Annotated in this window: 39 protein-coding genes; 15 read left to right on the forward strand and 24 right to left on the reverse strand. The window is 72.6% G+C overall.

Going from position 1 to position 41,498, the window contains the following annotated elements; translation table 11 throughout:
* From E1289_RS39010 to E1289_RS17135, 4 genes are all read left to right on the forward strand, one after another.
* The coding region (locus E1289_RS39010; RefSeq protein ID WP_207929008.1) for a hypothetical protein at positions 1–187 on the forward strand (187 nt) is incomplete at its 5' end.
* Positions 188–288: 101 nt separating this feature from the next.
* Positions 289–1,284, forward strand: coding sequence for a mechanosensitive ion channel family protein (locus E1289_RS17125; protein WP_131981260.1), 996 nt, complete (start codon positions 289–291; stop codon positions 1,282–1,284).
* A gap of 48 nt (positions 1,285–1,332) precedes the next feature.
* Complete coding sequence (locus E1289_RS17130) at positions 1,333–1,716, forward strand: globin (protein ID WP_131981262.1); 384 nt, start codon at positions 1,333–1,335, stop codon at positions 1,714–1,716.
* Between the two features lie 18 nt (positions 1,717–1,734).
* Positions 1,735–3,321, forward strand: coding sequence for an alpha-amylase family glycosyl hydrolase (locus tag E1289_RS17135; protein ID WP_131981264.1), 1,587 nt, complete (start codon positions 1,735–1,737; stop codon positions 3,319–3,321).
* A gap of 254 nt (positions 3,322–3,575) precedes the next feature.
* On the opposite strand, the gene E1289_RS17140 is transcribed toward E1289_RS17135, so the two are convergent.
* From E1289_RS17140 to E1289_RS17225, 18 genes are all read right to left on the reverse strand, one after another.
* Entirely contained in the window at positions 3,576–4,982 is a 1,407-nt protein-coding gene (locus E1289_RS17140; RefSeq protein WP_243712870.1) for a S28 family serine protease, read from the reverse strand.
* A 426-nt stretch (positions 4,983–5,408) separates the two neighbouring features.
* Entirely contained in the window at positions 5,409–5,999 is a 591-nt protein-coding gene (locus E1289_RS17145; protein ID WP_131981268.1) for a GNAT family protein, read from the reverse strand.
* Positions 5,996–6,433, reverse strand: a complete 438-nt coding sequence (locus tag E1289_RS17150; RefSeq protein ID WP_131981270.1) for a thioesterase family protein — start codon at positions 6,431–6,433, stop codon at positions 5,996–5,998. The genes E1289_RS17145 and E1289_RS17150 overlap by 4 nt, the downstream gene beginning before the upstream one ends.
* A 42-nt stretch (positions 6,434–6,475) precedes the next feature.
* Entirely contained in the window at positions 6,476–7,852 is a 1,377-nt protein-coding gene (locus E1289_RS17155) for an enolase C-terminal domain-like protein (RefSeq protein ID WP_131981272.1), read from the reverse strand.
* Positions 7,849–9,333: an aldehyde dehydrogenase (NADP(+)) gene (locus E1289_RS17160; RefSeq protein ID WP_131981274.1), complete on the reverse strand. Its 1,485-nt coding sequence runs from the start codon at positions 9,331–9,333 to the stop codon at positions 7,849–7,851. The genes E1289_RS17155 and E1289_RS17160 overlap by 4 nt, the downstream gene beginning before the upstream one ends.
* Positions 9,334–9,785: 452 nt before the next feature.
* Positions 9,786–11,447, reverse strand: a complete 1,662-nt coding sequence (ettA, locus tag E1289_RS17165) for an energy-dependent translational throttle protein EttA (protein WP_131981276.1) — start codon at positions 11,445–11,447, stop codon at positions 9,786–9,788.
* Between the two features lie 101 nt (positions 11,448–11,548).
* Positions 11,549–12,838 carry a GGDEF domain-containing protein gene (locus tag E1289_RS17170; RefSeq protein ID WP_131981278.1) on the reverse strand — a complete coding sequence of 430 codons (1,290 nt, stop codon included), beginning with the start codon at positions 12,836–12,838 and terminating at the stop codon, positions 11,549–11,551.
* A gap of 297 nt (positions 12,839–13,135) precedes the next feature.
* A complete protein-coding gene (locus tag E1289_RS17175; RefSeq protein ID WP_131981280.1) occupies positions 13,136–13,603 on the reverse strand; it encodes a single-stranded DNA-binding protein in 468 nt (155 codons plus the stop codon).
* Between the two features lie 88 nt (positions 13,604–13,691).
* Positions 13,692–15,404 carry an ABC transporter gene (locus E1289_RS17180; RefSeq protein ID WP_131981282.1) on the reverse strand — a complete coding sequence of 571 codons (1,713 nt, stop codon included), beginning with the start codon at positions 15,402–15,404 and terminating at the stop codon, positions 13,692–13,694.
* Complete coding sequence (locus E1289_RS17185) at positions 15,401–17,380, reverse strand: dynamin family protein (protein ID WP_243712871.1); 1,980 nt, start codon at positions 17,378–17,380, stop codon at positions 15,401–15,403. Before E1289_RS17185 ends, E1289_RS17180 begins: the two co-directional genes overlap by 4 nt.
* Positions 17,377–18,615: a uroporphyrinogen-III C-methyltransferase gene (cobA, locus tag E1289_RS17190; RefSeq protein WP_131981284.1), complete on the reverse strand. Its 1,239-nt coding sequence runs from the start codon at positions 18,613–18,615 to the stop codon at positions 17,377–17,379. Before cobA ends, E1289_RS17185 begins: the two co-directional genes overlap by 4 nt.
* Positions 18,616–18,796: 181 nt before the next feature.
* Positions 18,797–19,879, reverse strand: a complete 1,083-nt coding sequence (gene cobT / locus E1289_RS17195) for a nicotinate-nucleotide--dimethylbenzimidazole phosphoribosyltransferase (RefSeq protein ID WP_131981286.1) — start codon at positions 19,877–19,879, stop codon at positions 18,797–18,799.
* A gap of 38 nt (positions 19,880–19,917) precedes the next feature.
* Positions 19,918–20,955: an Rv2231c family pyridoxal phosphate-dependent protein CobC gene (cobC, locus tag E1289_RS17200; RefSeq protein WP_165970519.1), complete on the reverse strand. Its 1,038-nt coding sequence runs from the start codon at positions 20,953–20,955 to the stop codon at positions 19,918–19,920.
* Positions 20,952–21,551 carry a precorrin-8X methylmutase gene (locus E1289_RS17205; RefSeq protein ID WP_131981288.1) on the reverse strand — a complete coding sequence of 200 codons (600 nt, stop codon included), beginning with the start codon at positions 21,549–21,551 and terminating at the stop codon, positions 20,952–20,954. The genes cobC and E1289_RS17205 overlap by 4 nt, the downstream gene beginning before the upstream one ends.
* Positions 21,552–21,626: 75 nt before the next feature.
* Positions 21,627–22,898 (reverse strand): bifunctional cobalt-precorrin-7 (C(5))-methyltransferase CbiE/decarboxylating cobalt-precorrin-6B (C(15))-methyltransferase CbiT, encoded by a 1,272-nt coding sequence (locus tag E1289_RS17210; RefSeq protein ID WP_243712873.1) that lies wholly within the window; start codon positions 22,896–22,898, stop codon positions 21,627–21,629.
* 63 nt (positions 22,899–22,961) lie between these two features.
* On the reverse strand, positions 22,962–23,438 hold the full coding sequence (locus E1289_RS17215) for a hypothetical protein (RefSeq protein WP_131981290.1): 477 nt from the start codon (positions 23,436–23,438) through the stop codon (positions 22,962–22,964).
* Entirely contained in the window at positions 23,435–24,082 is a 648-nt protein-coding gene (locus E1289_RS17220; RefSeq protein ID WP_131981292.1) for a GNAT family N-acetyltransferase, read from the reverse strand. Before E1289_RS17220 ends, E1289_RS17215 begins: the two co-directional genes overlap by 4 nt.
* A complete protein-coding gene (locus E1289_RS17225; protein ID WP_131981294.1) occupies positions 24,079–25,476 on the reverse strand; it encodes a cobyrinate a,c-diamide synthase in 1,398 nt (465 codons plus the stop codon). Before E1289_RS17225 ends, E1289_RS17220 begins: the two co-directional genes overlap by 4 nt.
* Before the next feature lie 24 nt (positions 25,477–25,500).
* Here E1289_RS17225 and E1289_RS17230 point away from each other — a divergent pair, with 24 nt between their 5' ends.
* On the forward strand, positions 25,501–26,133 hold the full coding sequence (locus tag E1289_RS17230; RefSeq protein WP_131981296.1) for a TetR/AcrR family transcriptional regulator: 633 nt from the start codon (positions 25,501–25,503) through the stop codon (positions 26,131–26,133).
* Between the two features lie 42 nt (positions 26,134–26,175).
* Here the strand turns inward: E1289_RS17230 and E1289_RS17235 are convergent, their stop codons facing one another.
* Positions 26,176–26,709, reverse strand: coding sequence for an ATP-binding protein (locus E1289_RS17235; RefSeq protein WP_131981298.1), 534 nt, complete (start codon positions 26,707–26,709; stop codon positions 26,176–26,178).
* Positions 26,710–26,900: 191 nt separating this feature from the next.
* Here E1289_RS17235 and E1289_RS17240 point away from each other — a divergent pair, with 191 nt between their 5' ends.
* From E1289_RS17240 to E1289_RS17260, 5 genes are all read left to right on the forward strand, one after another.
* Positions 26,901–27,746, forward strand: a complete 846-nt coding sequence (locus E1289_RS17240) for a helix-turn-helix transcriptional regulator (protein WP_131981300.1) — start codon at positions 26,901–26,903, stop codon at positions 27,744–27,746.
* On the forward strand, positions 27,743–27,943 hold the full coding sequence (locus E1289_RS17245) for a DUF397 domain-containing protein (RefSeq protein ID WP_131981302.1): 201 nt from the start codon (positions 27,743–27,745) through the stop codon (positions 27,941–27,943). The genes E1289_RS17240 and E1289_RS17245 overlap by 4 nt, the downstream gene beginning before the upstream one ends.
* A 105-nt stretch (positions 27,944–28,048) precedes the next feature.
* Positions 28,049–29,068: an LLM class F420-dependent oxidoreductase gene (locus E1289_RS17250; RefSeq protein WP_131981304.1), complete on the forward strand. Its 1,020-nt coding sequence runs from the start codon at positions 28,049–28,051 to the stop codon at positions 29,066–29,068.
* A 132-nt stretch (positions 29,069–29,200) separates the two neighbouring features.
* Entirely contained in the window at positions 29,201–30,856 is a 1,656-nt protein-coding gene (locus tag E1289_RS17255; RefSeq protein ID WP_131981306.1) for an acetolactate synthase large subunit, read from the forward strand.
* Between the two features lie 38 nt (positions 30,857–30,894).
* Positions 30,895–31,995, forward strand: coding sequence for an AI-2E family transporter (locus E1289_RS17260; protein ID WP_131981308.1), 1,101 nt, complete (start codon positions 30,895–30,897; stop codon positions 31,993–31,995).
* A gap of 13 nt (positions 31,996–32,008) precedes the next feature.
* Here E1289_RS17260 and E1289_RS17265 read toward each other — a convergent pair whose 3' ends face one another.
* Together E1289_RS17265 and E1289_RS17270 are read right to left on the reverse strand one after the other, a co-directional pair.
* Positions 32,009–32,803, reverse strand: coding sequence for a methyltransferase domain-containing protein (locus E1289_RS17265; RefSeq protein ID WP_131981310.1), 795 nt, complete (start codon positions 32,801–32,803; stop codon positions 32,009–32,011).
* 133 nt (positions 32,804–32,936) lie between these two features.
* Positions 32,937–33,149 carry a hypothetical protein gene (locus E1289_RS17270; RefSeq protein ID WP_131981312.1) on the reverse strand — a complete coding sequence of 71 codons (213 nt, stop codon included), beginning with the start codon at positions 33,147–33,149 and terminating at the stop codon, positions 32,937–32,939.
* Positions 33,150–33,469: 320 nt separating this feature from the next.
* Here E1289_RS17270 and E1289_RS17275 point away from each other — a divergent pair, with 320 nt between their 5' ends.
* On the forward strand, positions 33,470–33,955 hold the full coding sequence (locus tag E1289_RS17275) for a hypothetical protein (protein WP_243712875.1): 486 nt from the start codon (positions 33,470–33,472) through the stop codon (positions 33,953–33,955).
* 97 nt (positions 33,956–34,052) lie between these two features.
* Positions 34,053–34,751 carry a DUF4328 domain-containing protein gene (locus E1289_RS17280; protein ID WP_131981314.1) on the forward strand — a complete coding sequence of 233 codons (699 nt, stop codon included), beginning with the start codon at positions 34,053–34,055 and terminating at the stop codon, positions 34,749–34,751.
* Here the strand turns inward: E1289_RS17280 and E1289_RS17285 are convergent.
* From E1289_RS17285 to E1289_RS17295, 3 genes are all read right to left on the reverse strand, one after another.
* On the reverse strand, positions 34,731–38,156 hold the full coding sequence (locus E1289_RS17285; protein ID WP_243712877.1) for a DNA polymerase III subunit alpha: 3,426 nt from the start codon (positions 38,154–38,156) through the stop codon (positions 34,731–34,733). The two genes, E1289_RS17280 and E1289_RS17285, sit on opposite strands and share 21 nt — an antisense overlap.
* Position 38,157: 1 nt before the next feature.
* On the reverse strand, positions 38,158–38,433 hold the full coding sequence (locus E1289_RS17290) for a DUF6504 family protein (RefSeq protein WP_131981318.1): 276 nt from the start codon (positions 38,431–38,433) through the stop codon (positions 38,158–38,160).
* A 117-nt stretch (positions 38,434–38,550) separates the two neighbouring features.
* Positions 38,551–38,823, reverse strand: coding sequence for a hypothetical protein (locus E1289_RS17295; RefSeq protein WP_243712879.1), 273 nt, complete (start codon positions 38,821–38,823; stop codon positions 38,551–38,553).
* Between the two features lie 320 nt (positions 38,824–39,143).
* Here E1289_RS17295 and E1289_RS17300 point away from each other — a divergent pair, with 320 nt between their 5' ends.
* The 3 genes from E1289_RS17300 to E1289_RS17310 form a co-directional block, all read left to right on the forward strand.
* Entirely contained in the window at positions 39,144–39,821 is a 678-nt protein-coding gene (locus E1289_RS17300) for a TetR family transcriptional regulator (RefSeq protein ID WP_131981320.1), read from the forward strand.
* Positions 39,822–39,948: 127 nt separating this feature from the next.
* Positions 39,949–40,911 carry a quinone oxidoreductase gene (locus E1289_RS17305; RefSeq protein WP_131981322.1) on the forward strand — a complete coding sequence of 321 codons (963 nt, stop codon included), beginning with the start codon at positions 39,949–39,951 and terminating at the stop codon, positions 40,909–40,911.
* Positions 40,912–40,984: 73 nt separating this feature from the next.
* The coding region (locus E1289_RS17310) for a serine/threonine-protein kinase (protein WP_131981324.1) at positions 40,985–41,498 on the forward strand (514 nt) is incomplete at its 3' end.

Raw genomic sequence — 41,498 nt, forward strand, 5'->3', positions numbered from 1 at the left:
CCCTGAGCCCGACCCCTTGGACCCGACCCCCGATCCCCTTCAGCCGGACGCCCGCGAGCAGGGCGCCCCGAGACCGAGCGTGTCCCGCGAGGCCGCGGCCGGAACGGCGCGGCAGCCGCGGACCTCGCGGGACACGTTCGCCGATCAGCCCCTCCCCGGCCACGTCGTGACACATCGCCCGCGGTAGTACGAACCGATCGGACCAGTCCCCTACGATCAGGCTCGTACCCGCCGCGGGAGCACGGCGAGGTGTCCAGGCACCACTTACGGCCGGGGAGGGTCTGCCGGATGTCACTCGCCGTCGAACCGTTGCTGCCCTGGGCCCAGGACGGTTCCGCCGAGTCCGCCTGCCGCGACGAGACGCCCACGACCTCCTGCCGGCTCGTCTGGAACATCTCGCACAACGCCGACTTCACGCGGTTCTACTCGACCTGGCTCGACGGCCCGCTCACCACCCTCCTGCTCGTCATCCTGACCCTGGTCATCGCGCTGATCGTCAAGAACATCGCGCACCGCATGATCACCAGGGTGACGCTGCGGATGGCCGAGGGCACGATGTCGGAGCGGGTCAGGGAACGTTCCCGGACGGTGTTCGAGGGCAACCCGGCCCTGCTCACCAAGCGGCGGGCCCAGCGCGCCCAGACGCTCGGCTCGGTACTGCGCTCCTTCGCGTCCGTCCTCATCATGGGGACGGCCCTGTTCAGCGTCCTCGGCTCGCTCGGCCTGAACCTCGCCCCCATCCTGGCCAGCGCGAGCGTCATCGGCGTCGCGGTCGGCTTCGGCGCGCAGAACATCGTCAAGGACATCCTCGCCGGGCTGTTCATGCTGCTGGAGGACCAGTACGGCGTCGGCGACTACATCGACGTCGGCAGCGCCAAGGGGACGGTCGAGGCCGTCACGCTGCGCGTCACCCGGATGCGGGACGTGGACGGCATCGTCTGGTACGTCCCGAACGGCGAGATCAAGAGGGTCGGCAACGAGTCGCAGAACTGGGGCCGCGCCGTCCTGGACATCCCGGTCGACATCCACGAGGACACCGAGCGGGTCAAGGAGCTCCTGCAGACCACCGCCGACGCGATGGCCGCCGACTCCCCCTGGAACGACCTCATCCTGGAGGAGCCGTCGGTATGGGGTGTGCAGGCGTTCGCCGGGGACGCCCTCGTCATCCGCGTCGTGCTGAAGACGGCCCCCGGCAAGCAGGGCGACGTCGCCCGCGAGCTGCGCGAGCGGGTCAAGCGCGTGTTCGACGAGGCCGGTGTCACCGTCGCGACCCCCGCCCCCTGAGCGCCAGGGGACGGAAGTGCGCACGTCTCACATAGGGTGGAGATCGCTATGGCTGAAAAGGTGACCTTCTATGAAGCGGTCGGCGGCGAGGAGACCTTCCACCGGCTGGTGCACCGCTTCTATCAGGGTGTCGCGGACGACCCCGACCTACGCGCCCTCTACCCCGAGGAGGACCTCGGCCCCGCCGAGGAGAGGCTGCGGTTGTTCCTGATCCAGTACTGGGGTGGCCCGAACACCTACAGCCGGCGGCGCGGGCATCCGCGGCTGCGGATGCGGCACGTGCCGTTCGTGATCGGCGCCGCCGAGCGGGACGCCTGGCTGCGGCACATGCGGGCCGCCGTGGAGGAGCTGGAACTTCCCGAGCCGCTGGAGAAGCAGCTGTGGGACTACTTCACGATGGCGGCGCAAAGTCTGGTGAACGCCCCGACATAAGCGGGTAGATCGCCACGTATGACGCGAATCCCGTGGTGGCGCCATGCCGTCGTGTACGAGGTGTACGTCCGCAGCTTCGCCGACTCCGACGGGGACGGTGAAGGCGACCTCCAGGGGATCCGGTCCCGGCTCGGCCACCTGCGCGACCTCGGCGTGGACGCGCTCTGGCTCACCCCCTTCTACACCTCCCCGCTCGCCGACGGCGGCTACGACGTGGCCGACTACCGCGACGTCGACTCCCGCTTCGGCACCCTCCGCGACTTCGACGCACTGGTGGCGGACGCGCACGCGCACGGGCTGCGGCTGATCGTCGACATCGTCCCGAACCACTCGTCCGACCGGCATCCCTGGTTCCGGGAGGCACTCGCCGCGCCGCCCGGGTCACCCGAGCGTTCCCGCTACATCTTCCGGCCCGGGAGGCCAGGGGAACGTCCCGGCGAGGAGTCACCGCCGAACGACTGGCCGTCCGCGTTCGGCGGCCCCGCCTGGACGCAGGTGGACGACGGCGAGTGGTACCTGCACCTCTACGCCCGCGAGCAGCCGGACTTCAACTGGCGCAACCCCGAGGTCCAGCACGAGTTCGAGGACATCCTGCGGTTCTGGCTGGATCGCGGCGTGGACGGCTTCCGCATCGACGTGGCCGCCGGCCTGTTCAAGGACGCGTCGTTCCGCGACCTCGGCGCCGAGGACCGCCGCGTCCTGAACGGGCCCATCTACAGCCGGCCGGAAGTCCACGACGTGTACCGGCGGTGGCAGAGAATCCTCGACGAGTACGACGGCGACCGCATGGCCATAGGCGAGGTGTGGACGGACGGGCCCGAAGACCTCGCGCTCTACCTCCGCCCAGACGAACTCCACCAGGTCTTCCAGTTCGATCTGCAACTCGCCTCGTGGTCGGCCACGGCGTTCCGTGAGGTGGCGACGGCCGCGATGAAGGCCGTCGCACCCACGGGCGCCGCCCCGACCTGGGTCCTGTCCAGCCACGACTCGGTCCGGCACGTCACCCGCTACGAGCGGCCGGAGAACGTCCCCGGCATCGGGTACGCCAGAGCCAAGGCGGCGCTACTGATGCTCCTGGCGCTCCCAGGCTCGGCCTACCTGTACCAGGGGGAGGAACTGGGCCTGCCCGAGGTGACCGACCTCCCCGACGACGCCAGGCAGGACCCCATCTGGGAGCGCACCAACGGGGAACTGGTAGGACGGGACGGCTGCCGCGTCCCACTGCCCTGGTCCGGCGGCTCCGAGCCGTACGGGTTCTCCGCGGACGGCGTCCGTCCATGGCTGCCGATGCCGCGGGACTGGGCTTCGATGACCGTCGAGGCCCAGGCGTCCGACCCGTCCTCCATGCTCGCGTTCTACCAGGAGGCCCTGGCCCTGCGCCGCCGCCTCCTGGACGACCTTCCGGAGGACGTGGAATGGCTCGACTCCCCCGACACGGCCGTCTTCTTCCGGCGGGGCCCGCTCATCTGCGCGCTCAACTGCGGCGACAACCCCGTCCGGCTCCCACCCGGCGACCCGCTACTGAGCAGCTCCCCCCTCTTCGGCGACCTACTCCCCGGCAGTTCTGCTGTACTTATGCAGTCCAGGCCCACTGCGCTCGCCTAGCGGCTCGCTCCGTGACCTGCCCTGTGCGAGCGCGGCTGTGCCTATTGCAGGACCGGCCCACTGCGCTCGCTAACGCTCGCTCCGTGACCTGCCCTGTGCGAGCGCGGCATCGCTTCGCGATCTTCCCGGTAAGGCTCGCCTCCGGCATCGCCTCACCGGTCAGGTAACGCGCTCGCGTGCGGGGCTGGTCGGTGCGCGGTGGGCCGTCCCAGGCGAGGGTCAGCGCATGGGACGGCACACCGCGAGGTCGAGCGCTACAGCGGGGGGCGCTGGAGCTGGAGGGGGTCGTCGGCGGTCGGCGCGGACTTCAGGGTCGGGGCGTCCTCGTCGATGCCCGCCCACCGCTTGAGGTCGGCTATCGCCTCGGCCTGCTGCTCCGCGGGCAGCCTGGTGATGAGGCGGCCGCTGTGGTTCATGCCGGGGGCGACGTAGACGGCCGAGTCACGGGCACCCCGACCGAGACGGAACGGCTTGGCGCCCCACGGGTCGTTCTCCCCGTACACGAACATCATCTGGCTTGCGTTCCCGCGCACCCAGTTGTCGATGTCGCGCATGGCGCGGCCGTTGTCGAACCGCATCGGGATGTCGCGCGGGACGTACGTGCGCGGGTGGTAGCTGCGCTCGTGCCGCAGCAGCCTGCGCATGTGCGCGAACTTCGGCGACGGCCAGCCGAGCTCCGTGCCCGCCTGGTAGAAGTACGGGATGTAGGGCTCAAGGCCCTGGTCGGTGTAGAACGACAGGCCGGAGATGGTGTCGAGCGACTCGTACAGCACGTCGTCGGAGGAGTCCACCGGCGGCAGGTCCGCGCAGTCGGACTGCAGGCTGTACTGCCAGAACGCCCACTCGTAGTCCATCACCGAGTTCTCGAACGCCCGGTCCGGGGTGCGCAGGATGTCGAACGTCCAGCCGTTCTTCTCGGCGGCGGCGGTGAAGCGTTCGAGCATGGCCGGCCGGCGCTTGAGGAACTCCCGCGCGAGCCCTTGCAGGTGGGCGCGGCATTCGGGGTCGGTCCCGACCGTCTCGAAGAACTCGTCGTAGGCGCGGTCGTCGTTGTTGCGGTAGTCGTTCGGCGCCACGTAGACGACGCTGCCGTCGACGTCCCGCGGGTAGAAGCGCTTGTGGTAGACGGCGGTCATGCCGCCCTTGCTGCCGCCCGTCGAGATCCACTTGCCGTCGTAGATGGTCTTGAGCGCGCGGATCAGCCGGTGCTCGTCGGTGGCGGCCTGCCAGATCGTGTCCTTCCGCCAGTCCGTCGGGACGGGGCGGGACGGGCTGAAGTACCGGTACTCGACCGAGATCTGGTTGCCGTCGACGAGCGCGGTCGGCTCGGAGGTGAACATCACCTCCGGGGTGTGGTAGCCGCTGGTGTAGAGGACCATCGGCAGGTCGGCGGACTTGTGCTGCAGCATGATGCGCTGCTCGAACCACTGCCCCCGGGGGTTGCGGTGGTCGACCGGCTGCCGGTATTCGAGCCAGAACCAGCGGTAGCCCGGCAACGTCGAGGTCTTCTCCGTCACCTGCATCCCGGGAATCGCCTTGAGGCGGTCGAGGACGTCGCCCGCCTGAACCGTGCCCGTCCTGGCCGTTCCCGCCTGGACGGTGACCGCCTGCGCCGCAGTGGCGCCCGCTCCGGTCATCGCCGCGGCGAGCAGCAGTGCCATCGCTCCTTGTGAGACGCGCCGCATTGTGCCCCTTTCACGTGGGTTCTCCACAATCGCGTCGCGACACTAGATCAAATACGGGTCGAAAACGGATCCCTGTCGCGCTTGTTACCTATCCGTAATGGAATGTTGTCCCCCCGAATTACGACACTTCCCCCACCCAGCTGATCACCAGGGCACCGCCCCCGGGCAGGCATTGCCCTAACCCAGCTCACCCGCATAAATGATCACCCCACGGGTCGTGCGGCCGGAGCGAGCGCAGCGAGCGCAGGTCGCACGACCCGCCGCACGGGGCGCCGTTTCACGAGACGCGGAGCGGATCGGGAAACGGCGCGCCGTGCGGACCGGGGGTTCCAGGGGGTCGCCCCCCTGGGCTAGCACGGCGCCCCGTGCGGACCGGGGGTTCCAGGGGGTCGCCCCCCTGGACTAACACGGCCTCGGGGAGATGCCGTCGTCCCAGGGGGCGAGGCGTTCGAAGAGGCGTTCGTCGTGCCAGCGGCCGTTCAGGTGGATGTGCCGGCGGGCCGTTCCCACCACCGTGAAGTCGTTGCGTTCCAGGACCCGCTGGGACGCGAGGTTGTCCACCCTTGTGAACGCTTCGACGCGGTGCAGTCGGAGCGCTCCGAACGCCACGTCCAGCGCCTGCCGCAGCGCCTCGGTCGCGACACCGCGTCCGGCGTGCGAGCGCGCCACCCAGTAACCGACGAAGCAGCTCTGCAAGGGGCCGCGCAGGACGTTGTTGAGGGTGATCCGCCCGGCGATCTCGCCGTCGACCAGGATGACACCCGGCCACATCTCCCCCGTGACGTACGCCTCGACCAGGTCGTGGAGATTGTCGCGCTGGCCGTCGACGGTGAAGTACGCGTCGTCGCGCTCCGGCTCCCAGGGGCGCAGATACTCGCGGTTCTCCGCACAGAGCGCGGCGAGCCGTTCCGCGTCCGCCATCTGGACGACCCGCAACCGCACCCCGGATTGGAGGCGGTCCAGCGGAGCGGGCCGCCCGGCGAGCGCGGTCATGGCGAGGGCGCCACATAACGCCCGATGAACTCCCGCTCCTCGGGGGTGAAGCGCCGCAGCCGGTTCGACTCCACGTCGAACGCCACGAGGGTCGAGGTCGCCTCGGCGTAGACGTTGTCGTCGTCCCGCACCTCGTAGGCCAGCTTGAACGAGGCCGCGCGGGCCTCGGTCACCCACGTCTCCACGCGGATCGGGTACACGGTCGGCAGCAGCGGCGTCCGGTAGTCGATCTCGTGGCGTGAGATCACCATGCCGCGGACGGGCTTCTCCCCCTTGCGCACCGGGTCGCCGTGGAACATCTCCAGGCGCGCGTCCTCCAGGTAGCCGAGGAACTTCACGTTGTTGACGTGGCCCTGGGAGTCGATGTCGCCGAACCGGATCTTGAACTCGTAGATGTGCCGGTACTCGGCCGCGGGCAGGTCGGTCTGCTGCATGTCCTCGCCTGGGGTACGGGAAAGCCGGGGTCCGGCCCGATGTTACCCGCCGCGGTTTCGTCCCGGCCTGCGCGGGGCGCCGCGGGACGCTCGGTCGCGGACGAGGCAGGGACGTTTCGGGTCGAACGTCCAGCCGGGCACCAGGTACTCCATCGCGGCGGCGTCGTCCCGGTCGCCGAGTCCGTGCTCGACGTACAGCCGGTGCGCCGCCGCGATCCGCTCCTCGTCGACGTCGACGCCCAGGCCGGGCGCCTCCGGCAGCGTGATCCGGCCGTCCGCGATGCGCAGCGGGTCCCGGGTGAGGCGCTGGCCGTCCTGCCAGATCCAGTGCGTGTCGATCGCGGTGATCTCGCCCGGCGCGGCGGCCGCGACGTGGGTGAACATCGCCAGCGACACGTCGAAGTGGTTGTTGGAGTGCGAGCCCCAGGTCAGCCCCCATGCCTGGCACAGCTGGGCCACCCGCACCGAGCCGCGCATCGTCCAGAAGTGCGGGTCGGCGAGCGGGATGTCCACCGAGTCGAGCCGGATCGCGTGGCCGAGCTCCCGCCAGTCGACGGCGATCATGTTGGTGGCGGTGCGCAGGCCGGTGGCGCGGCGGAACTCCGCCATCGTCTCGCGCCCGGAGTAGCCCGCCTCGGCGCCGCACGGGTCCTCGGCGTAGGCGAGGACGTCCTTGAGTTCGCCGCCGAGGCGGACGGCCTCCTCCAGCGACCACGCGCCGTTCGGGTCCAGGTTGATGCGGGCCTCGGGGAACCGCTCCGCCAGCGCCCGCACGGCCGCGGCCTCCTCCTCGCCCCTGAGCACACCGCCCTTGAGCTTGAAGTCGGCGAACCCGTACCGCTCCCGGGCGGCCTCCGCCTGCCGGACGATCGCGTCCGGCGTCATGGTCTCCTCGTGCCGGACCCGCAGCCAGCCGTCGGCGCCCTCCGGCGGCGCCTCGTACGGAAGGCCGGTCCTGCGGCGGTCGCCGATGTAGAACAGGTAGCCGAGCATCGGGATCGTCGTCCGCTGGACGCCGTCGCCGAGCAGCGCCGCCACCGGGACGCCGAGGAACCGCCCCATCAGGTCGAGCAGCGCCGACTCGATCGCGGTCAGCGCGTGGACGGTGATCCTCGTGTCATGCGTCAGCGGGCCGCGCCCGCCCGCGTCCAGGTGGCCGAACGCGGTGCGGACGGCGTTCAGGATCTCGTCCGACCGCCCGATGGGCCTGCCGACGACCAGGTCGCGCGCGTCCTCCAGCGTCCGCCGTATCCCCTCGCCGCCCGGGACCTCCCCGACTCCGGTGGCGCCGGACGAGTCGCCCAGCAGGACCAGGTTCCGGGTGAAGAACGGGCCGTGCGCGCCGCCCAGGTTGAGCAGCATGCTGTCGTGCCCCGCGACGGGGACGACGCGCATCCCGGTGACGACCGGGGTGCTCATCGCCGCGCCCCCTGGTAGGCGATCGGCCGCCGGAACCGCTCGATGGCCAGGCTCCCCACGGACGTCGTCCGCGGATCGGACGTCGCCGGGAACGGCCCGCCGTGGACCATCGCGTGCCCGACCCTTACCCCGGTGGGCCAGCCGTCCCACACGATCCGTCCGGCCAGGCGCTCCAGGACGGGCAGCAGCCGGGCCGCCGCCTCCCGGTCGCCCGGGGCCGCGTGGATCGTCGCGGTCAGCTGCCCCTCAAGGCCGCGGGCCAGCTCCCGGAGCTGGTCGAGATCCGCGCACCGGACGACGAGGGAGCACGCGCCGAAGATCTCTTCCTGCAGGTCGGGCCCGAAGTGCTCGGCGTCCACGGCGGCGAGGGCCGCCGCGCCGCCGACCGCCGCGCCGGGTTCCCTTCCCCGCGCGAGGATCTCGACATCGGGGTGCCGTTCGAGGCGTCCGACGCCCTCCGCGTAGGCGCGTGCGATGCCGGGGGTGAGCATGGGCGCGCCCGGGTCGCCGGCGATGGCCTTCGCCGCCGCGTCCAGGAAGGTGTCCAGGGCCGCCCCCCTGACCGCGAAGACCAGCCCCGGGTTCGTGCAGAACTGACCTGCCCCGAGCGTCACCGACCCGGCGAACGCCTCCGCGAGGTCGCCGCCGCCCTCCGCGAGGGCCTCCGGGAGCAGGAAGACCGGGTTGACGCTGCTCATCTCCGCGTACACCGGAATCGGCCGGGGCCGGTTCGCCGCCGCCTTCGCGATCGCCAGGCCCGCCGCCCGCGACCCGGTGAACCCGACCGCCTGGACGCGCGGGTCGGTGACGAGCGCGCCGCCCAGCGTCGGCCCGTCCCCGTACAGCATCGAGAACACGCCCTCCGGCAGCCCCGCCTCCCGGACGGCCTCCGCCACGGCCCCGCCGACCAGCTCGCACGTCCCGGGGTGGGCGTCATGCGCCTTCACGATCACCGGGCAGCCGGCCGCCAGCGCCGACGCCGTGTCCCCGCCCGCCACGGAGAACGCCAGCGGGAAGTTGCTCGCCCCGAACACCGCCACCGGCCCCAGGGCCACCCGGCCCTGCCGGATCTCCGGACCGGCGTCCCCGGCGGGATCGACGGCGGCGGTTCCTTCCCCGGCGGCGCGGAGGTCGCCGGCGAAGAGGCGGAGCTGCCCGGCAGTACGGGCGACCTCCCCCGTCAGGCGCGGCACGGGAAGCCCCGTCTCGGCCGCAGCACGCGCGACGAGCGCCTCGGTGAGATCGTCCAGCTTGGCCGCGACCGTTTCCAGGAACGCGGCGCGCCGCCCGGGAGAGGTCGCACGATAGGCGTCGGACGCCTCCTCGGCCAGGGCACAGGCCCGCGCCACCTCGGCCTCGCCGCCGTAGCGGTACTCGGGGTCGAGACGTTCACCGGTGCGCGGATCGACGGCCCTGATCGCCGTGCCCGCCCCGGCGACGCGCTCGAAGCCGATCACCATGTGCCCGGTGAGCCGCGCCATCGTCCGTCCTCCTCGGGTCCGGCAGGTGAGGTCAACCCGGACGATAGGAGACGCGATCAATACCTGTCCAACACGAAATACGCATCAATCGATGCGCGCCATGCATCAATCTGGAACCTCATCGCCGCGCCGAGGCCGGCGGGTCGATGCCGGCCGCTGCCGCGGTGACCATCAATGTCCACCGGGTTCTTCGCCCGGCGGCGTGTTGCCGTTATGGCAGGCGGCGATGTCAAGCGGCTGCTGCAACGAGGAACTCGTTGAGTGCCCGGGGCTGGGGTTTTCCAGCCCCGGGTCTGGCGGGGCCGTCCGTTGACCTCGCGGGCGACCTGGTCGAGGTCATGCTGGGTGTAGGTGCGGAAGTCGGTGGACGGGCGGGGTGAACGGCGCGGGACATGCGGACGGCCGCGCGGTCGATGGTCGATCGCGCGGCCGTCCGGGGGTCGTTCAGGGGGTCAGCGGGTGAGCTTGCGGTGCGTCACCCGGTGCGGGCGGGCGGCGTCGGCGCCCAGGCGCTCGATCTTGTTCTTCTCGTAGTCGGCGAAGTTGCCCTCGAACCAGAACCAGCTCGACCCCTCCTCCCACGCGAGGATGTGCGTGGCGATCCGGTCCAGGAACCACCGGTCGTGCGAGGTGATCACGGCGCAGCCGGGGAACTCCAGGAGGGCGTTCTCCAGGCTGGACAGCGTCTCGGTGTCGAGGTCGTTCGTCGGCTCGTCCAGCAGCAGGACGTTCCCGCCCATCTTCAGCGTGAGCGCCAGGTTGAGGCGGTTGCGCTCGCCGCCGGACAGGACGCCCGCCGGCTTCTGCTGGTCGGGGCCCTTGAAGCCGAACGCCGCGACGTACGCGCGGGACGGCATCTCGACCTGCCCGACCTTGATGTGGTCGAGGCCGTCGGACACGACCTCCCACACCGTCTTCTTCGGGTCGATGCCCCCGCGCCCCTGGTCGACATAGGAGACCTGGACGGTCTCCCCGACCCGCAGGTCGCCCCCGTCCGGCTGCTCCTCGCCGATGACCATGCGGAAGAGCGTCGTCTTGCCGACGCCGTTCGGGCCGATGACACCGACGATGCCGTTCGGCGGCAGGTTGAACGACAGGTCCTCCATGAGGACCCGGTCGTCGAAGCCCTTCGTCAGCTTGTCGGCCACGATGACCGTGTTGCCGAGGCGGGGCCCCGGCGGGATCTGGATCTCCTCGAAGTCCAGCTTGCGGTGCTTGGCGGCCTCGGCGGCCATCTCCTCGTACCGCTCAAGGCGCGCCTTGCTCTTGGTCTGCCGCGCCTTCGGGTTCGACCGGACCCACTCCAGTTCGTCCTGGAGGCGCTTCTTGCGCTTTGCGTCCTTGTTGCCCTCGACCTTCAGCCGGTCGGCCTTCTTCTCCAGGTAGACGGAGTAGTTGCCCTCGTACGGGTAGCAGCGGCCCCGGTCGAGCTCCAGAATCCAGGTGGCGACGTTGTCGAGGAAGTACCGGTCGTGCGTGACGGCCAGGACGGTCCCCTCGTACTTCGCGAGGAACTGCTCCAGCCACTGCACGCTCTCCGCGTCCAGGTGGTTGGTGGGCTCGTCCAGCAGCAGCAGGTCGGGGGCTTCGAGGAGAAGCTTGCACAGCGCGACGCGCCGGCGCTCACCACCGGACAGCTTCGACACCTCCGCGTCGCCCGGCGGGCAGCGCAGCGCGTCCATCGCCTGTTCGAGCTGGCTGTCGAGGTCCCACGCGTTGCGGTGGTCGAGGTGCTCCTGGAGCTTGCCCATCTCCTCCATCAGCTCGTCGGAGTAGTCCGTCGCCATCTTCTCGGCGATCTCGTTGAACCGGTCGAGCATCGCCTTCGTCTCGGCGACGCCCTCCTCGACGTTCCCGAGGACGGTCTTCTCCTCGTTCAGCGGAGGCTCCTGCTGGAGCATGCCGACCGTGAAGCCCGGCATGAGGCGCGCCTCGCCGTTGGACGGCTGTTCCAGACCGGCCATCATGCGCAGCAGCGTCGACTTACCGGTGCCGTTCGGCCCCAGGACTCCGATCTTCGCACCCGGAAGGAAATGCAGGGTGACGTCGTCAAGGACGACCTTGTCGCCATGTGCCTTGCGCACACGCTGCATCGTGTAGATGTACTCGGCCATATCCTCAAGCCTAGAGGGTCTGGGGCGGTGTTCAGTGCCACCTGCCACGCCCCCGGCGGGCAGGGCCCCTGCGGGCCCCTCCCCGCAACCGGGCGGGAAGTTCAGGTGCCGGTCGGTCTCGGGCCGTCCACCGCGGGGAGGCAGACGCGGTCCCGGCCGGAGGACTTGGCCCGGTAGAGGGCCAGGTCGGCGGACGCCAGGAGCTCCAGGAGGTCCTGGCCGTGGGTGCGGAACAGGGCCACGCCCACCGAGACCGTCACCGTGACCGTCCCCTCCTCGGCGGGCACCGCGAGCCTGCGCACGCGGCCGCGCAGGCGTTCGGCGACCCGGCACGCCTCGACGGTGTCGGCGCCGGGGAGCAGGACCACGAACTCCTCACCGCCGAACCTGCCCACCACGTCGTAGTCGCGCAGCTGGTGGCACAGCGTGCTGGCCACTCCCACGAGGACCTGGTCTCCCATCAGGTGGCCGTGGGTGTCGTTGACCCGTTTGAAGTGGTCGATGTCGATGAGGAGCAGTGCCACGGCGCCGTGGGTGCGCTGCGCCCGGGACAGTTCGGTGTCGGCCTCCATCTGCCAGGCCGCCGCGTTCAGCAGCCCGGTCTTGGCGTCCGTTCGCGCCGCCGCCTGGAGCTGCTGGTGCATCAGGCTCCGCTGCAGCAGCATCAGCGGGGGCAGTGCCAGGATCAGCAGGCCGAGGGACAGCGCGCAGGTGATCGCCACCAGGATGCCGACGCACAGCTCGACCAGGTCGAGGAGCAGGTTCTCGCGCGTCCACAGGACGTCGCGCCAGCGGCTCTCCGGGCTCGCCGCGTGGGCCGCGACCGCGACGATCGCGGTGTTCACCACCGTGAACAGCGCGGCGCATCCGACCGCCGCGACAATGCCCGGATACGCCTGGACGACCCACTGCGGCGCCTCTTCCAGGGGGTCGCGCACCACCTGGTGGAACGCCAGGGACGCGCACGCGCCGGCGATCCCGTGCGCCGCGGCGACCAGTGCCCGCCGGTAGACCAGGGTGCGGCGCACCCGGAACTGGAGGAGCGCCTGCACCGGCAGCGGGATCAGCAGCGCGTACACCGGGGGCAGCAGCAGCGCGACCGGCAGCCACCACGCCGACAGCAGGTCGCGCGCGACCCCGGCCGGCATCCCGAGCCGGCGGGTGGCCTCGATGCACACCGCCCCGCACGCCAGCAGGGCCGCGAACGTCGTCAGCTCACCGGTCCGGAGCGGCGTGCTGAGCAGCCCCGCGACGGCGAGCCCCAGATGGGCGGCCACCACCACCGGCACATAGATCACGAGCAGGGACGGACGCCCCAGAAGCGTCCGGCGCCTCGGCCGGAAGGCCAGTTCCCCGCCACGGTCCTCGGCGGACGACTGCACTGCCGTCATCCTTCCCCCTAACGCGCATCACCTTGTGTAACACGATAGTTGCAACGTGTGCGGAAGGGGCGTGAAACAGGTACGTTCGGGAACGCACATGCGAGTGACCGTCCGGACACCACGCATCAGGGACCGCGTTTCCGCGGCCCCGGCACATCCTGAGGGGGATACGACCATGCGCGGCATTTCCTGGATCTGACGCCGCATACCCCCCACGACGGTGCGGGGGCGTTGCCGGCGGCGATGTCCACTGCCGGCCACGCCCCCTACTGAAATGTCTCCGCCACTGCGATGCCTCCGCCCCTGCTAGGCCGCTTTCGGCTCCTTCTCCTCTTCCGCCGGGGCGGTCAGGGCCCATTCGTCGGCGGCGTCGCGGGCCAGCCGGCGGTCTTCCTCGCTCAGCGGGCCGCCGCGCTGGACGGGGCGGAAGTCGGCGGTGCCGCGCTGGAGGTCGGGGCCGAGGGTGGTGGCCTCCACCTCGGCGGAGAAGCGCCACTGGCCGTCGCGTTCGTACTGGCGGATGCGGAGACGGCCCGTGACCAGAACCGGAGTTCCGCGCGGGAACTCGGACGCGTTGACGTTGTCGGCGAGCCCCCGCCAGCAGTTGACCGTCATGAAGAGCGTCTCGACGTCCTGCCACTGGCCCGTCTGCCGGTCGTAGCGCCGGGGCGTGCAGCCCACCCTCAGGGAGAGGAACGGCGTCCCGTTGGGCGTCATGGTGTAGCGGGGTTCGGCGGCGACCCAGCCGGTGATGGTGATGTGGGCCTCGTTCACTGCGTCCTCCGTCTCGCGTACGTGGTGTACGCGTCAACGGTGGCGCAGGGGCGGAGGACGGCGGGAGCGGTCGCGAACTTGTGGATAACTAGCCGCGGCCGAGTGCGATGTCCACGTTCTCGCGGAAGCGGGCGTAGACCTGCAGGTCGTCCTCGATGGGCTCGATCACCTTCTCGTAGGCGACGCGCTCTATGCCCACCCGCATGTGGTGCTCCATCTTGTCGCCGTGCTTCGCGGACGACAGGGCCACGAGGTTGCGGCAGGCGGACGCGGTGAGCCAGCCCATCCCGAGCGTGCACACGACCAGGACGGCGACGTAGGGGATGAGGCCGGCGTCCCCGACCAGGCGGCTCGGGTTGTCGCCGCCGAGGTCCAGCAGGGCGTAGGCGACCAGGAAACCGATCCACACGACGCTCAGGACGGCGACCAGCACCAGGAAGTACTGCCACGTCTTGACCAGCCACCACCAGCGGGGCACGGCGTTGAACGTGGGCAGCGCGTTCTTGAGCGATTCGCCCAGGGCTTCCGGGATCTCGGCGGCGTGCGAACGGGCGGCGCCGCGAACGGAGCGTCCCCAATGTGTCGGAAGCTCCTGGGAAAGCCCCTCGGTAACGGACTGGAGCGCGTTGTCCACATCGCCCTGCTGTGCGCCGACCGGCCCGGTGAAGGCGTGGCGCAGCTCCTCGCGCAGCTCGGTCAGCCGCATCCGGCGCAGCGGGTCGGACCGCAGCCGGGCGACGATGGCGGCGACGGGCCAGCCCACGAAGTCGGCGGCGCGCAGCTCGTAGGCGCTCTCCATGGCCTCGGCGACGGCGGGCGCGCCCGCGGCGTCGGTGAACGCCTGGACGAGGTCGGCGCGGCGGGCGTCGTCGACGGTGCTCGGCGGCTCGGTCGCGAAGCGGTAGTCGGCGAACCGCTCGGCGACCCTGTCGACGTCGGCGGAGAGCCGCTCGGTGCGGGCGCGGCGGGCGGCGACGGTGTCCACGAGGACGTCGCGGAAGCCGTACGTGCCGTCCTCGGCGACCGCGGAGGTGGTCACGATCCGCGGGTCGGCGAGGCCCTCGGCCTCCAGCAGGCGGCGCAGGTCGGCGACGCAGTCGTCGATCTCGTGCGGGGTGAGCCGGTCGACCTGGTTGAGGACGATGAGCGTCACGCCGGTGTGCCGGGCGAACGGGACGATGTAGTTGCGGTGCAGGGCCGCGTCGGCGTACTTCTGCGGGTCGACGACCCAGACGAGCAGGTCGGCGATGGTGACGAAACGGTCGACCTCGGCGCGGTGCATCGCCTGGATGGAGTCGTGGTCGGGCAGGTCGATGAGGACGAGTCCCTGCAGGGAGTGGTCGGCGCGTTCCAGGTCGAGGGCGCTGGCGCGGGCGTAGCGGTGCCGCTTGTCCACGTCCAGCCAGTCGAGCAGGGGGCCCGCGCCGTCCAGGCCCCAGACGCACGCGTGGGCCTTGGACGTCATCGGGCGGCGCATCCCGGTCGGCGAGAGTTCGAGCCCGCAGATCGCGTTGAACAGCGACGACTTCCCGCTGCCGGTGCCGCCGGCGAGGGTGACGACGGTGTGCTCGCCGGAGAGCCGCAGCCGCTGCCCGGCCCGGTCGAGCAGCGCGGCGGCATCGTCCAGGACGGGCTGGTCGAGCCGGCCGACGCCCGCGTGGACGAGCCGGTCGAGCCCGGCCAGCCGGTCGGTCAGCCCGGGCGGCCCGGCGGGCGCGCCGGCGCCGGGCACGTCCGCGGGGACGAGGGGGATCCCACCGGCTCCGGCCGGCGAGTTCGCGGGGATGGCCGAGGTGGTCATCGGGCAACCTCGAGGTTGTAGGTGGCCTGGTACAGCTGGACGGGGACGGTCTCGTCGGGGATGCCGGCGGAGTCGAGCACCTGCCCGAACCGGATGGCCTCCTCGTCGAACAGCATCCCGATGCGGCTGCGCAGGTCGGCGCGGGCCTTGGCGCCCATGCCGCGCAGCGACTCGGCGCCGAACAGGGCCTTGAGCAGCCGCTGCGGGACGGCGCTGTTGCCGCCCTCGACGGCCACGTCGGACGTGCCGTAGCCGAGCAGGCCGATCATCAGGACGAGCGAGACCGCCTCGGTGTCGAACGAGACCAGCTTGGCGACCGAGCGCTTGGTGACGCCCTCGGTGCGGATCAGCTCCTGGACGTGGTCCTGCCAGGAACTGACGGCCCGGGTGACGCGGCGCGACAGCTCCGGGGAGACGTGCGCGAGCTCGGCGTCGGTCCCGGCGAGGACCTGGCGTCCCGACGGGTGGTCGCGCCAGCGGGCGATGACCTGCTCGGCGCCGTGCTCGGCAGACGCCATGATCAGCGATTCGAGGCCGGCGCGCAGCGCGGCCTTGAGGGCGCGGACGCGGGCGGGGCTGCGGCGGTTGCGGCGCGCGGCGGCCCGGCCGCGGCGCCCGCGCTGGACGTGCAGGGACTTCAGCAGGTCGCCGGTGCCGGCGAAGTCCTGCCAGCGGGCGAGCACCTCGCCGCGCAGCAGGGAGCCGTTGCGGGTCGCCTCGTCCAGCTCGGCGAGGGCGGTGCCGTAGCCCGCCTCGACCTCCCTGGCCAGCTCGGTGCGCTGCTCGACCTGCGCCTCGACCTGCCGGGCCAGCTCGGGGACGCGGGTGCGGAAGCTGTCGAGGACGGCGGCGAGGGTGTCGCTGATGACGATCTCGCGGTCCTCGGTGTCCTCGGCGACGCCGGTCAGCCAGGCGCGGATGTCCGCGACGGTCTCCTCGGGGAGCCGGCTGTTCTCGATGCGGGTCTCGGGGACGGTGAAGCGGCGGGCGTCGCCGACCTCGTGCTCGTCCAGCATCTCGCCGAAGTGCTCGACGACCTCGGCGCCCTGCGGCCCGGCGCCCTGCGGGACCCGGGACAGGACGACGCCGATGGTGGCGCCGTTCTCCTTGGCCCGCTGGAGCATCTGCCACACCTGGGCGTCGGCGTAGCGGGCGGCGGTGGTGACGCACAACCACAGGTCGGCCGCGGCCATCAGCTTGGTCGCGAACTCGTAGTGGTCTTCGAAGACGGAGTCGAAGTCGGGGCTGTCGAGGAGGGCGAGGCCCGGCGGGAGGACGTCGCTGCCGATGATGACCAACTGGTCACCCGCGATGGCGTCGGGGGCCGGGCCGCGGACCCGCCCCATGCCGGGCAGCAGCGGCCCCTCCATGAACCACTCGACGTGGTCGGGGTGGCACACCAGGATCGGGCTGCTGGTGGTGGGGCGCAGCACGCCGGTCGCGCTCACGCGAGCGCCGACGAGGGTGTTGACCAGCGTGGACTTGCCCGCGCCGGTGGACCCGCCGAGCACCACCAGCATCGGCGCGCCGGCGGCCTGGATGCGCGGGAGGACGTAGTCCTCCATTTGGGCGCGCAGCTCGTCGCGGGCCTCGCGGGCCTCCTGGACGCCCGGGACGTCCAGCAGGAAGTCGAAGGCGTCGAGCTGCTCGCGGAGGGCGGTCAGCGACCGGACCAGCTCGCCCTGGCGCACCGTCCCGGCGCCGGGCTTGGCGGCCCGCCGGCGGCCGCGCCTCGCCCTGGCGTCCCCGGTCTCCTTGGCCGCGCCTTCCTCGGCGCCGTTCGCCGGCTCCTGTCCGGCGCCCTTCCCGGACGTCTCCTTCTCGCGCACCTCGTCCTCTTCGCGCGCGCCTTGCCCGCGCGCCTGCCTGTCGGGCGCGGCGTCGCCGCCGGGGGCCGCGGAATCCTCGATTCCGCGTCCCGGACCGGAGCCGGCCTGCTCGTCGTGGACCGCGCTTCGCTCTGCCGGGGGTGTCACGGATCCCGTCCCATGTCGGCTCGAATCATGTCGATCTCTCGTGCCACGTCGACCACATCGCCCACGACCACGATCGCCGGGGGGCGGATGTCACCGGCGGCCATCGCGTCGGCCACCGTGCCCAGCGTCGCCGTCAGCGACCGCTGGCCGGGGAGGGTGCCATCCTGGATCACGGCGACCGGCGTGCCGGACGACCGACCATAGCGCATGAGGGCCGCCGCGATCAGTGCCGTCCGCTCCACCGCCATGAGCAGGACGATCGTGCCGTTCGCGCGCCCCAGCGCCGCCCAGTCGACGGTCGAGTCCGCGTGGCCCGGGGGGACGTGCGCGGAGACGACGTGGAACTCCTGCGCCACGCCCCGGTGGGTGACCGGGATGCCCGCGGCGGACGGCACGGCGATCGCGCTGGTGATGCCCGGGACGACCGTGACCGGGACGCCGTGGCGGGCGCAGTACAGGGCCTCCTCGCCGCCGCGCCCGAACACGAACGGGTCCCCGCCCTTGAGCCGGACGACGAACCTGCCCTGGCGGGCGTGCTCGACCAGGTACGCGTTGATGTGCTCCTGCGCGACCGTCCGCCCGTAGGGGATCTTGGCGGCGTCGATCACCTCGACGTCGGCGGGCAGCTCGTCGAGGAGCCCGCCGGGGGCGAGGCGGTCGGTGACGACGACGTCGGCCATGGCGAGGAGCTGCCGCCCGCGGACCGTGATCAGGCCGGGGTCGCCGGGGCCGCCGCCGACGAGGGCGACTCCGGCGGGCTTGCGCCGGGAGTGCCGGGATTCGAGCGCGCCGTCGCGCAGCCCCTCGACCACGGCGTCGCGGATGCCCGCCGCCCGCCGCGGGTCGCCGCCGAGCAGCACCCCGACGGTCGCGTCGCCGGCGTGCCCGCTCGCGGGCGTCCAGGCCGGCGAGGACTCGGCGTCGTCGGCGCGGACGGCCCAGATCCGCGCGGCGTCGGCCTCGGCGACGACGTCCCCGTTGACCTTGGAGTCGTCGGTGACGGCCTGCACGAGCCAGGCCCCCGCGCAGTCACCGGGCTCGTAGCGCCGCCGGTGCCAGGTGATCCTGCCGCGCTCGGCCATGCCCTCCAGGGAGGGGGTGACCTCGGGCGAGACCAGCACGACCGAGGCGCCCGCGTCCAGGAGGGCGGGCACGCGGCGCTGGGCGACCCGCCCTCCGCCGACGACGAGGACGCGTCGCCCGCCGAGTCGCAGGCCTAGCAGGTACGGGGGCACGTGGTGGTTCTCTCGATCGGGTGGGCGGTCGGTTGACGTGCTGGTCGGTGACGTGCGGGGGCGGCTTGCGGACGCCGGTGTCGGACACCTGTCTTCAGTGAACAAAGGTACTCGGCTTCACAAGCGCATGGAGAGGGCCTCCGCGCAGTCGATAGCCGAGCGTGACTCATTTAGTGATCGATTAGTTACGGGGCCCGGCGTCCTTGCCGCTGACTCCGGCGGAGTCGAACGTGGCGACCTCGTGCAGCACCCGCACCGCGCCCTGGACCAGCGGCAACGCCAGCAGCGCGCCGGTTCCCTCGCCCAGCCGCAGTTCCAGGTCGACGAGCGGCCGCAGCCCCAGCGCGTCCACGGCGGCGGTGTGGCCCGGTTCGGCCGACCGGTGCCCGGCGACGCACGCGCCGAGGACCGGCGGGCACAGCGCGGCGGCCACCAGGGCGGCGGCACCGGCGATCACCCCGTCGAGGACGACGGGGACCCGCAGCGACGCCGCACCGAGGACGAATCCGGCGATCGCGGCGTGCTCCAGCCCGCCGACGGCCGCGAGGACGCCGAGCGGCTCGGCGCCGTCCCCCGCGGGCAGGCCGTGCAGCGCGAGGGCCGTCCTGACGACCTCCACCTTGCGGGCGTGGGTGGCGTCGTCTATCCCGGTGCCCCGTCCGGTGACCCGCTCGGGCGGCAGGCCGGTGAACGCGGCGATCAGCGCCGCGGACGCGGTGGTGTTGGCGATCCCCATGTCCCCGGTGACCAGGCATCCCGCGCCCTCCGCGACCAGCTCGCGCGCGACCTCGATACCGGTGCCCACGGCCCGCCGGGCTTCGCCGGCGCTCATCGCCTGGCCGCGGGTCAGGTCGGCGGTGCCCGGGGCGACCTTGCGCCGGATCAGCCCGGGAGCCGCGTCGAGTTCGGCGGCGACGCCGATGTCGACGACGCTGACGCGGGCGCCGACCTGCGCGGCGAACGCGTTGACCACGGCGCCGCCGGCGAGGAAGTTGGCCACCATCTGCGCGGTCACCTCCTGCGGCCATGGCGTGACGCCCTGGGCGTGGACACCGTGGTCGGCGGCGAAGACGGCGACGGCGGCGGGCTCGGGCATCGGCGGCGGGCACCGCCCGGCCAGCCCGGCCAGCCTGACCGACACCTCCTCCAGGACGCCGAGGGACCCGGGCGGCTTGGTGAGCCGGGCCTGGTGGTCCCGGGCGTCCCGCATGGCGGCCTCGTCCAGCGGCGCGATGGATGCGATGGTCTGCTCGATCAGGTCCACGGTGTCCTCTCGGGGGTCGGCCCTAGCAGGGATTCTGCTCAGATTCCCAGCTCGCCCAGCACGTTCAGGAGCGCGTCGTTGGACGACCGGTCGCGGACGGCGATGCGCAACCAGTCGGAGCCGAGACCTGGGAAGGTGTCGCCGCGCCTGACGGCGTAGCCGCGCTGCCTCAGCAGCGCCCTGATTCCGAGTGCGTCGGGCACGCACAGGCACAGGAACGAGGCGCGCGCTTCGGGCACGACGTAGAGGCCGCGTGCGCTCAGTTCCGCGGACAGCCTGTCGCGTTCGGCGGCGAGTTCGGCGGCCCACGCTTCGGCCTCGGCGACCGCCTCCGGGGTGGAGCACGCCTCGACGGCGACGAGCGCGGGCGTGGACACCGCCCACAGCGGCTGCGCCTCCGTGAGCCGTTCGATCAGGTGGGGGTCGGCCAGGACGTACCCGGCGCGGAGCCCCGCGAGGCCCCACGTCTTGGTCAGGGAGCGGATGACCACGACCCCGGCGGGAAGCCGGGTCGCGAGGCTCTCCGGTTCGCCGGGGACGCAGTCCATGAACGCCTCGTCGACCACGACCGTCCGGCCGGGCGCGGCCAGCGCGGCGACGGCGGCGGCCGGATGCAGGACCGAGGTCGGGTTGGTGGGGTTGCCCACCACGACCAGGTCGGCGTCGGCGGGGACGGCGGCGGGGTCGAGCGTGAAGTCCTTGGTGAGAATCAGCCGTTCCACGGGGTGCCCGGCGGCTCGCAGCGCGGCTTCGGGCTCGGTGAACTGCGGATGCACGACGACCGCACGGCGCGGTGCCAGGACCCGCGCGAGCAGGACGAACGCCTCCGCGGCGCCGGCGGTGAGCAGCACCTCCCCGGCGGACCGGCCGTGCCGCCGCGCGACCGCACGGCGCGCCGGACGCGGATCGGGGTAGCCGGCCAGGTCGGCCACCGACGCCCGGATCCGCTCGGCCAGCCACGGCGGGGGCGTGCCGGTGCGGACGTTGACGGCGAAGTCGGCGAGCCCGTCGCCGACCTCCGCGTCGCCGTGGTGCCGCAGGTCGACCTCGTCCGGCTCGGCCGGGTTCGGGATCACCGGTGACCCGCCTCGTCCGCGTACAGCAGGGCGTTGACGGCGGCCGCGGCGACCGCCGAGCCGCCCTTCTCCGAGGCGTTGCTGAGCTGCGGCAGCCCGCTGGCGCGCAGCGCCTCCTTGGCCTCGCGGGCGCCGACGAAGCCGACCGGCACGCCGACGACCAGCGCGGGGCTCACCCGGCGGGCGATGATCTCGGAGATCGCCTCCGGGGAGGAGCCGACGACCCAGACCGCGCCAGGCCCGACCTCCGCGTACGAGAGCCGGACCGCGGCGGCCGAGCGGGTGATGCCGGCGGCGCGCGCCATCCGCGCGGCGGCCGGGTCGGCGATGTGGCAGATCGGCTCCCGGGCGGTGATCCCGGCCGCGACCATCCCCTCGTCGGTCACGACCGGCGCGCCGTCGCGCAGCGCGGCCCAGCCCTGCCTGAGGTATTCCTCCCTGGTGACCAGGTCCACCGCGTACTCCAGGTCGGCGGTGGCGTGGATCACCCGCTCGGTGACGGCCCGCCACAGCGGCGGCATCGGGGACAGGTCGACGCGGGACCGCAGGATCTCGTACGACCGGACCTCGATCGGGTGGGGTTGACGGACGGTCAACTGCGCCTCCTGCTTCGCTTCCAGGTCAGGACACCAGGGTGGCACGGCTTTCCGGGAGTCATGGCTTTACGGTTGTTACGCCCCGATGCCGGGCTCTTCGGACTCACCGGGAAGGGCGGGGATCGTGGCGATCGGCCTGCCGGTCCGGGCCGGGCGGCGGCCGGGGACCCGGGCGTCCCGCTCGCCCCAGACGACGATCACCGGTTCCCCCGGCGGCTCGGGCGAATCCAGCGGACTCGCCTGGAGCCGGACGGCGTCGCCGGTGAAGCCGTGCTCGGCCAGCACGGCCAGGGTCCCGCGGGCCTCGTCGCCGGAGGCGATGGCCACGAGGCGGGCGGGGGCGAGCCCGGCGCAGGCGCGGACGGCCTCGATCCCGGCCCGTCCGGTGAACCCGGGGCCGACGAACACGGCGTCGGGCCTGGGCAGGTGATCAGCGGTGGGCCGCACGTCGCCGGAGGCCATGGCGACCTTGACGCCGTGCAATCGGACGCTCTCGCGGATCCGCTCGCACGTCGCGTAGTCGCGGTCGACGGCGACCACGGCGGCGCCGAAGCGTGCGCACTCGATGGCGATGGAACCGTCGCCGGACTCCACGTCCCACACCATGTCGCCGACCCTGGGGCCCAGCTTGGCGAGGACGAAGGCCCTGACGTCCGGACGCAGGCCCGGCCCCTCGCCGAAGGCGTCCCCAGGCAGCGCCCATCCCGCCGGGGCCGGGGCGGGCCCGGAGAGCCAGCCGTGCTTTCCCAGCGCGTGCCGATTGTCCAGGACGAGCACGACCTCCGGGTGGTTCCAAGGACGGGTGGTCGCCTCCGCAGGGCGGACGTAGACGACGCGCTCCCGAGGCCCGTCCAGGTTCTCGCACACCACGAACGACCGCGGTGTCACCGGGAACAGCGCGCGCGCCAGTTCCGCCGGCCCCGCACCCGGCCCGGTCAGCACAGCCACCTTGGGGTGTGCTCGGCACGCGTTCACAGCCTGCCGTAGGTGCCCGTCCCTGGCCGAGACGACCAGTGCGTCCTCCCAGGGCAGCCCCGCTTGGGCGAAAGCCCGCGCGACCAGGGGCGCGGCGGGCACGGTCTCCGGCGCGTGTCCCTGTTCGAGCAGCGTGCGGAGGGTGCCGAAGTGGCCGGGGTCGCCGTTCACGACGAGGACGACGTCCTGGTCCGACACATCGACGCCTTGCAGCGCGCCCGGCAGGTCCTCGGTGGCGACCGTGCGCGCACCGGGCGCCAGCGGCAGGCCCTCCAGGAGGCCGGATTCGCCCATCACGAGCGCTGCGTTCTCCACGGCCTCCCGTGCCGCATCGCTCAGCGGCGACCCGTCGCGGCCGACAACGGTCAGCATCGCCCACCCGGCCGCGCACCCGGCCGCTTACCCGATCGCCTATCCACCGGCAGCATCGCCCACCTACCGGGCCATTCGCCCGTACATGCCGACCATGCGCTCCCCCGCCGCGTCGACCAGCACCACCTGCGCGGCGACGGGACTGGCCGCCGAACCGGCGGCCTCGGCGGCGAGGCGCTCCAGTTCACCGGCGGTGCGGCGGCACAGTTCCCGGCCGCACGGCCCGAGCCTGCCGGCGGCCTCCCACATCCCGTAGGCGTGCCGGGCCGTCGGGGCCCCGGCCACCTCGGCGGTCAGTGCGGGTCCCCCGCCCATGGAGAGGGTGATCGACGCCAGGACCGCGGAGTCGCCCAGGAGGGCCGTCTGCTCGTCGATGCCGGCGACCAGGACGACCTGCGCGAGCCCGCCCTCGACCGCCGCGCGCAGCGCTTCCGCGCCGGCCGGGACGAAGCACGCGTCCGGGAGCTTCGGCAGCATCCGCCGGGCCGCGTCCCGCACGCCGTCCCCGTACATCACGAGCGTCCTGTCTTCAGCGGTCACCGGGGCCGTCCCTCCTCGTCCTGGGTGACGAGCCTTCCGGAGTCGCCGCCGGAGCGCCGCCACGGCACGCCGGACGCCGCCGATCCGGGGCGCGGATCGGTCGCGATCCGGCTGAAGACGATCATGTCCTGGCTGACCCCGGCGGCGTCGCGTTCGGCTCCCCGCGCGATCCCCTCGCGGGTGTATCCGGCCTTCTCGGCGACGCGGACGGAGGCGTGGTTGGTGACCATGGCCCGCAGTTCGACGCGGAAGAGCCCGCAGTCGCGCAGCGCCCAGTCGGTGACCAGTGAGAGGGCCTCGGTGGCGTAGCCGCGCCCGCGCACGTCCCGCCGCATCCCGTAGCCGACCTCGCTCGTCAGATGGTCCCAGCTCACCTTGAACAGCCCGATGGTGCCGAGCAGGCCGCCGGTGTCGCGGTCCGTCGCGGCCAGGTGGATGCCCAGGCCGAACCGCTGCACCTTGTGGACGCCCTCCCGCAGGAACCAGGCGATGGGCTCGGCCTCCAGCACGTCCGGGAAGTTGGGCGGCAGGAAGTCCTCCCCGGCGCGGATCGCCTCGATCAGCCCGGGAGCGTCGTCGAGGCCGAACGGGCGCAGCACGAGCCGCTCGCCCTCAAGGCGAACGCTCTTCTCGAAGGCGTTCACGCGCGCTCCCCTCCGCAGGCGTCGACGAACCTGCTCGCGACCCAGGGCGACCCGGCCCAGTGCAGATGAAGGTAGGACGCGACGCACTCGCCCTGCACGAACCCCACGGGGCCGGACCCTGCCCACTGCCACGCGGCGGTGTCCCCGTGAACCGGCTCGGTGACCGTTCCGTGGAACTCGTGGCCGCGGACGCGTTCGCCCGTGCGGGCGACGACCGAGTCGGCCACCGCCACCGCGGCACGATAACCCAGCGTCAGCCGCGAGGCCATGGCCGCCCGGACACCGTCCAGGACCCCGCACATCGGCGCGCCGTCCAGCTCTTGGGCGAGATAGAGGAGGCCGGCGCATTCGGCGTATACGGGCCGGGACGCCCGGCCGAACGCCGCCATCTCCTCGCGCAGGGGTTCGTTGGCCGAAAGCTCCGCCGCGTGCACCTCGGGGAACCCTCCGCCGATGACGACGCCCTTCGCCCGTTCGGGGAGCCTCTCGTCCCGCAGCGGGTCGAACCGGACGACCTCGGCACCCGCGGCGGTGAGGAGTTCCTCGTTCTCCGCGTAGCCGAACGTGAACGCCGGTCCCCCGGCGACGGCGACGCGCGGCCGCTCACCCGCCTTCCGCTGGACGACCTCCTCCTGGACCGCCACGGACGGGTTCCACGGCTCGGCCTCCAGCGGAGAGGCCGCGCGGGCCAGGGCGAGCACCGCGTCCAGGTCGCAGGAGGCGGCCACGAGGTCACCCAGGCGCCGGACGGTCTCCACCGCCTCCGCCCGCCGTTCGGCGGCCGGGACGAGCCCGAGATGGCGGGACGGGGCCGTCACCCCGCCCGCTTCGCGCAGCGCGCCCAGTACCGGCAAGCCCAGTTCCTCGACGGCCTCGCGGCACATGCGCTCGTGCCCTTCCGAGCCGAGACGGTTGAGGATCACGCCGCCGACCCTGACCGTCCCGTACGACCGGAACCCGTGGACGAGGGCCGCGACCGACCGTCCGGCCGCCGCCGAAGCGTCCACCACCAGCACGACGGGTGCGTCCAGGAGGGTCGCGACGTGCGCGGTGGACGCGTAGTCGCCGCCACCGGCCGAGTCGGACGCCCCCAGGCCCGCCGCGCCGTCGTACAGGCCCATGACGCCTTCGACGACGGCGATGTCCGCCCCGGAGGCGCCGTGCAGGAACAGCGGGACGACCATTTCCTCGGACGTCAGCCACGGATCCAGGTTGCGTCCGGGCCGCCCCGTGGCGAGCGCGTGGTAGCCGGGGTCGATGTAGTCGGGGCCTACCTTGTGCGGGGAAACGCGCAGGCCGAGGCCGGCGAACGCGGCCATCAAGCCCGTCGCCACGGTCGTCTTGCCGCTTCCGGTGGAAGGCGCGGCCACCACGAGCCGAGGGACAGTAGGCACGTCCGCACAGCATAGGCTGTCACGGTGAGCTACCAGCGCCTGGCCCCGGACGAGCGGCGTGCCCAGATTCTGGACGTCGCGCGCCGGATGTTCACCGAGCTCCCCTACGCCGAGGTGTCCACCGCCGCGATCGCCCGCGAGACCGGGGTCCAGCGGGGCCTGATCCACTACTACTTCGGGACGAAACGGGAGCTCTTCCTCAAGGTCGTCCAGGGGCTGACGGCGTCGGCCGCGCTGCAGGTGCCGCCGGTGGACGAGCGGCGCACGCTGCCCGAGGCGGTCGAGCTGTGCGTGAACCTGTTCCTCGACACGGCGGAGCGGAACGCGACGACATGGTTCGCGGCGCTGGACGCCGAGGGGTTCGGGCAGGACCCGGAGCTGCTGCGGATCGTCAACCGGTTCCGCGACGAGGCGGTCGAGCACATGCTCGCGGTCCTGCGGGTGCCGGAGCCGACCGCGACCCTGCGCGCCGTCCTGCGCACCTACTCGGGGCTGGTGGACGCGGCGACCCGGCAATGGCTCCAGGAGGAGACGCTCGACCGCGAGCAGGTGCACACGCTCCTCGCACGGACTCTCCTCACCCTGGTGAGCGAAATCGGTCCTGCCCTGGAAAAGGAACCCGCCCGGGAAGTGGAACCGGCCCTGGAAAAGAGCTAGGCCGTCGCGGCGAAAAGGGCGGCAGGGCAGCGGGCGGTACGGCTACGAGAGCACCGCGGTGGCGCCGGGAACGGCGAACCAGACGGCCTTGCCGCGGACGGGCGGCCCTAATCGCGACATCGTCCGCCGCATCCCCCACCGCTCCCCGGACAGGTCGCGGACGATGCTCAGCCCGCGCCCGCAGTCGCCGGACGTCCAGGAGTAGCCGGGCAGCGACGCGTCGGCGAGCGCGTCGAAGACGGCGCACCGCACCTCGCCCGCCCCGCCGGCCGGGGCGTCGCCGCCCGCCACGTACAGCCACAGCTCGTGGGGGCCGTGCTCGCCGGCGTGCTGGTGCGCGTTGGTCGCGAGCTCGCTCACCATGAGCTGCGCGTCGGCGATCACGTCGCCCGGCACGCCCAGCGAGGCGAGCGCGTCGCGCAGGACGGCGCGGGCATGGCTTGCGCACCCCGGCCCGCCGGGCAGGGCCCACACCCAGCCCGGCATGGTGCCCGCCGGGGCACGGGCCTCTCCGGTCGGGACGGCCACTGCGTCGGCCATGGTCTGTGGCGCGAGATCGGCTGGCGTGCGCTGCACGGGTTCCTCCCACGGTCGCGTGCCTGACGCGGCCGGCCCGCTCGTCACGCAGAGTCCACGGCCGGTCACGGAACAAAGCGTGACGTGAGAATCTCACGATCGCAAGTGTCTTCACACATTTGCTTCACCCTTTCCGCCGGGTTGGCCAATCGCGTTGTGGCGCGCGCCGAGAGTGGCAAGACTCCACTCCCATGACCTACCGCCCCACCGTTCGTGGCCGCCGTCTGGCGCGGGAGCTCCGCAAGCTCCGCGAGGAGCAGGGCCTGACCCTGCAGGAGGTGGCCGACCGGCTCGACTGGTCGCGAGCCACCGTCTCCCGCCTCGAAACGAGCCAGACCCGGCCAAAGCCAGGCGACATCGCCGACATCCTCGATCTCTACGGCGTGCCGAGCCCCGGCCGCGACGCGCTCATCACCCTCGCCCGGCAGGCCGGGCAGCGCGGCTGGTGGACCGCCTACCAGGACGTCTTCGCCGGCAGCTACGTCGCCCTGGAGGACGAGGCATCGCACATCCGCACCTGGGACCCCCAGCTCGTCCACGGGCTGCTGCAGACCGAGGACTACTCCCGCGCCGTGATCACGGCCGGCCGGCTGCTGCCCGCCCAGGAGGACATCGAGCGCCGCATCTCCGCCCGCAAGATACGCCAGTCCCTGCTCGACCGGGCGGACGCGCCGCGCCTGCAGGTGATCTTCGATGAGGCGGTCCTGCACCGGCCGATCGGCGGCGAGGAGGTGATGCGCGCGCAGCTGGACGCGCTCGCCACCGCCGCGAAAACCCGCCCAACCGTGTCAATACAGGTACTTCCATATACAGCAAAGGAGCATGCGGGCCTTGATGGACGATTCACCATATTGTCGTATCCAGACCCCGCAGACCCAGATATCGCCTACGTAGAGGGCACCATGGGTGACGTTTACCTTGAGAGCGCCGAGGCAATAGCAAAGCACAGGGATCGCTTCCAGCGGATCGAGGAGGCGGCCCTGTCCCCCGAGGATTCCGCGCACCTCATCGCCGAGGCAGCAAGGAGCAGCCCGTGACCAACCTGCAGCGCGAACTCACCGGTGCCCCCTGGCGCACGTCCTCCCACAGCGGGAGCGGCGACCAGTGCGTCGAGGTGGCACCACTGTCCAGTGACCTTCGCGCGGTGCGCGACTCCAAGGACCCCGCCGGACCGGCGCTGGTGCTGACGCCGGCCGCCTGGCGGAACCTGGTGAGCGCGATCAAGGAGAGCTAGCGGCGACCGGCCGGGGGCCGCGGCGTCCGCGCCGCGGCCCCCACCCTTCCGAGAAACTAGAACCTGTTCTAGTATCGCGGTGCATCGACAACCGGAGGGTGCAACGTGACCGCGGAACTCAAGCTCGGCATCAACGTCGGCTACTGGCAGCGCGAGGTCGACGACCAGACCGAGACGGTGCTGGCCGCCGAACGGTGCGGCTACGACTCGGTGTTCACCGCCGAGGCGTACGGCTCGGACGCCTTCACCCCGCTGACCTGGTACGCCGCCCGCACCTCCCGGATCAGGCTCGGTACCGCGGTCGTCCAGCTCTCGGCGCGGACCCCGGTGGCGACCGCGATGCACGCGCTGACGCTGGACGCGCTGTCCGGCGGGCGGCTGATCCTCGGGCTCGGCGCGTCCGGCCCGCAGGTCGTCGAGGGCTGGTACGGGCAGCCGTTCCCGAAGCCGCTGGCCCGCACCCGCGAGTACCTCGACATCGTCCGGCAGGTGTGGCGCCGCGAGGCACCGGTGACCAGCGAGGGCCCGCACTACCCGCTGCCGTACCCCGGCGGGGCGGGACTCGGCAAGCCGCTGAAGTCGATCGTCCACCCGGTCCGCCCGGAGATCCCCGTCTACCTCGGCGCCGAGGGCCCGAAGAACATCGCGCTGTCCACCGAGGTCGCGCAGGGCTGGCTGCCGCTGTTCGTCGACCCGCAGCAGATCGAGCCGGTGTTCGGCGCGTCCCTCGCGAACCGCCCGGACGGCTTCGAGATCGCCGCGACCGTCACCACGATCGTCACCGACGACCTGGCGTCCGCGCTGCAGCTCGCCAAGATCCCCCTCGCGTTCTACATCGGCGGGATGGGCGCCCGCGACCGCAACTTCCACCTCGACCTGATCGGCCGGCTCGGCTACGCCGAGCAGGCGGCGCGCGTCCAGGACCTCTTTCTCGGCGGCCGCCGCGACGAGGCGATCCAGGCCGTGCCGGACGAGCTGGCCGACTCCATCTCCCTGCTCGGCCCCATCGGGCGGATCAAGGGGCGGCTCCAGCTGTGGCGCGACAGCCCCGTCACCACCCTGCTGATCGCGGGCGTGCGGGACGAGCCCACCCTGCGAGCGATCAAGGAGCTCGCCGACTCCTGAGGCACGGGCTCCTGACGCACGGGCGGTTCCGGACGAGACCGATCCCACATCATCGCGCGGAATGGAGGTAGGACACCGGGTGCTACACCGAACAGCATCCGGCGATACGCAGTCTGGAGATGAGGACACCCGATGTCCGCGCAGCAGGACGCCGCCCGCCTTCTCGTCAGGACCCTGGAGGCGGAGGGCGTCGAGTACGTCTTCGGCATTCCCGGTGAAGAGAACATCCACTTCGTCCACGCGCTGAACGACTCCCCGATCCGCTACGTCCTCGTCCGGCACGAGCAGGCCGCCGCGTTCATGGCGGAGATCTACGGCCGCCTGACCGGCAGGGCGGGTGTGGCCTCGGCGACGCTCGGCCCCGGCGCGATCAACCTGCAGCTCGGCGTGGCGGACGCCACCACCAACAGCACGCCCGTCGTGGCGATCTCCGCGCAGGTCGGCCTCGACCGCATCTACAAGGAGTCGCACCAGATCGTCGACCTGGTCTCGCTCTTCCGCCCGATCACCAAGTGGTCCGAGCTGGCCCCGACCGCCGAGGCCCTGCCGGAGATGGTGCGCAAGGCGTTCAAGACCGCGCAGACCGAGCGTCCCGGTGCCGTCTACCTGGCGATCCCCGAGGACGTCGAGACCGCGAAGGTCTCCGCCGGCCTGAAGCCGCTGCCGGTCAACGTCGTCCGGCCGCAGGAGCCCTCGCCGGCGCAGATCGCCCGCGCCGCCGACGTCCTCGCCACCGCCCGGCGCCCGATCGTCCTCGCCGGCCACGGCGCGACCCGCGCCGGCGCGAGCGGCGCGCTGCGGTACTTCTCCGAGCGGCTCGGCCTGCCGGTCGCGACGACGTTCAACGGCAAGGGCGTCTTCCCGGACGACCACCGCAACGCCCTCGGCGCGGTCGGGTTCATGCGCCATGACTACGTCAACTTCGGGTTCGGCGAGGCGGACGTCCTCGTCTCGGTGGGCTACGAGCCCCAGGAGTTCGACCCCGTCAAGATCAACCCGAGCGGCGACAAGAAGATCATCCACATCCACCAGTTCCCCGCCGAGGTCGACGAGAGCTACCCGGTCGAGGTCGGTATCCAGGGCGACATCTCGCGCAGCCTGCACACGCTGGCCGACAGCGTCCACCGCCGCTTCGACGTCAACGGCACCGGCGAGAAGATCCGCCGGATGCTCCGCGAGGAGCTGGCCCAGGGCGCCACCGACGACGGCCATCCGCTCTCGCCCCGCCGCATCGTCGCCGACATCCGCGCCGCCATGGGCCGCGAGGACATCGTCCTCGCCGACACCGGCGCGGTGAAGATGTGGATGGCGCGCATGTACCCGACCTACGAGCCGAACACCCTGCTGGTCTCCAACGGCCTGTCGTCCATGGGCTTCTCCGTGCCGGGCGCGATCGCCGCCAAGCTCGCCCACCCGGACCGCAGGGTCCTCGCCGCGACCGGCGACGGCGCGTTCCTGATGAACTCCCAGGAGCTGGAGACCGCGGTCCGCGAGAACATCCCGATCACCGTTCTGATCTGGGACGACTCCGCCTACGGGCTGATCGAGTGGAAGATGGACCTCGACCTCGGGGAGAGCTCCAACATCAGGTTCGGCAACCCGGACTTCGTCCGGTACGCGGAGAGCTTCGGCGCCCGCGGGTACCGCGTGGAGTCCGCGGACGAGCTCCTCCCGACCCTCCGCAAGGCCCTGGCCGACGACAAGGTCTCGGTCATCGCCGTCCCGGTCGACTACTCCCACAACCTGGAGCTGACCGACAAGCTGGGCGAGCTGACCGACCCCTTCTGAGCACGATTGCCGGACGGGGGTCGGGGTAGTGCGGCGGGGTGACCTCCCGGAAAGGTTTCGACGCCGTCCCGCCCGCACTGCGCAACACCGCGGCCGTGGCCGCGTGCATCCTGGTCATCGTCGCGGCCGTCGGCGTGCTCATCTACCTCGCCCTGAAGATCGCGTCCCTGGTGATGGCGGTGATCTCGGCGCTGCTGCTCACCGCGCTGGTGGCGCCGGTCGCCCGGCGGGTGCGGCGGCTGCGGGCGCCCGCCTGGGTCGCCGCGCTCACCGGGCTGCTCACGGTGCTCGTCGCCGTCGGCGGTTCGATCGCGCTGGTCACCAACCAGGTCGCCGCCCAGTGGGAGCAGATGCGCCGCAGCCTCACCCAGGGGGTCCAGCGGGCCCAGGCCCGGATCGTGAGCGAGCTGCCGATCAACGAGCGGCAGCTCGACGAGGTGATCGACGGCCTGCTCAACGCCCTGCGGCGGGGGTCGCCCGACCCGGTGGCCAGCGCGAGCATGGCGACGCGCGTGGGCGCCGCGGTCCTGATCGCCCTGTTCCTGCTGTTCTTCATGCTCAAGGACGGGCGGAGCATGTGGGAATGGGTCCTGCGGCTCGTGCCCGAGCAGCGCCGCGAGAAGGTCGATGTCGCGGGCTTGGCGGGATGGCGGGCGCTCGGGCAGTACGTGCGCGGGATCGTCCTGGTCGCGCTCGTGGACGCCGTCGGCATCGGGCTGGCGCTCGTGCTGATCGGGGTTCCGTTCGCGCTGCCGCTGGCGCTGCTGACGTTCGTCGCCGCGTTCGTCCCGATCATCGGGGCGGTCCTCGCGGGATCCGCGGCCGTCCTCATCGCGTTCGTCGGCGGCGGGCTGACGGACGCGCTGCTCGTGCTGGCCGCCGTCCTCGCCGTCCAGCAGGCCGAGAGCAACCTGCTGCAGCCCCTGATCATGGGCCGGACGCTGCACCTGCACCCGGTGGTGGTCGTCGTCGCCGTCGCCGCCGGAACGCTGGCCGCGGGCATCGCGGGAGCCGTCGTCGCGGTTCCGCTGGTCGCGGTCGTCTACCGCATCGCACGCGTGCTCGCCGAGGACGACACCGCCCCGGAGACCGGGCCAGGCTCCACCCGCAATCCCGCGCCGGACACGGCCGGCCCCTAGCCGCGCCGCCGGCTCAGGCGCGGCAGATGATCTCGCCGTGGGTCACCGAGAACCAGCCGTCGGCGGAGGCCGCCCATGCCTTCCAGCCGTCGTGGACCCGCTGGAGTTCGTCGCGGGTGGCGTGGCCGCCCGCCACGGCGTGCTCGGCCACCGACGACCTGATCATGCGGCCGCCCCAGGACTCGCTCCACCATTCGCGGTCGGCGGGCGTGGCGTAGCACCAGGTCGAGGAGGAGGCGGTGACGTCGGCGAATCCCGCGGCGCGGGCCCAGGAGACCAGGCGGCGGCCGGCGTCGGGTTCGCCGCCGTTGCCGCGGGCGACCGCGTAGTAGATCGGCAGCCAGGCGTCCATGCCGGGCGGCTCCGGATACCAGACCATGGCGCCGAAGTCGGCGTCGCGGGCGGCGACGAGGCCGCCGGGGCGGGTGACCCGGCGCATCTCGCGGAGGGCGCCGACCGGGTCCGCGACGTGCTGCAGGACCTGGTGGGCGTGGACGATGTCGAACGTTCCGTCGGCGTAGTCCAGGGCGTGGACGTCGGCGACGGCGAACTCGACGTTGGCCGCCCCGGCGGTGTTCGCGCGGGCCTCGTCCAGGACGGTCTCCGCGGAGTCGGCGGCGACGACCCTGCCCGGGGCCACGCGTTCGGCGAGACCGGCGGTGATCGTGCCTGGACCGCAGCCCACGTCCAGGACCGAGAGCCCCGGGCGCAGGTGCCCGGTCAGGTAGGCGGCGGAGTTGTCGACCGTGCGCCACCGGTGGGCGCTCAGCACGCTCGCGTGGTGGCCATGTGTATAGGCCGGGGCCATCGGAATCACCTCTCTCCTGTGTCCGTACCCTAGGACCATTTCTCAGATTCTGGGAAATCTGTATCAATATATGAGACGACCGGGCAAGAGAAAAGGGACCGAGGGCTGCTCGGTCCCCTTCCTTCGTCGTCGGTCAGGCCGCCACGGCGACGCGGGCGGGCTCGGGCCGGGTGGACGGGGTCGGCCGCATGGGCAGTGCCTCGACCGGGGCCAGCGCGGGCGAGGTCTCGGCGTAGGCGTTCAGCGTCGCGTGGGAGAGGTCGGTGAGCCACGGTTCCACGACGGTCCGCTCGGCGGGCCCGTCGAGCCGCGGGTGGGAAAGATGGAACGTGTCGGTCGCTGCCACTGCCAACACCCCTTCAAAGCCCGGTGGTTCCGCGCCGGTGCGATACCACCGAAGGTCACATACCCCTAGGTACGTCATTACAAGCCACTCGGTTCGACTCCTGTTCCCGGGTGTCGCCCGAATCACAAGGTCAACGGTACGGAGCACCTCTGACATTCTCGAACCTTTATTCGACCGCTCGGAGGTGCCGACCGGCGTCCGCGAGCACGCCGCCCACGCGGCGGCCGTGCCGAGGGCCGGACGCGGCCGTCCCGCTCGCCCCGCCCCGAGGGCCCTGGGAGGTCGTCGCCGTCCTCCCCGCCGGGGATGCGAAGCCGTAAATGCTGCCAGAATTCACCACATGGGAGCGGGCCGGGCATCCGGCCCGCACTCCGGCGGCGGACGGGGTAGACCGCGCAGGGAAGGCCGGCCCGGGGACGGCCACGCGGGGGAAGGACGAGGCACTGGCACCGGAAGCGCTGAACGGCCTGCCCGTGACGGTGTCGGCCCTGTGGCTGCTGTGCGCCGCCGGATGGGCCGCCGTCCTCGTGGGCCTGCGCCGGAACGTGCACGGACCGGCCCGCGGCCCGGTGCTCTTCGCGCACACCGCGGCGCCCGCGGCCGTCGTCCTGCTGTTCTCGCTGATCGGCTTCGGGTCCCTGTACGCGACGATCGCGCTGGCCGCCGAGTGGTGGGCGCTGCTGCTCGTGACCGGTTTCCGTCCCGAGAGACTTCTGTCCACCGGGGGCCTCGGCCGCCTCGCCGCCTGGGCCACCGTCGCCGGCGCCGCGACGCTCGCCACCACGCGGTTCGTCTTCCATATCTGAAGAAACCGCCGGTGAACGCGAACCCATGTTGGGCCGTGCAAGTCAAAGGTACGTAGTATCCGGTACAGCGAACCGCAAAACCCGGCGGAGGTGAACCATGCCGTGTGCGCTGTGCGGCGACATCATCCCGACCGAGGTCGTCCGGTGCCCCGCGTGCGGCGCGTGGGCACGGCGCCGCGACTTCCGTGCCGTCGGCGTCGCCGTCTTCATGCTCCTCGGCTTCAACGCGTTCGTCGCCCTCGGCTCCGGCCTCAGCCTGCTCCGGTTCTCCGAACCGCTCCGCACCGCCACGCGCGGCACCTATGAGGCGGCGGCCACCGAGAAGGCCCTCGCCCCCTACACCGAACTGTTCACGATCAGCGCCATCATGGCCGGCGTCACCGGCATCCTGTACCTCACCTGGCTGTGGCGCGCCTACGGGCAGTCGCCCGGCCCGCACCAGTACCACCGGGCCTGGGTGCTGCTCGGCTGGTTCACCCCGGTCGTCAACCTGTGGCTTCCCGCCCGGACGGTCTACGAGGTGTGGGTGAACAGCGGCCGGTACCGGACGGCCCAGCGCCAGGCCGTCGGCGCGGTCGTCACCGCCTGGTGGGTCTGCCTTCTCCTCGGCGTGCTGCTCGCGTACGCCTTCGCGCACGGCAGCGTGGACACCCTCGCCGACGCCCGCTTCGACGTCCACGTCGGTGTCGCGGCCGCGGCCTGCCAGTCCCTCGCCGCCTCCCTCTGCATGGCGGCCGTCTTCCAGATCACCAGGCTCCAGACCGCCCCGGGGGAGCTAGCGCGGGGCAGGGCCTGAGCTGCCCTGGCTGGTGTGCCAGAGGGCTCCTCTCGGGGGACGCCCGGCGACCGGCCCGGCGTGGCCGATGTCCGAGTAGGGCGACATCGCGAAGCCCGTCGGCTGCACGATGCGGTGGCCGACCGGACGGCCCGGCGGCGCCGGGGCCGCCAGCGCGGCGCGGACGGCCTCCCGCCCTCCCCGGCGCCACTCCTCGTACAGAACGTTCAGGTCCCAGCAGGCGTGTGCGGTGATCGAGACGGCCCGCGCCCCGGCGCGGCGGAGGCGGCCCCGGACGACGAGCAGCCACGAGCCGAAGACGGTGGCGGCGCACCTGTCCTGCACCGACTCGAAGAACGCGAGGTCGACGGGGCCGGTCGCGTCGTCCAGCGTGGCGAAGATGACGCGCTGCCCCGACCGGACCGCCGGGGTCTGCGTGGCGACCTTGACGCCGGCGACCAGGACCTCGGATCCGTCGGGGCGTCCCGGCAGGTCACCGGCGCGGACCGCGCCCAGGTCGGCGAGCAGCCCGTCGTAGAAGGTCATGACGTGCCGGCTGACGTCCATGCCGAGGATGTCGAGTTCCGCCTCGACGACCTCGGCGGGCGTCATCGGCGGTAGTTCGCCCGCCGGGACGTCGGCGGCGAGTTCGAGTTCGAGGGGGCTCTCCCCGTCCCCGCCGCCGATGGGGAGCTGGCCTTCGACGACGGGTGCGCGGCCGGTGGCGCGGTCCAGGGCGCCCACGCGGCAGAGCAGGTCGCGGCGGGCCACCTCCTCCGGCGCGTAGACGCCGTCGAACGCGCCGGCCAGGGCGAGGCGCTCGGCGGTCGGGCGGGAGACCTTGGCGCGGCGCCAGAAGTCGGTCAGCGACGTGTAGGGGCGCCCGGCGACGATCGCGGCCACCTCCGCGTCCCTGATGCCCCGGACCTCGCTCAGCGCGACGCGGATCCCGGCCCGGCCGCTCCCCGCGACGGGCTCGACGTGCCAGCCGGCCCCGGACCGGTTGACGTCCAGCGGCAGGATCGGGACCCCGAAATGCCGCGCGTCGTCCAGGATGACTCGCTTGGGATACATGCCGGGGTCGTGGGTCAGGACACCGGCGTAGAACGCGGCCGTGTGGTGCCGTTTCAGCCAGGCGGACTGGTAGGTCGGCAGCGCGAACGACGCGGCGTGGGCCTTGCAGAACCCGAACGCGCCGAACGCGGTCAGCGTCCGCCAGACCCGTTCGACGACCGGCTCGTCGTAGCCCTCGGCCAGGGCCCGTTCGCGGAACCAGGCGCCGACCACCGCCTGGCCCCGTTCGTCGTTCAGGCTCCGCCGCGCCGCCTCCGCCGTCGAGAGGCCGCAGCCGGTCATCACGTCGATGACGCGCAGCACCTGCTCGTGGAAGACGACCACGCCGAGGCTCTCCCGCAGCACCGGCTCCAGGTCGGGGTGCGGGTACTCGGGCTCCCTGGTCCCGGCGCGCGACTCCAGGAACGGCGTCACCATGTCGGAGTTGACCGGGCCGGGCCGGAACAGCGAGATGTCGATGACCAGGTCGTCCAGGTCGCGCGGCTGGAGCCTGCCGATCAGGTCCCGCTGGCCGGGCGACTCGATCTGGAAGCAGCCGAGCGTGCGGGACGTGCGGATCAGCCGGTAGGTCGCGGGATCGTCGCGCGGGACGTCCTCCAGCACGATCCGCTCCCCGGTCGTACGTGCTACTTCCGCCACCGCGTGCGCCATCGCCGACTGCATCCGCACGCCGATGACGTCGAGCTTGAGCAGGCCCATCGCCTCGACGTCGTCCTTGTCGAACTGGCTCATGGGGAACCCGACGGCGGCCCGCTCGACCGGTGTCCGGTCGAGCAGCGACGGGTTCGACAGCAGGACGCCGCACGGGTGCATGGCGATGTGGCGGGGCAGGCCGTCCAGGCGCTCGGCGATCCGGAACAGGACCTCCAGGCGCCCCGCCGCCAGGTTGCTCTGCCGCAGCTCGGGCAGGTCGTGCAGCGCCGTCCGGATCTGGCTCGCCCGGATCTGCGGGAACGCCTTCGCGATCGCGTCGATCTCCAGGGGCGGCAGGCCGACGGCGTTGCCGACGTCGCGGATGGCGCTGCGCGCCCGGTAGGTCTCCATCATCGACACGCAGGCCGTGCTCTCCCCGCCGAACCGGTCGAACAGCGCCTCGTACGCCTCCAGGCGGCGGGCCGACTCCACGTCGAGGTCGATGTCGGGCAGCCCCTCGCGGCTGTCGGCGAGGAACCGCTCCATGAGCAGGTCGTGCCGCAGCGGGTCGAGGTCGCCGATGCCGAGCAGGTGATTGACGAGGCTCCCGGCGCCCGAGCCGCGGATGGCGCACCGGATGCCGCGCGACCTGATCAGCGCGGCGGCGTCGGCGACCGTGATGAAGTAGGGGGCCAGCCCCTTGCGGGCGATCACGCCGAGCTCGTCCTCCAGCCGGGCGGCGGCCCGCCACGACGTGCCGAGCCCGCGGCGGGTCAGCCCGGCCGCGCAGCGCGCGACGAGCCGCGCGTACGCGTCGCCCGCGACGGCCGGCAGGTGGACGTCGTTCATGCCGAGGTCGCCGCCCGGGTCGAGGACGCAGCGTTCCGACAGCCGCCGGGTGGCGGCGAGCAGCGCGTCCGCCTCGTCCGGGCCGCAGCTCAGTTCCGCGGTCCGGCGCATCTCGGGGACCGACTTCAGGTAGGCGTGACCGGTCCGGTCGTCCAGGTTCCGCCGGTCCAGGGGGGCGAGGCGGCGCGCCGCGTCCAGCACCTGCGCGACCGGGTGGTCGGCCGGCTCCAGGTACCGGACGGCGTTGCCCAGCACGGCGGGTACCCCGGTCTCGCGGGCGAGCGCGAGCATCCGGGCGGCGCGGGGCCCGTCCCCCCGGTCGTGGTGGTCGACGATCTCGAGCACGGTCTCGGCGGTCGCGCGCCACGCGGCCAGCAGCCGCGCCGCCACGTCGGGCCGCCGCGCGGCGACGGCCCTGCCCACGTCTGACCAGGGCCCGAGCAGGACGACGAGGCCCTCGGCGTGCGCGCCCACCATCTCCCGCGTCACGACGGGCTTCCCGCGTTCGCCCGCCGCGTGCGCCGCCGTCACCAGCCGGCAGAGCGACCGCCAGCCCGCCCGGCCCTCGGCGAGCACGACGATCCGCTCCGCAGCCGCGGGCGCGGTGCGCGGGGCCGCGGGCGCGGTGCGCGGGGCCGCCGGCCCGGCCGCGCGGTCCGCGGGCCGGGGCGCGACCCTGAGGTCGGCGCCGACGACGGCACCGATCCCGGCGTCGCCGCATGCCCGGACGTGCCGGACCGCGCCGTACAGGCCGTCGCGGTCGGTCAGCGCGAGGGTCTCCATGCCGAGGTCGGCCGCGCGTCGCACCAGGGCGGCGGGCGGCGCCACCCCGTACCGCAGCGAATAGCCCGAAGCGACATGAATGTGCACGTCAGTCCCATACCCGGGATAGCAGCCAGCTGTCGGCGGCCACGTCATAACGCAGCTCGTAGACGCCGATCTCCCTGTCCGGGGTCGCCTCGACCCGCCAGAACTCCCGCTCGCCGGTGGCCTCGCCGGCGGGGTGCTGCTCCCGCCACCAGTCGCGGGTCGTGACCCAGTGCTCCAGCACCCGCCGGACGGTGTAGAGCCGGCCACGCCAGACGAACCGGACGGGACGTCCGTCGCTCACCCAGACGTCCACCGGGTCGCCGAAAACGCGAGTCATCTGCCTCCCCCTCGTGCGCACCGCACGGGGGAAGTGCATGCGGGTGTTCGAACGAATGTTCGGACCCGAGTCTAGAGACATCGCCTGCCGGAGGGCAAGGCGGAAACCTGCCGGGCGCTATCCAAGCAGACGGGTCAGACGTTCTGCGACGTCGGCGGCCTCGGCCACGCCGGCCATGCCGCCACCTGGCCAAAGGTAGTACCACGCGTCCCCGAAGAGGGTGGCGACGACCATGACCTGCCGCCGCGTGCGCGGGCCGGCCACACTCAGCAGGGACTCCTCGGGACCGGCGAGGCGCCAGGAAAGGCCCCGCGCCTCCACCTCCCTCGCGAGGACCGCGAGGTGACGCCGGCGCACCTCGGCGATCTCCCGCCCACCGACTACAGACACAACAGCCGCCTCAGCATGGTCCGGACCGCCGGAGACCACCATGGGCGATCATCCGGCGACGATTGGTGACCGGTACTCAGCATGACCCGATACCGGGGGCCGCGCAGGGAAAATCCCGAGAGTGGGACGCCTGTTTCGCGATACCGCGGGGATGGTCCTGGAACGGGCCGGCGACGCGCCGGGCCCGCCTGCGCCAATCGCGTGCGGAGCCTTCCGGACCGTGGAACCCGGCGCCCATCCGGAGGGTCCGTCCGTGATAAAAGCCACCTGTGAGCCGGGTGCCCCAGCGCCCGCGCCAAGCGGACCGAAGGAGCGAGCCGATGAGCGCCGTCCCCGCCGGCGACCCGTCAGGCCCCACCCACGACCGTCCCTCCGCGCCGCGCGCCCTGGCCGGACTGCGCGAACGCAAGAAGCAGCGGACCAGGACGGCCCTCGTCGACGCGGCGCTGGAACTGTTCCTCTCGCAGGGGTACGAGGCGACCACGATCGACGAGATCGTCGCGGCGGTGGAGGTGTCGCAGCGGACGTTCTTCCGCTACTTCGCCACCAAGGAGGACGTCGTCACCAGCTTCCTCGCCGACCACGACGAGATCCTGAAGGAGGCGCTGGCCGCGCGCCCGCCCGGGGAGCGCCCGTTCACCGCGCTGCTGGAGTCGCTGCGCGTGATGCTGCGGACGATCTCCGAGGGCGACCCGGCGGACGGCGTCCGGTTCCGCCGCGTCCGCAAGGTGATCGAGGCGACGCCGTCGCTGATGGCGGCGCAGATCGCGCGGCACTCGGCGTCCTCGGAGGCGCTGGCCACCGAGATCGCGCGGCGCGAGGACGTCGACCTGGAGCACGACCTGCGGCCGCGGATCGTCGTCGCGTTCTTCCTGGGCGCGGTCAAGGTCGCGTTCGAGGACTGCGCGCGCCGCGACATCTGGGACGCCGGGACGGTCGCGGCCCGCGTGGACGAGGCCGTCGCGGTGGTCGCCCGCACGATGCGCGACTGGGTCTGACCGGCGGGCGAACCGGCGGGGCGCACCGGCGGGGCGGACCGCCCGTGGGGGAACGTCCGGTAGTGGAATAGGCCGCGCGGGCACCGGGTTTCCCGGGGCAGCGGCATCCGACCGGCAGGAGAACCACATGCGCGCGATCGTCATCACCGAGAACGGCGGCCCCGAGGTCCTGGTCGCCGGGGAGCGTCCCGTCCCGGACCCGGGGCCCGGGGAGGTGCTGATCGACGTTGCGGCCGCGGGCGTCAACTTCATCGACGTGTACTTCCGGACCGGCGCGTACCCGCAGGAGCTGCCGTTCACGCCCGGCGTCGAGGCGGCGGGGACGGTCGCGGCGACCGGCGACGGCGTCACGGAGTTCTCCGTCGGTGACCGCGTGGCGTGGGTCAATGTCCAGGGCGCTTACGCGGAGCAGGTGGCCATCCCTGCGGGACGGGTCGTCCCCGTCCCCGACGGGGTCACGCTGGAGGACGCGGCGGCGTCGCTGCTCCAGGGCATGACCGCGCATTACCTGACGCGCTCGACGTACCCGATCCGGGAGGGCGACACCGTCCTCGTGCACGCGGCGGCAGGCGGGATGGGCCTGCTGCTCACCCAGGCGGCCAAGGCCCTCGGCGCAAGGGTCATCGGGACGGCCTCCACCCCGGAGAAGGAGAAGCTCGCCAGGGACGCGGGCGCGGACGTCACGATGGGCTACGACGGCTTCCCCGACAAGGTGCGCGAGCTGACCGGCGGTGAGGGCGTGGCCGCCGTGTACGACGGTGTCGGGGCGCCCACGTTCGACGGAAGTCTGGCGAGCCTGCGCCGCCGCGGCGTCCTGGCGCTGTACGGGGCGGCCGGCGGGAAGGTGCCCCCGTTCGACCCGCAGCGCCTCAACGCGGCCGGTTCGGTGTACCTCACGCGCCCGACGCTCGCCCACTTCACCGAGGCCCGCGAGGAACTGCTGGAGCGCGCCGCCGACGTCTACGGGTGGGTCGCATCGGGCGCCGTGCACATCCATGTCGGGCATCGGTACGACCTCGCCGAGGCCGCCACCGCGCACGCGGATCTGCAGTCGAGGCGCACCACGGGCAAGCTCCTGCTCCTCCCCTGACGGGCACGCCCGCGTCCCGCGGCTCCCTTAGGGTGGGCACGAGGAGCCGATCAGCCGAGGAGCGCCGCCCCCCATGACGACGACCGCCGCCGTACCGCTGGAGCAGGACGAACCCCGTGTCCTCGGGCCGTACCGCCTGCTCGGACGCCTGGGCCGCGGCGGCATGGGCACCGTCTACCTCGGTGCCGAGCCGGACGGGCGCCGCGTCGCGGTGAAGGTCGTCAACCGCGAGCTCGCGGGGGAGCCGGCGTTCCTCGCCCGGTTCCGCCGCGAGGTCACCGCCGCGCGGCGCGTCCACCGGTTCTGCACCGCGCCCGTCCTGGACGCCGAGCTCGACCAGGACCCGCCCTACATCGTCACCGAGTACATCGACGGGCCGAGCCTGGAGAAGGCCGTCCAGGGCAAGGGGCCGCTGCCCGCCTCCGACCTGGAGGGCCTCGCGGTCGGGGTCGCCACCGCACTCGCCGCCATCCACGGCGCCGGGATCGTGCACCGCGACCTCAAGCCCGCCAACGTCCTGCTGTCGTCCACCGGCCCCCGCGTCATCGACTTCGGCATCGCCCGCGCCCTCGACGCCACCGACGGCC

It is taken from the genome of Actinomadura sp. 6K520 (genome assembly GCF_004349245.1).
Lineage (GTDB): Bacteria > Actinomycetota > Actinomycetes > Streptosporangiales > Streptosporangiaceae > Spirillospora.

Bases quoted from the DNA above. Each gene is read 5' to 3' on its own strand.
- E1289_RS17125 (WP_131981260.1), top strand. From the start codon at position 289: ATGTCACTCGCCGTCGAACCGTTGCTGCCCTGGGCCCAGGACGGTTCC.
- E1289_RS17130 (WP_131981262.1), top strand. From the start codon at position 1,333: ATGGCTGAAAAGGTGACCTTCTATGAAGCGGTCGGCGGCGAGGAGACC.
- E1289_RS17135 (WP_131981264.1), top strand. From the start codon at position 1,735: ATGACGCGAATCCCGTGGTGGCGCCATGCCGTCGTGTACGAGGTGTAC.
- E1289_RS17140 (WP_243712870.1), bottom strand. From the start codon at position 4,982: ATGGCACTGCTGCTCGCCGCGGCGATGACCGGAGCGGGCGCCACTGCG.
- E1289_RS17145 (WP_131981268.1), bottom strand. From the start codon at position 5,999: ATGACCGCGCTCGCCGGGCGGCCCGCTCCGCTGGACCGCCTCCAATCC.
- E1289_RS17150 (WP_131981270.1), bottom strand. From the start codon at position 6,433: ATGCAGCAGACCGACCTGCCCGCGGCCGAGTACCGGCACATCTACGAG.
- E1289_RS17155 (WP_131981272.1), bottom strand. From the start codon at position 7,852: ATGAGCACCCCGGTCGTCACCGGGATGCGCGTCGTCCCCGTCGCGGGG.
- E1289_RS17160 (WP_131981274.1), bottom strand. From the start codon at position 9,333: ATGGCGCGGCTCACCGGGCACATGGTGATCGGCTTCGAGCGCGTCGCC.
- ettA (WP_131981276.1), bottom strand. From the start codon at position 11,447: ATGGCCGAGTACATCTACACGATGCAGCGTGTGCGCAAGGCACATGGC.
- E1289_RS17170 (WP_131981278.1), bottom strand. From the start codon at position 12,838: ATGACGGCAGTGCAGTCGTCCGCCGAGGACCGTGGCGGGGAACTGGCC.
- E1289_RS17180 (WP_131981282.1), bottom strand. From the start codon at position 15,404: ATGACCACCTCGGCCATCCCCGCGAACTCGCCGGCCGGAGCCGGTGGG.
- E1289_RS17210 (WP_243712873.1), bottom strand. From the start codon at position 22,898: ATGCTGACCGTTGTCGGCCGCGACGGGTCGCCGCTGAGCGATGCGGCA.
- E1289_RS17240 (WP_131981300.1), top strand. From the start codon at position 26,901: ATGACCTACCGCCCCACCGTTCGTGGCCGCCGTCTGGCGCGGGAGCTC.
- E1289_RS17255 (WP_131981306.1), top strand. From the start codon at position 29,201: ATGTCCGCGCAGCAGGACGCCGCCCGCCTTCTCGTCAGGACCCTGGAG.
- E1289_RS17265 (WP_131981310.1), bottom strand. From the start codon at position 32,803: ATGGCCCCGGCCTATACACATGGCCACCACGCGAGCGTGCTGAGCGCC.
- E1289_RS17275 (WP_243712875.1), top strand. From the start codon at position 33,470: ATGCTGCCAGAATTCACCACATGGGAGCGGGCCGGGCATCCGGCCCGC.
- E1289_RS17280 (WP_131981314.1), top strand. From the start codon at position 34,053: ATGCCGTGTGCGCTGTGCGGCGACATCATCCCGACCGAGGTCGTCCGG.
- E1289_RS17290 (WP_131981318.1), bottom strand. From the start codon at position 38,433: ATGACTCGCGTTTTCGGCGACCCGGTGGACGTCTGGGTGAGCGACGGA.
- E1289_RS17300 (WP_131981320.1), top strand. From the start codon at position 39,144: ATGAGCGCCGTCCCCGCCGGCGACCCGTCAGGCCCCACCCACGACCGT.
- E1289_RS17305 (WP_131981322.1), top strand. From the start codon at position 39,949: ATGCGCGCGATCGTCATCACCGAGAACGGCGGCCCCGAGGTCCTGGTC.